We start from the raw sequence: 57,671 nt of genomic DNA on the forward strand, positions 1-57,671 counted from the left end.
TTTGAAATTACCGCCGCTCTGTTGACCGCCTTTGCGGCCTGCTTCTGATGCCTTTTCACGATTCTCGGCGAAATTACCTGAGCCACCACGATGTTCAGCCATAATATTTCTCCTGTTTCGTTGTTTCAGTTTAACGACACTTTATTTTTCAGCAGTGTCGCCGGCGTTCGTCATTAAATTTAGACCCGCTTGTGGAATAGTCAAACGGCAGGGGGAGGAGGCTAAAAAGGAAAAATAGAATATTTGCAAAGAGGATATATTTTAATTAGACCAAACGGTCATCTGAAAGGCATCTTTAAAATAAACGACTTAGCGCTAAATAAAAGACAAAACCAATAATAACCTACGAAACTATCGGCGTTGATTGTCACAAAACATTCTTGCGCTGCGCTTTTTTTGACAAAAATTTACGTTCGAAAGGGGGTGATATATCACTTTTGCTTATGGTTTTGAGAGAAATCTTAGGCTTACGAATAAATATATCGTGGCCGTTTGGCTCAGCGGGGCGGCAGGGTCTACGTTTAAACCTTAATAACCGATACGCCACCCGAACAGGGGCGACGATGCGCGCTGAAAAGCGCGACCGATTGCACCGGGAGTGGACGTACAGCCCTTTATTGGTGAGGAAGTAACATGAGCCTGCAAAAATGTACCGTCATTTATGATGGTAAGCCCCTTATTGGCCCGGCGGACATGCCGCTGATCCCCTTCCTTGAACACTGTAATGTGAAACTGCCCCACGTCTGTTACCACCCGGCGCTCGATCCGCTGCAAACCTGCGATGTCTGCTGGGTGGAATCGGAAGGAGAGCTGGTACGCGGCTGTACCTTGCGTAGCCGCGAAGGGATGGTGATCACCTCGGCAAACGAACCTGCCCGCGCGGCGCGCGAAGAGGGGATGGATCGGCTGCTGGCAAAACATGAACTCTACTGCACCGTCTGCGAACACAACACCGGCGACTGCACGCTGCATAACACCGTGGTGGATATGCATATCCCGATCCAGCGCTATGCGTTTGAGCGCAAACCCTATGTCAAAGATCACTCCAACCCCTTTTACACCTACGATCCCGATCAGTGCATTCTCTGCGGCCGCTGTGTGGATGCCTGTCAGAATGTTGAAGTGAACGAAACCCTGAGCATCGATTACACCATGGAGCACCCGCGCGTGTTATGGGACGGCGGTACACAGATTGCCGGATCCAGCTGTGTAAGCTGCGGGCACTGCGTGACGGTCTGCCCCTGTAATGCGCTGATGGAGAAGAGCATGCAGCCCGACGCCGGGCCGTTCACCTCAATGCGCCAGTCGCTGAAGCGCCCCCTGATCGACATCATTAAAACCCTGGAAAACTCCACCGGGGCGGAGATTATCTCCGGCGTCTCGGTGATCGATACCCATCTGCGTCAGCAGGAGATTAAACGCACCAAAACCGTCTGCACTTACTGCGGCGTCGGCTGCTCCTTTGAGATGTGGACCCGCGATCGCCACCTGTTAAAGGTGCAGCCGAGCGTTGAAGCGCCGGTCAACAGCATCTCCACCTGCGTAAAAGGCAAATTCGCGTGGGACTTTATCAACAGCCCGGAGCGCATCACCACGCCGCTAATTCGCGAAAACGGGCGGTTCCGCCCGGCAAGCTGGGATGAGGCGCTCGATCTGGTGGCGAAACGCCTGCTCTCCATCCGCGATAACGTTGGCGCAGAGAGCATCGGTTTTATCGGCTCCAGCAAAGGCAGCAATGAAGAGGCCTATCTGACGCAGAAAATTGCCCGCGCGATTATTGGCACCAACAGCGTTGATAACTCCTCTCGCTACTGCCAGAACCCGGCGACCGAAGGGCTGTTTCGTACCGTTGGTTACGGCGGCGATGCCGGTACCATTGAGGATCTCATTAAGGCCGATCTGGTGATCATTGTTGGCAGCAACACCGCCGAAAACCACCCGGTGATCGCCTCGCGTCTGAAAGCGGCGAAAAAGCACCATGGCCAGCAGTGGCTGGTGGTCGATCCGCGTCGCCACGAAATGGCTGAGCGCGCCGATCTGCACCTGCGCATTCAGCCCGGAAGCGATCTCGCCTGGGCCAGCGCCATGTCGCGCTACATGTTTGATAACGGCTATGCCGATGAGGCGTTTCTCGCCAGTAGGGTCAACAAGGTGGAGGAGTATCGCCAGTCGCTGGCCCCCTTTACACTCGATTTTGCCGCCGAACAGACCGGTATTCCCCTCGAACAGCTCACCCGCGCCGCCGAAATGATCGGCAAGGCCGGGAGCGTCTGCATTATGTGGGCGATGGGCATCACGCAGCACAGCCACGGTGCGGATGCCAGCACCGCGCTCTCCAATCTGTTACTGGTGACCGGTAATTACGGGCGGCCTGGCACTGGCGGCTATCCGATGCGCGGACATAATAATGTGCAGGGGGCGAGCGATTTTGGCTGCCTGAAAAACTTCTACCCCGGGTATGAGTCCGTCAGCGATCCCGCCGTGCGCGCGAAATGGGCCAACGCCTGGGGCGTGCCAGCGGAACGGCTCTCGCTGGAGGTGGGGGAGGACAACTTTATGATGGTGAAGATGGCGCGCGAAAAGCAGATCCGCGCCATGTATGTGATCGGTGAAGATACCGCCTTTGCGGATGCCGATGCCCACAATGTGCATGAAGGCTTCACTGACCTCGACTTCCTGGTGGTGCAGGATCTCTTTCTCAGCCGCACCGCGCAGTTTGCCGATGTGGTGCTGCCCGGCTGCCCGAGCGTGGAAAAAGAGGGCAGTTTTGTGAACACCGAGCGGCGCATCCAGCGCTTCTACCCGGTAATGCCACCGCTTGGCGACAGCCGCCCGGACTGGCAGATCCTCACCCAGCTGGCCGCGCGGATGGGCTATGACTGGGGGTATCAACACCCGCAGGAGATTATGCATGAGGCGGCGAGTATTGCGGAGAGCTTCGCCGGTGTCAGCTATCAGCGCCTTGAAGGGTGGAAATCGCAGATCTGGCCGGTGAAGGCGGATGGTAGCAGCACGCCGCTGCTCTATACCGAGCGCTTTAACACGCCGGATGGCCGCGCCAACCTCTACCCGCTGAGCTGGAGTGTGCCGGAAGAGAGTGCCGATGAGGAATACGATCTGCATCTTAACAATGGCCGCATGCTGGAGCATTTCCAGTCCACTAATCAGAGCGGGCAGGGCGGACGCACTACCAGCCTGTCGCCAAACTGGTTTGTTGAGGTCAGCCCGACGCTTGCCGCCGCGCGCGGTTTGCAGGAGGGAAGCTGGGTGACACTCACCTCCCGTCGCGGCGAAATCGACGTGCCGGTGGTGATCACCGATCGCGTGGCGGGCAACGAACTCTTTATCCCTATTCATCACGGCAAGGATGGCGTCAACGTCCTTACCGGCGAGCACCACGATCCGCAGGTCAACACCCCGGCCTATAAGGAGCTGGCGGTGCGCATGACGCTTCTCGAACACCCGCCGCTGCCCGACCCACTACCGAAACACAATTTCCGCCACGGCAGCCGCACGCCGATTGATAAGGTGCCTGTCGAAGAGAAGTGGCAGCGCGACGACTACCGCCAGCCCCCCGCAAGCGAACCTCACCCGGAGAAATTTTAATGGCTAAAGCAATTGATTATCAGCCGGAGCCGGCCAAAATCGGCCCCGACGCCCATGAAGAGCTGGAGCGTCTACTCCAGACATTGCACAAACACGGCGTGCTGCGCCTCGCCAACGATGTGGTTGGCGCCAATAACGAAATCGCCGAGGTGTTAGTGAAGGGCTTGCAGCGCGAAGGCACGCTCAACGCCCTGCAAAATATCTCGGTGCTGCTGATGGCGCTCTCCAGCGTCTCGCCGGACAAGATGTACAAGCTGGCCTTTGGCCTGCGCGATATGGCTGAAGCCTTCAGCCAGCCGCCGTCGCAGGAGCAGCATAAAGCGCCCGGCGTGCACGGTGTGTGGAAGATGTTGCAGGACGACGAGTTGTGGGGTGCCGTGCAGCCGCTGTTACAGGGGCTGAAAGCCTTTTCGCGGCGCATGGAGGAGCCGGTGGATAAACCGATCTCCGCTTTCACCGGCAAACCCAGCGACGCCTGATGAGCCAGGAGTTGACCCTGCTGCTGGCGCGCAGCCAGTTTGCCTTCACCATCGGCTTTCATATTGTGCTGGCGGCTTTCACCCTCGGCCTCGCGCTGTTTCTGCTTTTTCTGGAAGGAATGTGGCTGTGGCGCAGGCAGCGAGTGTGGCTCTCGCTCTGGCGCTACTGGAGCAAGATCTTCGCCCTCAACGTGGCGGTCGGTGTGGTCAGCGGCGTGGTGATGGAGTTTGTTTTCGGCACCAACTGGAGTGCACTCTCCAGCCGCGCCGGGGCGATACTCGGGCCGATGATGTATATGGAGATCCTCGTCGCCTTCTTCCTCGAAGCGGGATTTATGGGGGTGATGCTCTTCGGCATGGGCAGGGTGCGCCCGTGGGTGCACTTTATGGCTACCGTCATTGTCGCTATCGGTACGCTTCTGAGCGCCTTCTGGATCCTCGCGGCCAACTCATGGATGCAGACGCCGGACGGCTATACGCTGGCAGCCGACGGTCGTTTTCTGCCCGTCGACTGGTGGGCGGCTATTTTCAACCCCTCCTTCCCGTGGCGGCTGGCGCATATGACGGTGGCGGCGCTGCTCGGCACCGCCTGCCTGGTGGCAGCCTGCGGTGCATGGCATCTGCTGCGCGACGCACGCGCTCTGCCTGCCCGCAAAATGTTCTCGCTGGCGATGTGGATGCTGGTGCTGCTGGCACCTTTGCAGGTGGTGCTGGGCGATCTGCACGGCGAGAACACCCGCGATCATCAACCGATCAAACTGGCGGCAATGGAGGGTGCCTGGGATCCGCCGCCAGCAGGAGAGGGCGAGCCGCTGCGCCTCTTTGCGCTGCCGGATATGCAGGCGCGGCGTAACCACTATGAAGTCGCCATTCCCAATATTGGCTCGCTCTATCTGCGACACAATTTGCAGGGGCGTATCCATACGCTGAACCAGTATCCGGCGGCGGATCTGCCGTGGGTGCCGGGCGTATTCTGGGCCTTTCGCCTGATGGTTGGCCTCGGTCTGCTGATGCTGGCAACCGGCATTGCGGGGCTGGTGGTGCGCCTGCGCGGCAGGTTGTGGCAGGCGCGCTGGTTACAGCGCGTGATGGTGCTGATGGCTCCCGCTGGCTTTGTGGCGATGCTCGCTGGCTGGTGGGTAACAGAAACCGGACGCCAGCCGTGGAGCGTGTATGGCGTGCTGCGCACCGCAGAGAGCGTCTCGCCGGTTAGCGGGCATCTGGTGCTCGGGTCGCTTATCGCCACCGTGCTGGTCTATTTACTGGTCTTCGCCCTCGGCCTGTGGTTTTTACTGAAACTGATGTCGCACTTGCCCACTGAGGATGAGCCGGGCGCGGCACCGGAAGTGGCGCAGCGTAGCGGCAAGGGGGAGCAGTAGTATGTTAACGATCCTCGGTTTTCCCTGGCTTGAAACGCTTTCCGCTGTCGCGCTGGCGGGCAGTCTGCTGATCTACGTGCTACTTGATGGCACCGATCTCGGTGCCGGGATCCTTACCGCTTTTCAGCGAAATGCGCAGGCGCGGCAGGATATCAACCTTTCGCTGCTGCCGGTGTGGGACGGGAATGAAACCTGGCTGGTGCTGGCGGCGGGTGGCCTGCTCGGCCTCTTTCCGCTGGCGTATGGCATTGTGCTGAGCGCGCTCTATATTCCGCTGTTTGTGATGATGCTGGCGCTGGTGGTGCGCGGCATGGCGATTGAGTTTCGCCCCCACGCGCCGCGGCTTTTTGACGCGATGCTCTTTAGCGGCTCACTTCTTTCCGCGCTGGCGCAGGGTGTGGTAGTAGGCGCGCTGATGCAGGGTATCACTACCGACGGGCAGCAGTTTACCGGGACCGGGTTTGAGTGGCTGCGGCCTTTCCCCCTTTACTGCGGCGTGGCGCTGGCGCTGGGCTATGCGTGGCTCGGTGCGGGCTGGCTGGTGTGGCGCATGACGGGCGGGCTGCGCGCCTGGGCGCGGCGGCTTTTGCCATGGCTGGCGCTGGCCAGCCTGTTAATGGTGGCGGGGCTGCTGGTGTGGTGCGCGCAGTTGCAGGAGAGCTGGCGGCAGCATCTGCTCAACCCGTTCTTATGGGGGCCCTCTCTTGCCGTGGCGCTTGCAGGTATGGCGCTGTTTGTTGTTGGCCTGCGCAAAGGGCGCGATTTTTTGCCGCTGCTCGGCGTGCTGGTGATGGTCAGCGTGGCGTTTTGCCTGCTGGCCTTCACGCTCTTTCCGTGGATCGTGCCGCCGCATCTTACTCTCAGTCAGGCGGCGGCACCGCCTGCCACGCAAACATTCCTGCTGATCGGTTATGGCGTGCTGGTGCCGGTGACGCTGCTCTACAACACCTGGGGATTTCGGCTATTTAGTGGAAAAATTGGCGGCTAGTTTGGCAAAAGCAGTCTATAAGAATAGGGGCGATGGTTTCTACAACGGCACTACGCGGAGAGGGCTTTATGTCCAGAGCAAAAGCGTACAACCTGAAACAGGCGTATCAGATGGCGACATCGGGCAAATATCAGCAGGTCGAGCTGGCGTTTGATGTCGATGCCGATACCTTTTTTATGTTAACCACCAACTATGGCTTGAGCGGGGCGAAAATCGAACGCCACGATCGCCATTTTGTGCTGACGCTGGAGCAGGAGACTTCCCACACCTCGGGCTAAAATGCCACGCAACTGTCACACCGGCGTGACAATCATCCCTTTTAATGACCGCAAGCCTGCCGGAAAGCCTGCGGCTTGATCTGTTGTTACCCGAATTTTTGGCGGCCCCTTTGCCGCCGCACTTAACTCGTTATCACACACTTTTCCCGGCAACCCGCCGGGATTTTTTTGCCAAAAAAAAGCCTGCGTCCCTTTTCAGGCGGCGCAGGCGTGTACGGTGAGGCAAGCTTACAGCAGGTCGAAGCGATCCAGATTCATCACTTTCGTCCAGGCAGCGACGAAGTCAGTGACAAACTTCTCTTTACCGTCGGCGCTGGCATAGACTTCCGCCAGGGCGCGCAGCACCGAGTTGGAGCCAAACACCAGGTCGGCGCGGGTGGCGGTAAACTTCACCTCACCGCTGCGACGATCGCGGCCGTCGAACAGTTCGCCTTTCTCGTCGCTCGCCTGCCAGACGGTGCGCATATCGAGCAGATTGACAAAGAAGTCGGTGTTCAGCACGCCCACGTTGTCGGTAAAGACGCCGTGCTTGCTGCCATCATAGTTAGCACCCAGCGCACGCAGGCCGCCAACCAGCGCGGTCATCTCTGGCGCGGTCAAGGTCAGCTGCTGGGCTTTATCGACCAGCAGCGTTTCGGTGCTGACACCATCCCAGACGCGGCGATAGTTACGGAAACCATCGGCCAGCGGCTCCATTAAGGCAAAGGAGTCGACGTCGGTCTGATCCTGACGCGCATCCACGCGGCCTGGGGTAAAGGGAACGGTGACCTGCACCCCGGCTGCGGCTGCGGCTTTTTCCACCCCGACCACACCTGCCAGCACAATCACATCCGCCAGCGACGCTTTGCCGGAGGTTTGCTGAATGCTTTGCAGGGCAGGCAGCGCTTTTGCGGCAATGGCATTCACTTCCCAGCCGTTCTGCGGGGCCAGCGCCAGACGCGCGCCGTTAGCACCGCCGCGTTTGTCACCCCCACGGAAGGTGGAAGCCGACGCCCAGGCGACAGAGACCAGCTCGCTCACCGACAGGCCAGATTCGGCAATCGCTGCTTTCAGGCTGGCAATATCGGCCCCGTTTGGCTGATGCACTGCCGCTGGCAGCGGATCCTGCCAAATCAGATCTTCTTTCGGCACTTCCGGGCCAATGTAGCGTGATTTCGGCCCCATATCGCGGTGGGTCAGCTTGAACCACGCACGGGCAAACGCTTCGTTAAACGCCTGCGGATCGTTGAGGAAGCGGCGGGAAATTTTCTCGAACTCCGGGTCAAAACGCAGCGTCAGGTCAGTCACCAGCATCGTCGGTTTGCGTTTCTTCTCCGGGTCGAACGGATCCGGGATCACGGCATCGGCATCGGCCGCTTCAAACTGGATCGCGCCGCCCGGGCTGCGGGTCTGTACCCACTCATATTTGAACAGGTTCTCGAAGAAGTAGTGGCTCCACTGCGTCGGGGTTTGCGTCCAGGCCACTTCCAGCCCGGAGGTGATGGCATCTGCGCCAACGCCGCTGCCATAACTGCTGCTCCAGCCAAGCCCCTGCGCTTCCAGCGGCGCGGTTTCCGGGTCGGCACCGACATAATCCGGCGCATGGGCCGCACCGTGGGTTTTGCCCAGCGTATGACCCCCGGCGATCAGCGCCACGGTCTCTTCGTCATTCATGCCCATATTGCCAAAGGTCGCGCGAATCGCGGCGGCGGCGGAGATCGGTTCCCCGCTGGCGTTTGGCCCTTCCGGGTTAACGTAAATCAGGCCCATCTCGGTCGCACCAATGGCGGCCTGCGCCAGGCTTTCCGGGTGGCGGTGGGTCAGCCACTCTTTCTCGCTGCCCCAGTCCACGTCCATATCCGGTTCCCAGACATCTTCGCGGCCTGCGCCGAAACCAAAGGTACGGAAGCCGGAGTTCTCCAGCGCAACGTTACCGGCGAGGATCATCAGGTCGGCCCAGGAGATCTGCTGACCATACTTCTGTTTAACCGGCCACAGCAGGCGGCGGGCTTTATCGAGGCTAACGTTATCAGGCCAGGAGTTGAGCGGGGCGAAACGCTGCTGACCACGGCCAGAGCCGCCGCGTCCGTCAACGGTGCGGTAGGTGCCGGCGCTGTGCCAGGCCATACGAATAAAGAGACCAATGTAGCTGCCCCAGTCTGCGGGCCACCACTCCTGGGAGTCGGTGAGCACGCCGCGAATATCGGCTTTCAGGGCGCTGTAATCGAGTTGTTTGAAGGCTTCGCGGTAGTTGAACTGCTCGCCCAGCGGGTTCGAGCGGCTGGAGTGCTGATTTAACAGATCGACACGCAGCTGGTTCGGCCACCAGTCACGGTTGGTGGTAGGGCCGCTGCTTTTCGTTTCCGGCTTGCTGGCTTCATGATGAAACGGGCATTTGCCCATTCCGGCATCGCGGTTAGTCTCGTCTGACGTGCTCATAACTGGCTCCATTGGCTTACGTATGCCGCTACGATATCTCGCCGCCATATTTAAAGGTACTTGGATGAATCTACGGATTTGATAGTTAATACCTTTCTTAAAAAACAGACCGCTTTGCACCACATTCCCCGGTTATGGATGGGGATATATTGTGCAGCCCGCGCCACCGCTGCGTTTGTGCCGATCTGATTTGCCGTTTTCACTGGCTGAATAGCCGCAATGGGCTACCCTCATAACTCCAGATCATGATCAAAGGAGAGACAATGAAAAGGCTGGCCCTGTACCTCGTACTTCCCCTCGCTCTTGCCGGATGCAACGCCAATAACAGCCCGCCGCAGACGCCGATCCCCGGTGAAAAAACCTCGGGTAAATTACAGACGCTGGAGAGCGGCGCGGCGGTGATGCAGTCCCGACCGCCGATTGACGCCATCAGCACCTATCTCGACGGTTTCCACTTCTACAGCGGCAACCAGAAGGGGCAGATGGAGGCGCACCACTATGTCACGGTGTTAAATGAAGATGTGATGCAGGCGGTGATCTACGACGGCAATACCCGCGATGCGCGCCTGATGGGCGTCGAGTACATCATCAGCGAACGGCTGTTCAAAACCCTGCCTGCGGAAGAGAAGAAGCTCTGGCACAGCCATCGCTATGAGGTGAAATCCGGCAGCCTGGTCGCGCCGGGCCTGCCGGCGGTGGCGGATAAGGCGCTGATGAGCAAAATCGTCAACACCTACGGCAAAACCTTCCACACCTGGCACACGGATCGCGATAAAACCCTGCCGCTCGGCACCCCGGCGCTGATGATGGGCTTTACCGCTGACGGGCAGCTCAACCCGGCGCTGCTGGTCGACCGCGATCGCCGCTTCGATATCAACACCCAGGCGATCAAAGCCGAGCGCGCCGATCTTCCGGCTAATCCTGTCGCCAAAGGCGCTGATGCCTGGGAGCAGGGGAAGGCGGTACAGCTTCGCGTCGTCCCGGTCTCTGCAGGCGCAGCCCATTCTCACTGACTCCTCGGGAGGTCACGATGATCGTCCATCACCTTAACTGCGGGTGCATGTGCCCGCTTGGCGGCGCGCTGTATGACGGCTTCAGTAAAGGACTACACGCGCACCTGGTCTGCCACTGTCTGCTGATTGAGACTGACCGCGACGGGCTGGTGCTGGTCGATACCGGTTTTGGCCGCGAAGATATGCAAGCCCCACAGCGCCGTCTGTCGGGCTTCTTTCGCCTGATGAATAACATCCAGCGCCGCGAGGAGCTGACCGCGCTGTCGCGTATTCAGGCGCTCGGCTTTAAGGCGGAAGATGTTCGCCATATCGTGCTGACGCATCTCGACTTTGACCATGCCGGTGGCCTGACCGATTTCCCCCATGCGCAGGTACACCTGATGCAGCAGGAGATCGACACCGCCCAGCAGCGCCACAGCTGGCTTCAGCGCGAGCGTTACCGGCCAGGGCAATGGAGCGCGCGCTCCGGCTGGCACGGTTATGCGCCGCAGGGCGAAAGGTGGTTTGGTTTCGAGGCGGTAAATGCTCTGAACGGCCTGCCGCCGGAGATCCTGCTTATTCCCCTTGCCGGGCATACGCCGGGACATGCGGGCGTGGCGATCCAGCGTCCGGAAGGGTGGCTGCTGCACGGCGGGGATGCGTGGTTCTATCGCGAGGAGATGGGGCGTCCTGAACGCCACTGCACGCCGGGGCTGCGTTTTTATCAGTGGATGATGGGAATGGACAATCAGGCGCGCCGGGTTAACCAGCAGCGCTTACGGGAACTTTCCTGCGCCCATCAAGCGGATCTGACGCTCTTTTGCAGCCACGATGCGCTCGAGCTGCGTGCATTGCAGCAGGGCAGGGCATAAAAAAACACACCCCGCAGGGGGTGTGTTTGTTAACCGCAAGCTGAATTACTTTTTCGACTTCGGTTCGCCGGTTCCCAGTTCAAAACCGGTAATCGGTTCAACGGACGGGTCAGACATGGTGCGGTCGCTCATCGCTTTCACCATCGCCAGCTGTTCCGGCGTCAATTGCACCGTGATCAGACCATCACCGCCATCAACGGCCGGCTGCGGATTGGCAACATACTCAAAGTTCTCGTCGCTGTTCCAGCTGCCGCGCGGATCGTCACCTTCCGACATGTTGTAGTAGACGTTGCTGTACTGCTCAATCGGCGGCAATTTTCCTGGCGGGAAGTTGTTGCGAATTGAGTAGAGCGCTTTTTCAAAAGACATCATATGCGCCACTTCACGGGTCATCAGGAAGCCGAGCGCATCTTTCACACCAGGATCGTCGGTGAGGTTGATCAGGCGCTCGTAGATGATTTTTGCGCGCGCTTCGGCGGCAATGTTGGAGCGCAGATCGGCTGTCACTTCGCCGATGGTGTCGATATAGGACGCCGTCCACGGTTTACCCGCAGAGTTGGTCAGCGCCGGGCCACCGCCGTAAAGCAGGGAGGTGACATGGCTGTCGTTACCGCTCTGCGTCAGGGAGCGATAGAGTTCCGCTTCGCTCTCGGTGCCTTCCGCCAGTGCGCCTTTGGCACCTTTGTTCAGCATACCGACCAGTGAGCCGATAATTTCGAGGTGGCTGAGTTCTTCGGTCGCGATATCCATCAGCATCTCTTTACGCCCGGCGTCATCATCACCCAGACCCTGAGTGAAGTAGCGGCACGCCGCGGCCAGTTCGCCCTGCGGTCCGCCAAACTGCTCAAGCAGCAGATTGGCGAGACCCGGGTTTGGCTCGCTGACGCGAACCGTATATTGCAGTTGTTTTACGTGACGAAACATTGCTTGCCTCCTGAATTCTAATAATTATTTTTTCGCTTCTACGCCATCCGCATCGCTGCGAAGCAGGAATTGTGCGGTAACGTCCGGAATATGATTCAGCGCCCATTCCGCCATTGCGAATTCTTCGGCAAGGATGCGTTTGAAAATATCTACGCTGGCAACATCGCCGGCTTTTTCCGCTGCTGTGATAAGGGAGGTGTAACAGGCAATCTCAAATTGCTCGAAGACGTAGCTGCTGATTGAACCTTTAACAACTTCATCCGGTGCAAACATGCCGCCGAAAGCCTGGCCCATCGCGGCCATTTTGCTGGTGGCATCTTTCATTACCGAACGATTAATATTATTGCGATCCATAACTTCTTCAAGTAATTGGATCTGACCCTGCGTTTCGGTTAAATGCTGGGCAATACGGGAACGCAGATCCGGGTAGTTATCGATACGCTCGCTCATGGACTTCAGCATCGACTCAGCCTGTTTTTCCATCGCATGGGCATCACGTAACCAGTCATGATAGTTTTCTTGAGGTGTCATAATGTAATCCTTCTCTTCGTCGTTTTCGCGTAAGGGGAATTGTGTGCCAGCGTTTCGCTGTAGCACAGAAATATATTTTTGCGGTGATGATTTTTCGAATAACGAACCGGGAATGATTCGCCTTAGTCGTTAATTGAAATATGTGCAAGTCATCAGCTAATAATAATTTCCCTATGATCTAAAAACTCATCTCATTATTAAGCGAAGTTTTTTCGCACCCACAAATAAAACTAGCTGGAACTGCTCTTTAGTCAAATTACGCAGCGAAAAAACCCTTATTTCGCCGAGTTTGAGAACAATCTCAAAGCGGGTTATGCTTGAGCAGCGCAAATAAGCGAAGCGGCAGAGAATAGATGAATGACGAAATTGAACAGTACGGTATTTGACGCGTTTTGCTGTCTGAATTTACTGGCGACCGGCAACCGCGCCTTTGGCATTCGTGAGATTGGCCGCGAGCTGGCGCTGGACTCGGCGAAAGTGACGCGCCTGATGCACACCTTGCTGGCATTAGAGATGGTGCAGCAGGATGCGAAGCGCAAATATCGCCTCGGCATGGGTATTCACCGCCTGTCCGCCAGCGCCATCCATCACTCCGCTTTTTATACCGCCGCGCTGGAGATGCTGGAGGAGACGGGCAGCCATAACGTCTCGATTGTGATTGGCGTGCTCAGCGGGAACCAGGTGGTCTATCTGCTGCATACGCGCGGCGGCAAAAGCATCGCCCGCGCGATTGGCAATTATGAGTCCTGGCCGGTGCGCGATTCGGTGATTGGCATCAAGCTGCTCGCGACCCTCAGCGATGAGGAGATCATCAATCGTATCGGCATCCACGATTACCATCTTCTGCAAACGGACATTGAGCAGGCGCGCCAGCACCAGGTGTTTGGCAAGGCGTGGGCACCAGGGGATTACCGGCTGGCCTGCATCATACCGGGCATGCAGGCGGCGATTGCGCTCTCCAACATCGGGGGCGACAAGGTCAATATCGACACCCTGCGCCAGTTTCTCATCTCCGCCGCGCGCAAGATCAGCGGCGAATCACTCCCCCCGGTGTAATAACTGCTGGCAGCGCTGCGCAGTCACCGCCGCCGTCTGCCCCGGTTTATAGAGCGATGAGCCAATTCCAACGCTGTCGTAGTGGGCGAGATAAGCCGCCGCATTACTGACATCGACGCCACCGACGGCAGAGAAGGGCACAGCCTTCGAGAGCGGGCCTTTGATCAGCTGTGGAAAGTTGAGTGGCAGCGCCGAAGCAGGGAAGATCTTCAACACATCCACCCCCAGTTCGCAGGCGCGAAAAATTTCACTGCTGCTGAACACCCCGGCGCAGACGCGCAGCCCCTGCTGCTGTGCGGCCTCAACCACGCGCGCGTCAAGGTTTGGCGTCAGGATAAACTGCGCTCCCGCCGCGCGGCACGCCGCCACCTGCTGCGCGGTCAACACGGTGCCAGCCCCGAGCGTGATGGCGTCGCCAAACACCGAGGCCACGCGCGCAAGGCTGCTCTCCCACTGCGGCGAGTTGGTGGTGATCTCAATGGTGGTGATGCCGTGATCGCGCAGGCAGGCCACCTGTTCGATGCACTCGGCGGGCGCGATCCCGCGCAGGATGGCGACAATCTGCTCAGGCTTCATCACGGAATACCTCATTCAGCCCGGCGATCAGCGCCTGCTCCGCGTCAAGGGTGGTGAAGGGGAGATCGAGCGCCTCGCAGGCAAAGGCATAGCGCGGCAGCAGCGCCTGGCTGCCAATAAAGCAGACCGCCTCGTCGCGCGGGTGGCCTTGCAGGATCTCATGGGCGATGAGCAAACCCGACAGCCACGCGCCCGCCCAGGCCGGGTCGAGATCGCCGAGAATATAGTGTCCGCGGCAGCGAAACAGCTCGCTCACCAGCGTCGTTTTGCCGGACTCAACGTGTTGGGCAGTGCTCACGCCGCGCAGAAACGCCTCGTCTGATGCCGACTGCTCTGGCAGCCCTTTGCCGACAATCGAGTGGTTGAGCACCATATTCCACAGCTCGCCGGTCATCAGGGTGCGCAGGCTCTCCACCTGCTGTTGCGCGCGGTTGACCGTCAGCCATTTGCTGTGGGTGCCGACGGCGGCGAAGGTCTGGCTGGTGGTCAGGGTCAGCGCACCGGCAAGCTGCATCTCCTCCCCGCGGCAGATCTCCATCACCCGCCGGTCGCAAATACCGGGACGCAGGGTAACGGGGTTGGGCAGAATGCCCGGCAGTGCGCGCCCCTTTGCCGTCAGCTGGGCAAAACTGAGCGGCAGCGCCAGATAGCCCGCGTCTGCGAGGCCAATATTGCTGCCAACCATGCCGCATAACAGCACCGGCAGCGTCTCATCCCACCCCTCTTCGAGGCGCAGCAGCTGTTCGCGCAGAATATCCGGCAGCGCCTCGCGCGCGCATTTGCCCACGCCGCATTCGGCCTCAACGCTGCGAAACACCTCGCCGTTACGCACGCTGAGAGCGCGGAAATTGCTGCTGCCCCAGTCCACCGCGATATAGTTCATCGGCTCGCCTCCAGCACTGCCAGCGGCAGGGCACGGGTCAGATCGCGCAGTTCGTCGCGTGTTTCCTCATCAAGCCCTTTTGCCGGTTCACGCACCACATCAGTGGCGAAAATGCCCGCCTGGTGCAGCACGGTTTTGTGGATGGCGACACCCAGCCCCGGCTGTACGCCGTAGCGCAGGAAGGGGAGATAGCGGTAGAAAATCGCCTGCGCTTCCTGCTTGTCATGCTGCCAGGCGTGGAGAATAGCGTTAATCACTTCCGGAAATTCGCAGGCGGGCATGGTACCGATAATGCCCCGGCGCAGCTCCTCATAGAGAAAACCGCCATTCAGGCCACCAAACAGCCCGACGCGATCGCCGAGTGCCTGCTTCAGGGCGCTGATCTTCAGCGTGGTCGGCGGTTGCTCGACCTTGATGTATTTGATGGAGGGGAAATCCTCGCACAGCTTCACCAGCGTCGGCACAGGGATGTTCACGCCGGTCATCAGCGGCGCATCCTGCACCATGATATCGATATCGCAGGCGGAACAGATATCGCGCCAGAAGTTATAGATCTCCTGCGGGCCGGGTTTCACCACTGACGGCGGGTTGACCATCGCCACTTGCGCCCCCCAGCGCTGCACGCGCTGAATATCTTCAATCGCCACCACCGCAGAAGCGCCACCCGCGGCAGCAATAAGGGGCAACGCGCCGGTCAGACGTTTCACACAGGCAAACAGCGCCTCTTTTTCCCCGGTCGTTAGCGCATAACCTTCCGACGCATTGCCAAACAGCGCCAGCCCGTCGATTCCCTGGGCCAGCAAAAATTTCACTAATTTCTCGATGGAGCCAAAGTCCACCGCACCATGCTCATCAAACGCCGTCGCCAGAATTGGCACATTACCCTTTAACATGTGACCCCCATTACCGATTCGCGCACCCGCGCTTCATTGATTGCAATTCCCAGACCTGCCCCCTGCGGCAGCGTGTAGTGACCCGCTTCGCACACCAGCGGCGTAACGAGCAACTGGTTGGCAAGCTCAAACACCGGCGGCTGATACTCAAGCATAAAGAGATTCGGCAGCGCGGCGGCGACGTGGATCGACGCGGCAATGCAGGGCCCGAGGCCGACGCTCAGGTGCGGCGCGACCTGCAAATTCCAGGTCTGCGCAAGGGAGGCGATATGCATCAGCTCGGTAATGCCGGTGCGCCCGACGTCCGGCTGCACAATGTCCATCGCCCGCTGTTCAATAAAGGGCCTGAACTGGTAACGGGTACGCTCGGTTTCGCCCAGCGCAATCGGCAGCGGGCTTTTTGCCCGCAATTCGCGATGCCCGGCGATATCCTCCGGCAGCAGCGGCGCTTCAAGAAAACCGACGCCGAGAGGATGCAGCGCGTTGGCCAGCTCTGCCGCCTGCGCCACGCTGTAGTTCCAGTGAGCATCGAGGAAGAGGCTGGCTTGTGGGCCGAGTGCGTCACGAATGGCGCGCACATTCTCAATGTCCTGCTGCACGCCGTAGCCAAGCGCCAGTTTGATGGCGTTGAAGCCTTTCTGCTGCCAGCGCAACGCCAGCGCGCAGCGCGCCGGGAGATCCGGCTCCGGCAGGCCAGAGACATAGCAGGGGATCTGCTCACGAAACGCACCGCCAAGCAGCTGGTAAACCGGCTGGTTGAGGATCTGGCCTTTCAGATCCCACAGCGCGATATCCACCGCCGCCAGCGCGTCAATGTGATATCCGGTGATATGGCCGCGATCGCGCATTGCGTCATACATCCGCGCATTGAGCACCTGGCTGGCAAAGGGCGACTGGCCGGTTAACAGCGGCGCAAAGAGTTGCGTAATTAGCTCGGCAATCACCTGCGGCACGACGGGCGCGAGGGCTTCGCCCCAGCCGACGTGACCGCTGTCGGTGGTGATTTTGACAAGGCAGGTCTCCATCTTGCGCGAATAGACGCAGCGGTACTCCGGGCGGTAGTAATAATCGCTGTCGCTCGCCTTGACCTCGCCGCCGAGATAGGCCTGCGGCGTGGTGATTTTGAGCGGAAAACAGTCGATACGGCTGATCTTCATGACAACTCCAGGTCAGGTTAATCGAGAACTTTGCCGGCGGTCTCTTTGGCGATCCACACGACAATAAAGGAGATAAGCGCAGTGCCCATCACGTACCACGCCGGGGAGAGCGGGTCGCCGGTCAGGGTGATAAGCCCCGCCGAGGCGAATGGCGTCACGCCGCCAAACACCGCAACGGTAAGGTTGTAAGCAATGGCGATGCTGCCGTAGCGGATGGCGGTCGGGAACAGCTCGACCATCGCCGCGCCGCAGCCGCCATTAAACATGGCGACAAACACGCCGAGCAGGCTCATGGCGGCAATCGAGGCGCCCACCGATCCCTGGCTCATCAGCAGCATCGCAGGCCAGGTGAAAAGAATGAAACCGCCGCAGCCCATTAACATCAGCGGGCGGCGGCCCCAGCGATCCGAGAGATAGCCGGTGAGCGGCATACAGACCGCCACACTCAGCAGCCCGAGGGTGGTGATGAGGTAGGAGTCGGTGCGGCTGTAGTGGAGGTGGGTGGAGAGATAACCCGGCATAAAGGATTGCAGCACCCAGCTGCTTACCGCTTTCACCACCACAAAGCCGGTACAAAACAGCAGGGCGGTCATTGAGGTGGAGAGGGTTTTACGCAGCGGTGAGGCTTCGATTTTGCCGCTGGCTTTTAGCTTATGGAACTCGGCGGAGTCTTCCATATTGCGGCGCATATAGAGCCCACCGAGGCCAAGCGGGGCGGCAAGCAGGAAGGGAATTCGCCAGCCCCAGTCATTCATCGTTGCTTCGCCCAACGTATGGGTGAGCAGCAACACCAGCCCGGAGCCGCAGACAAAGGCCATAAAACTGAAGTTTTCGCTCCAGCAGGTGAGCGTCGCGCGGCGGTGCGGCGGCGCGCTTTCCGCGAGATAGGTAATCACCCCGGAACTTTCGCCCCCGGCGGCGAAGCCCTGCACCAGGCGGGTGAGCACCAGCAGTATCGGCGCGATGATCCCGGCCTGTTGAAAGGTGGGCAAGATGCCCATTACAAAGGTGGAGATGGAGGTGATAACGATCACCGTCACCAGCACTTTGCGCCGCCCCTGGCGGTCGCCCATTGAACCGAAGAAGAGGCCGCCGAGCGGGCGCATTAAGAAGCCGGAGCCGAAGACGGCGAAGGATTTCAGCAGACCAATCGCCGGATCATCGCTGACAAAGAAGTTGCTGGCGATGATCGCTGCCAGCGTGCCGTACAGGCCAAAGTCAAACCATTCGATAAAGTGCCCGACGCCCGCCGAGAGCATAATTTTGGCGGTGCGACGGGCCGGCACTTTCTGCTCCGTGCCGTCGTAGGGCTGTGAGGTGGTGTGCTCCATTGAGCCTCCCGTAGTGAGTAGGGTATCTGCATTGTTGTTATCGTGCAGGCAGTGTTGGGGATCGCAGCCGGGCAGGCGAGCGCCGTGTTGCGTTGCGTGAGGCTTATCAAAAATTGCGCCGGAAAAGTGCTTCATATAGTGAAGCACCGGGGTTTGATAGCATTAGCCGATGCGATTCGCTTTTGTAGGCCGGATAAGGCGCAAGCCGCCATCCGGCAATGGGTCTGGTATGTGGCATTGGTGGAAGGGTTCCGTTCACCACGGGGACGGGTTCTTCATAAATCATCTGTGCGGTGAACGGGACAAAGGGAGCGGCCGCGCTCCCCTTGTCAATCCCCGCGGCCCCGCGAGGAAATCGGTGCTGCGCACTGCGCTCACCTCCCGCGTGCCTGACTGCGGCCGGCTCGACTCGACTTACTCGTTCCATTCTGGAACTCGGTTTACTCGTCCCATCCATGGGACTCGCCCCTTCGGGGCCAGCGCCAGCGCTGTTCAAAATTGCTCCCGGCAATTTTGTCCTGTCTCGGTTCGCCTCTGTCCGCCATCCATGGCGTCCAGACCTTGTCATTCACGCTTCGGTTCGCCGATTTCAGCGGGGACACAACCCCTCGCTATCATATCGTAGATAAAAGTAAAGCCGGTATCGCTGAAACATTGCCGGATGGCGCGTACCGCTTATCCGGCCTACGTGTCGCCCATGTATATGCTTTTGTAGGCCGGATAAGGCGTAAGCCGCCATCCGGCAATGCGGGGTTGCCCGATGGCACTGCGCTTATCGGGCCTACGGGGATGTGGTGGTCGAAAACTGACAAAATGTGCGCTTATCTTGACAATCCATTGACAGTTATCTGCCTGGTCAGTAATTTCATTTGTAATTATTGACCAGGCAAATAACATGACGAACTCTGCGGATAACCCGAACCCGAAGCTGCACCTCGGCCTGCTGATCCATCTGGCAAACCAGTTTAAAGACCAGCTTCTCAGCCACTACTTTTCCCCGGCGGATATCACCGCCGCGCAGTTCAAAGTGCTGATCAGCATCTATAAAGGCTTCACCAGCCCGGTCGAAGTGAGCAAAAACCTGCTGATGGACGCCGGTGCCATGAGCCGCATGCTTGAGCGCATGGTCAAGCGCGACCTGGTGGTGCGCTCCACCAACCCCGACGATAAACGCCAGGTGATCCTCGGCCTGACGGAGAAGGGGCGGGGGATTTGCGATCGCTTCCAGAATGAGGCGCTGGCGTCGATCCTCACCTCACTCACCGAGCGTCTCACCGATGATGAAGCGCAACAGCTGGTGACGCTGCTGATCAAAATGCTGCCTGACGGCGCAACTCAATCCTATCGCTAAGTTTTCCTGAAAGGTGATCAAGATGACCGATTCAGCAGCTCAACCTGCACGCGCGCCGAGTAAACGTAAGCGCAACTTCGCCATTCTGTTTGTGCTGCTGGTGATTATCGCCGCCGGCTGCCTGGCCTGGTATCTGCTCTATGCCCGCTATTACGAAACCACCGACGACGCCTATGTCAGCGCCAACCAGGTGACGCTGACGCCGCAGATTGGCGGTACTGTCACCCAGGTTGCTGTCGATGAGGGCGACTTTGTGCAAAAAGGGCAGCCGCTGGTGCTGCTAGACCCGGCCGATACGGAAATTGCGCTCCAACAGGCGCAGGCCAACCTCGCCAGCACCGTGCGCCAGGTACGCGGGCTTTACAGCACGGCGGATAACTACCGTGCGCAGGTGGCGGCGAAAAAAGTGGCGCTGCAAACGGCGCAGAGTGACTACGCGCGTCGGCAGAAGATTTTCGCCACCGGCGCGGTCACCGCAGAGGATCTCTCCCATTATCGTGACAACGTCACCAGCGCGAAAAGTGACCTGATTGCCGCCCAGCAGGCGCTTAATACCAATCTGGCGATGGTCGACGACACCGTTATCGACAGCCACCCGGAGATCAAAAGCGCCATCGCCACCCTGCGTCAGCGCTTTCTCGATAACGCCCGCAGCACCATTGTTGCGCCGGTCAGCGGCTATGTGGCAAAGCGCGCGGTGCAGCTTGGTATGCGCGTCGATTCCGGCACCACGCTGCTGTCGATTGTGCCGCTCGATCAGGTGTGGGTAGATGCCAACTTCAAAGAGAGCCAGATGAGCACCATGCGCCTCGGGCAGAAAGTGACGCTGACCGCCGATCTCTATGGTGATGACGTGGAGTATCACGGCACGATTGAGAGCCTCGGCATTGGTACCGGCAGCGCTTTCTCCCTGCTGCCCGCGCAGAACGCCAGCGGCAACTGGATCAAGATTGTCCAGCGTCTGCCGGTGCGTATTACCCTCGATCCTCATGATATGCAGAAGCATCCGCTGCGCGTCGGCTTGTCGATGGCCGCCCGCGTCGATATTCGCGATACCGAAGGGCACCTGCTGCCGCAGCAGAGCGTCGCGCAGCCGCGTTTCGCAACAGATGTCTACCAGAACGCGCTGGATAAGGCCGACGCGCTGGTGGCGAAGATCCTTCATGATAATAGCCAGCCGGTAGCCGCCCGCTAAGAGAGACGCGATGCAAGATAAATCGGCATTTACGCCGCCCAGCCTGGTGCTGGCGACGATTGCGCTGTCGCTGGCGACCTTTATGCAGGTGCTGGACACCACCATCGCCAACGTGGCGCTGCCGACCATTGCCGGTAATCTCGGCGTCAGCGCCGATCAGGGCACCTGGGTCATCACCTCGTTTGCGGTGTGTAACGCCATTGCGCTGCCGCTTACCGGCTGGTTTACCCGCCGCTTTGGTCAGTTGCGGCTGTTTGTCGGCTCGGTGGCGCTCTTTACCCTGGCGTCATTTCTCTGCGGCTTTGCCCACAGCATGACGGAGCTGATTGTCTTTCGCGCGCTCCAGGGCTTTTTCGCCGGCCCGATGTTTCCGATGTGCCAGACGCTGCTGCTTGTCATTTTCCCCACCAGTAAACGCAGCATGGCGCTGGCGCTGCTCTCAATGGTGACGGTAGTCGCGCCGATTGTCGGGCCGATCACCGGTGGCTGGATCACCGATAACTACGCCTGGCCGTGGATCTTTTACATCAACGTACCGATTGGTATCTTCGCGGCGATTGTCGTCTGGATGCAGCTGCGCGAGCGGGAAGAGACCACCACCACCTCGCCGATTGATTACATCGGTATTGCGCTGCTGGTGCTTGGCGTTGGCTTACTGCAAGTGGTGCTGGATAAGGGCAACGATCTCGACTGGTTCGCCTCGAACGAGATCATCGTCATGTCGGTGCTCTCAGCGATTGCGCTGGTGTCGTTTGTGATCTGGGAGCTTGGCGAGCAGCACCCGATTGTTAACCTGCGGCTGTTCAAAGATCGCAACTTCGCCATCGGCACCGCGACGCTGACCCTTGGCTACGCGGCCTTTTTCGCCATCAACATTATTTTGCCGCAGTGGCTGCAAACCCAGATGGGCTACACCGCCATCTGGGCCGGACTGGCGGCGGCACCGATGGGCTTTCTGCCGCTGCTGCTGACGCCGTTTATTGGGCGCTACGCCCATAAAGTTGACCTGCGCATCCTGGCAACATTGTCGTTTCTGACCATGGGCGCCTCCTGCCTGCTGCGTGCGCAGTTCAATACCGAGGTCGATTTCCGCACCATTGCCGAAGTGCAGATGTTTATGGGCATTGGCGTGGCATTCTTCTTTATGCCCATCACCACCATTGTGCTCTCCAACCTGCACGGCCAGGCGGTGGCGGAAGGCTCCGGTCTGGCAACCTTTTTCCGCGTGCTGGGCGGCTCGTTTGCCTCGTCGCTTACTACCTGGATCTGGTCACGGCGGGAGATTTACCACCATGCCACCCTCAGCGAAAGTGTCTCGCAGTGGAACCCGGCGGCGACAGACTATCTGCATAAGATGGGGGGCGCGACGCAGCAGCACCTGGCGGCGGTGGATAAAACTCTTGAGCAGCAGGCCTATATGCTCTCGACCATCGACTACTTCTGGCTGCTGGGCTGGCTCTTTTTAGCATTGATGATCGTTATCTGGTTTGCCCGCCCGCCGTTTGTGCGCAGCGGTGCGCCCGGCGCGCCGTCGGCCGGACATTAATTACCACCCACAGAGAGACGTTATGGCACCCCTGTTATCCGCCAGCGATGGCCGTTTATTGCAGCACCGATCTTTTGTCGCCTTCTGGCTGGCGCGCACCAGCTCCAGCTTTGGCTTTCAGATGTTGTCGATTATTGTCGGCTGGCAGATCTACTCCCAGACGCAGAGCGCCTTCTGGCTGGGGATGATTGGCCTGGTGCAGTTTATTCCCTCGCTGACGCTGGCGCTGCCCGCCGGGCATATCGCCGACCAGTTTGACCGCCGCCGCGTGGTGCTGCTGTCGCAGGTGTGCGAGTGGGTGGCGATTGTGGCGCTCGCCTGGCTCACCTGGCAGGGGGACGCCAGCGTTGGCGTTATCCTGGCGCTGATTTTTGTTATCTCCTGCGCCAAAACCGTCGAATCGCCGTCGATGATCTCAATGCTACCGGCGTTGGTTCCGGCCTCGATTCTGCCACGCGCCACGGCGGCGAATGCAGTCTCCGGCCAGGCGGCGCAGATTGTTGGCCCGGCGCTGGGCGGTTTTCTCTACGCCGCAGGCGCGGATGTGGTCTACAGTGTCACGGCGGCGCTCTATCTGCTCTCGCTGCTGCTGGTGATCACCCTGAGCTATGAGCAGGCGCAGCCAAAACGCACGCCCGCCACGCTCTCTTCCCTCTTTGCCGGGGTGCGCTTTATCCGTAACCGGCCGGATGTGCTGGGGGTGATCTCACTCGATCTTTTCGCCGTGCTGCTCGGGGGTGCGACGGCGCTGCTGCCGATTTTCGCCCACGATGTGCTGCATACCGGCCCGCTCGGGCTGGGGCTGCTGCGCAGTGCTCCGGCAGTGGGCGCGCTGCTGGTCGGCTTCTGGCTGAGCCATCGTGCGCTGACGCGCCGTGTCGGCATCATTATGTTTATGTCGGTCGCGGGTTTTGGCGTGGCGACGCTGGTCTTCGCCTTCTCAAGCTGGATGTGGCTCTCGCTGCTGGCGCTGTTTGCGCTCGGTGGGTTTGACATGATCAGCATGGTGATCCGCGGCTCGCTGGTGCAGCTCGATACGCCGGATGAGATGCGTGGGCGGGTGAATGCGGTGAACTCGATATTTATCAATACCTCTAATCAGCTTGGGGAGTTTGAGTCCGGGATGCTTGCCGCATGGCTGGGGGCGGTGCCCGCTGCGGCGATTGGCGGGGTGGGGACCCTGATTGTGGTGGCGCTGTGGATGAGGTGGTTTCCGGGGCTGCGGCATCGGCAGAGGCTGGAGAGTGATGTTGGGTAGATTGGTATCCAGTGGCGTAGGCCGGATAAGCGGTACGCGCCATCCGGCGATGGGGTTGGCACTCATGCCTGATGGGTGGAAGGGTTCCGTTCACCAGGCGTGCGGCGGGATATTTTTATCACCGGTGCGGTGAACGGGATAAGGGAAGCGGCCGCGCTCCCCTTATCAATCCCCGCGGCCCCGCGAGGAAATCGGTGCTGCGCACTGCGCTCACCTCCCGCGTGCCTGACTGCGGCCGGCTCGACTCGGCTTGCTCGCCCCTACCGGACTCGCTCCCTGCCTCGGTTCGCCTCTGTCCGCCATCCATGGCGTCCAGACCTTGTCATTCCCGCTCCGGTTCGCCGATTTCAGCGGGGGTCAACACCGTCGCTGTGAGATGGACGTCCAATGAAAAACTGTCGCTGCTGGAACCGCGTAGGCCGGATAAGCGTTCACGCGCCATCCGGCATTATCCCTGCGTCATCGATTGCCGGATGGCGGCTACGCCTTATCCGGCCTACCAAACCGGAGCCCGCTGAAACGGCGTAGGCCGGATAAGCGTTCACGCGCCATCCGGCATTATCACCGCCACGCCATTGCCGGATGGCGGCTACGCCTTATCCGGCCTACCAAACCGTAGCCCGCTGAAACGGCGTGGGCCGGATAAGCGTTCACGCGCCATCCGGCATTATCACCGCCATACCCATTGCCGGATGGCGGCTTCGCCTTATCCGGCCTACCAAACCGGAGCCCGCTGAAACGGCGTAGGCCGGATAAGCGTTTACGCGCCATCCGGCATTATCACCGCCACGCCATTGCCGGATGGCGGCTTCGCCTTATCCGGCATAGGCGGTTGCAGAGGTTACTCGGGTGCGCCGCCGTCGCCCTGGGCGGAGGGCCATTTCCAGCCGCGGACTTCGGGGAGATCTTCGCCGTGCTCGCGCACGTAACGGTGATGCTCGGCGATCTTCTCGGCCAGCTCATCCAGCACCGCATCCGCTTTACCTTGCAGGGAGGGGGTGCGCACAATTGCCTCCTGCGCCAGGTGGAAGCGGTCCAGCTCATTCATCACCGTCATATCAAACGGCGTGGTGGTGGTGCCTTCCTCCATAAACCCGCGCACGTGGAAGTTGCGGTGATTATTACGCGGATAGGTGAGGCGATGGATCAGGCTCGGGTAGCCGTGGAAAGCAAAAATCACTGGTTTATCCGCCGTGAAGATGGCGTCAAACGCCTCGTCGCTCAGGCCGTGCGGATGCTGCTCTTCCGTTTGCAGCGCCATTAAATCGACAACGTTCACCACCTGAATGCGCAGATCCGGGAAGTAGTCGCGCAGCAGATCGACCGCCGCCAGCGTCTCCATCGTTGGCACATCGCCGGCGCAGGCCATCACCACATCCGGTTCTTCGCCTTCGGCGACGGTGCCCGCCCAGTGCCAGATCCCCATGCCCGCCGCGCAGTGTTTCTGCGCCGCTTCAAGATTCAGCCACTGCGGCGCAGGCTGCTTACCAGCGACAATCACGTTAATGCGATCCCAGGTCTTCAGGCAGTGATCCGCCACGCAGAGCAGGGTGTTGGCATCCGGCGGCAGATAGACGCGCACGATATCGGCTTTCTTATTCACCACGTGGTCAATAAAACCGGGATCCTGATGGCTGTAACCATTGTGATCCTGCCGCCAGACGTGAGACGAGAGCAGGTAGTTAAGGGATGAGATCGGTTCACGCCACGGCAATTTGCGCGTCACCTTCAGCCACTTGGCATGCTGGTTAAACATCGAATCGACAATGTGGATAAAGGCTTCATAGCAGTTAAACAGGCCGTGACGCCCGGTGAGCAGATAGCCCTCAAGCCAGCCCTGACACTGATGTTCGCTAAGGATCTCCATCACCCGACCATCGGCGGCAAGCTGCTCATCGTAGGGTTTCACCGGCTCCTGCCAGGTGCGGCTGGTGACATCAAACACTTTGCTTAAGCGGTTCGAGGCGGTTTCGTCCGGGCCAAACAGGCGGAAGTTATCGCGGTTGCGCTGGAATATTCCCGCCAGATAAGCTCCGAGCGCGGCGGTGGATTCCGCCTGCGTCTCGCCGGGCGAGGTGACATCAACGGCGTAATCGGCAATCGAAGGCGTATTAAGCTCGCGGCGCAGACGACCGCCGTTGGCCCACGGGGTTGCGCCCATGCGTTTATCGCCCTCGGGCGCCAGCGCAGCCAGCTCCGGACGCAGCCGCCCCTGCTCGTCAAACAGATCGTCAGGCTGATAGCTGCGCATCCACTCCTCGAGGATCTGCCGGTGGCCGTCATCTTCCCGGCAGGAGGAGACCGGCACCTGGTGCGCGCGCCAGAAGTCCTCCACTTTTTTACCATCCACCGTTTGCGGCCCCGTCCACCCTTTCGGACTGCGCATAATAATCATCGGCCAGCGCGGTAACTCTTCAGCGGCTTCACCGCTGCGCGCCTGCTGCTGGTAGTGGCGAATACGCTCCAGCGCCTGCTCCAGAGTCTGCGCCATCTGGCGGTGCATCTTCTCCGGCTCATGACCGCTGACAATCAGCGGCTCGTAGCCGTAGCCGCGAAACAGATGCAGCAAATCCTCATCGCTGCTACGCCCGAGAATGGTCGGGTTAGCAATTTTATAACCGTTGAGATGGAGGATCGGCAGCACCGCGCCATCGCGCGCGGCGTTGAGGAATTTAATACCGAACCAGCTTGACGCCAGCGGCCCGGTCTCCGCTTCGCCGTCGCCAATCACGCAGGCGGCAATCAGCGACGGGTTATCAAACACTGCGCCAAAGGCGTGGGAGAGGGAGTAACCCAGCTCGCCGCCTTCGTTGATCGATCCCGGCGTTTCCGGTGCGGCGTGGCTTGGAATGCCGCCCGGAAAGGAGAACTGGCGAAAGAGGGTTTTCATCCCCTGCGCGTCCTGGCTCACCTGCGGGTAGATCTCGCTGTAGCTCCCCTCAAGCCAGGTGTTCGCCACCATGCCCGGCCCGCCGTGTCCGGGGCCGCAGATGTAGATCATGTCGAGATCGTGCTGGCGAATGGCGCGGTTGAGATGGGCATAGATAAAGTTCAGCCCCGGCGTGGTGCCCCAGTGGCCGAGCAGGCGCGGTTTGATATGTTCAGGCTTGAGCGGCTCGCGCAGCAGCGGGTTATCCATCAGGTAGATCTGCCCGACAGAGAGGTAGTTGGCCGCGCGCCAGTAGCGGTCGATCAGTTGCAGTTGATCATCGGGAAGTGAGGCGTATTGCGTCATGCGTTTCTCCGCGTCAGTGAAATGAGTTCCTGTTAAGCCTGGCACAGATGCGGGAACCCTTTGTGTCACCTACGCTTAAAGCGTAACCGCACGCATAAGGATCCGAATGAAAACCGACACTCAGACCACCGCCGTGATTGATAAGCACGGCATTATCGGCAACCTGCGGACCTGCGTGCTGGTGACCGTTGAAGGGGCGATTGATTTTCTCTGCTGGCCCAATCTCGACAGCCCTTCCGTTTTTAGCTCGCTGCTTGATGCTAAACACGGCGGCTACTTCTCCGTTGCGCCGTTGGGCGAGGGCTGGCGCGCCATTCAGCACTATTTGCCGGATACTAACGTGCTGCAAACCCGCTGGCTCTCGAATGAGACGATGGTAGAGCTGACGGACTTTATCGCCATCAATGAGGATGACGAAGCCAACCCGCTGATCGTGCGGCAAATCACCCTTATCTATGGCGAGGCGACAATTAAGCTTCACTGCTCGCCGCGCTTCAATTACGCCAGCGACGTGCCGGAGGTAAAGGAAGATAAGCGGGTTTATCACTTCAAAGGCAAGAAGGGGGCGGCGCTGACGCTGGCCTCATCCGAAACCTTGCAGGTGAAAAAAGGGCTGGTCGAAGGGGAGTTCAGCCTGAAAACGGGCGAAACGGCGACCTTTGTGCTCGGCGACAGCAAAGTGAAACATGCGGCGCTAAAACAGGTGGCGGCGATGCGCCAGCGCACGCTCGCCTACTGGCAAAGCTGGGTGGCGCAGAGCAAATACAGCGGCCGCTGGCGCGAAGCGGTAACGCGCTCTTCGCTGGTGCTGAAGCTGCTCACCTCTCAGCGCTACGGCTCGATTGCCGCGGCGGCGACCTTTGGCCTGCCGGAGTTGCCCGGCGGCGAGCGTAACTGGGATTACCGCGCCACCTGGCTGCGCGACGCCTCTTTCAGCTGCTATGCGTTAATCCGCCTGGGCTACGTCGAAGAAGCAAAAGCCTTCGGCGCGTGGATTGGCAGCTGTATGGAGAACAGTAAGTTCGACCCGAAAAAGTTGCAGGTGATGTATCGCCTCGACAGCGGAACCGATCTCACCGAAGAGGAGTTACCGCACCTCGCCGGCTACCTCAACTCCAGGCCGGTGCGCAAAGGCAACGAAGCCTATAAACAGCTGCAACTCGATATCTATGGCGAATTGATGGATGCCGTCTATCTGACGACCAAATATGGCGACAACATCTCCCATCGCGCGTGGGGACATGTGATGCGGCTGGTGGATTATGTCTGCGAAATCTGGGACTCGCCCGATGCCGGGATCTGGGAGATGCGCGGCGAGCCGGAGAACTTTCTCTACTCGCGCCTGATGTGCTGGGTGGCGCTCGACCGCGCGCTGCGCCTGGGTGCCAAGCGATCGCTTTCAATGCCGTTTGCCCGCTGGGAGGCGACGCGGCAGAAGATCCGCGACGATATCTGGCATAACTTCTGGAATGAGAAGCTGGGTCACTTCACCTCAACGCGCAACGGCAGCGATGTCGATGGCTCGATGCTGCTGATGCCGCTGTTTCGCTTTATCGGTGCCAAAGATCCGGACTGGCTGGCAACGCTTGATGCCATTCGCACAAAGTTAATGCGCGATGGCATGGTGCGGCGTTATTTGCAGGAGGAGACCCCGGCGGATTCGCTCCAGGGGGAGGAGGGCTATTTTGCACCGTGCTCGTTCTGGTATGTCGAATGCCTGGCGCGGGCGGATTTTGTCGATGAAGCGCGCATTGAGTTTGAGAAACTGCTGCACTACGCCAACCACCTTGGGTTGTACGCCGAGGAGTTTGATGAGCGCGGCTTCCCGCTTGGTAACTTCCCGCAGGCGCTGACCCATCTGGCGCTGATCAGCGCCGCATTTTACTTAGATAAAAAGATGTCCGGGAATCAGCAAACCTGGCAGCCGTAAGGCTGCGGGTTACTGTGGACCGTGAAAGGTGAGGGCGAAGCCCTGCTCTTGCCAGTGGGTAAACTGCTGCGACTGGCGCTGGGTCAGCGCTTTGCCGGTCCAGACCACCAGCTGCTTTCCCGGGAAAAACTCCGGATGCGGTGAGTCGAGCGGATCGGCGAGCACATCCAGCGACCAGCCCTGCTGCGACAGCCGCCAGGCTTCGAGCCACAGGCGGGTACGATCGTCATTGTTCCACGCGATAAACAGCGCCTCTTTGCTTCCCTGCTGACGGCTAAGCGCCAGGCGGGTAACCGCAAAGTCGATCAGTACGCCGTCAAGCAGGCTTAAGATCACCCGCGCGGTGTTCTGATCCCGCGCCAGCAACAGGCGCACCGGCATAATCACTTCATCGATAAGCTGATCGACGCTGTATTTACGCCCCATATCCAGCACCATGGCGCGCAGCCGCGCCGGGTTGACCTGGCGCAGGGTTGCCAGCAGATCTTCCTGCACTTTTGCCCAGCCTTGCTCGGCGGCGGCGGGCGACTCATCCAGCAACGCTTTTACTTTACTGACCGAGACGCCGCTTTCGATAAAGCGCTTGATCGCCTCAATGCGCAGAATATCCGCTTCGTCAAACTGACGATGGCCGCCCTCGCTGCGCTGGGGCTTTAGCAAACCGTAACGACGTTGCCATGCGCGAAGCGTGACGGGGTTGATTCCGCACCGTTCTGCCACTTCGCCAATACTGTAAAACGCCATGACTTCCTCGTAACGCCGATATACACCCGCAAAGACTAGTTAACCCTTGCAGGCTGTACAAGCATTTTGTACAGCTTTACTTAAGGAGCGATTAAGCATCGTCCTGTTTTTCTGGCCAGCAGACCGCCGGGATACCGTTGATGTCCGGGCGCGCAAAGAGGTAGCCCTGGAACTGGGAGATACCGGCGGACTCCAGCCACATCCACTCTTCTGCTTTCTCGACACCGACGGCGGAGATCTGAATTTCAAGAGATGTACAACATTTGATGATCGCCTGCACAATCGCCTGGCGTGAGCCGCTCTTGTGCACATCCTGGATCAGATCGCGGTTGATTTTGATGCGGTCTGGCTGGAACTGCGCCAGCAGCAGCAGGCCCGCAAAGCCGGCACCAAAGTGGTCAATCGCCACGCGAATACCGGCACCTTTCAGTAATTTCACCGCTTCGGTGAACTCTTCGAGGCGTGAAATGATTTCGCTCTCGGTGAATTCAACAATGATCTGCTCCGGCACCAGGCCGTTAGCCTCAATTTCGCGCAGGATAAATTCGACCGCGCCGGGCACTTCAACCAGCGTCATCGGCAGCAAGTTAACCGAAAGAGTCTGTGCGCCAATATCGAGTGCGGTGGCCATTGCGAACGCCACTTTCTTACTCTCAAGATCGGCTTTATAGAGGTCATCGCCCGTCAGTCCGTCAAAGTAGGCCTGCGGTGCATCGCCCGAAGGGGTACGCAGCAAGGCTTCAATCGCCACCACTTTACGGGCAAAGGGGTCGATCAGCGGCTGGAAGGCAAAGCGGCAGTCGGCGCTGGTGGCGGCAACGGACGCGGGCAGGGTGACGGCGCTGCCATCGGGAACGAACTCCCACTCGTCGTCGACCGGGATCTCAAAGTAGTTCTCTTTCTGCCCCTCTTCGACAAAGGTCTGGAAGAACTGCAGCGCGCGGTCGTCATAAATAAGCTGGTATTTCGAGGTGCCTTTATCCAGCACCGTTTGCAGCACCTCTTCCCGGTCATAGGCGCGCAGATCAAACAGCTCCATCCCGGCTTTACCAAAGCGTCGTGACGGCGCGTAGTCGCGCAGCAGCTCCACAACGTTAAAGTGGCGCTCATCATTGCAGATGGCCTCGTAAATCGGATCCAGCGTCTCTTCCGGCCCTTCAAGCAACTGGAAGAAGTGGGTGCCATTAAACAGCAGAATGCCGGTGACGTTGGCCTGGCTGTTTTTTTGATTGGCCGCTTCCACCATCCCTTCAAGCATCGAAAACGATACGTTGTCGCGAAAATGGCTGCGGTAAATAAGGGTGGTGAGCATAAGCGTTCCGAAACGGGTGAATGAGCGCTCACACTACCAGATGAAAAGTACCTCGTCTCCCTTGATTTAGCAGAGAATTATGCTGTTTGTGCCGCTTGTACACGCGGCTTTTCAGCTTGTACAACCTTGCTCAACCGCGTAAAAATTTTCCTGATTATAATCACCTGATAAATATAAAGATTGTGAAATATTCATTAGATGGCTAACAAACTTGTACAATTACTATGTACAAACCGGCGTTTTTTGTATAACTTTAACGTTACTTTAACAAGTTAATGGACTATTTGAGGAGTGACATATGCAGCAGAACGGTTATTTTCCGAATACAGCTAATGCCATTACCCGCTATTTCAACAAGGCATCACTCCCGACTCAGCAGCAGACGCTGGGACAGATCGCCGTTGAGATCCTGAGCGAAGGACGCAACCTGAACCGCAAGGCAATTTGTACTAAATTGCTGAGCCGTCTGGAGCAGGCTTCTGGTCCGGAAGAGGAGAGCCACTATCACACGCTTATTGGCCTGCTTTTCGATCGCTAACAGAGTTTGACCAACGGCAATACTTTTGGCTTTTGAGTCAATTCTCGCGGGGTGATGAAGCGCTTCATGCGCGTGCAGAAAAGTTAATCGTCCCCAAGGGAGAATTGGCTTCATGCCGCAATTGCAGTTCGGCAAGTAGCGGCAACCCGAGATGCAGTTATGAATAGTAGTGAAATAGAGCAACTGACAGATGAACTTATCGGAGTGGCAGTATTGTCACTTCTGAAAGATAACTCACCCATTAGCACACGTGCGCTGATTAACAGGCTGCGGTCAATGGAGGCCAGCGAGCAGGACAATCAGCGGCGGCAGATGCTGGGGCGGATTATTGCTGAAATCAGCAACAATAATTTTGCCTCGTTAAGGCGCGATAAGGGAAGCGAGCGCGATGAGTGGGATGAGCAGAGCAGGGATAACGTTTTCCAGCTGTTTGGCGACAACAGCGCCAGCAGTTCGAAAAAACATTAACAGACACGGTTATTATCACTAAAAAACGGGGTAAACGATGAGCCAGGTTTTGCTGGATTCACACGAATATGAAAATTTGCCTGATCTCTCGCTTGCTGAGTATTTTCGCAGCGGTGGCGAGACGCTCGCAGAGGAGTCTGTGGTACTGGGCGCGGCGATTCGTGGTGTTATGGCAGCCGGTGAACGTATTACCCATAAAGCCTTGATCCTGGAATTGATCAAGATGATCGAGACCACAGAGGATGTGGTGAAAAGCGATATTGTACGCCACACCCTGGAAATCGTTGTACACCATACAACGGACGATATTTAACCGTACTGGCATCACCTGCTCTGACAGCAAATCCACGCTCCGGCGTGGATTTTTTTTTGCTATTACGCGAGCGATGAAATAGTGTCAACAGGCTTATTCACATGCCATCACGGAGGATAGTATGGCCAGTAAAGTAGTGCAGATTCACTTCGATTTTAACGGCCCATTTGGCGATGAGATGTCGCGGCAGCTGGTGGAGCTGGCCGAATCAATCAACCGGGAGCCGGGCTTTCTGTGGAAAGTGTGGACCGAGAATGCGCTCGCTCAGGAAGCGGGAGGGATCTATCTCTTCGACAGCGAAGCGAACGCGCAGCGCTATATGGATAAACATATGGCGCGGTTAAAACAGTTTGGTGTCACCAACATCACCGTCAAACTGTTTGACGTCAATGAGCCTCTGACAAGGCTAAATCACGGCCAGCTGGGGTAAATTTTGTTATGCGGTAGCGAGCCTTCATCGCGCTTGTTACCGCAATCTCCTTAAAGAGCATAAAGTTTTCAATGCTCGTGCCGATGCTAATAGATAACCGCACCGCTGGTTTTAATCTATTTCTACAAGGAGTTGTAGCATGGCTGTTATCAATACCAATACGCTGTCACTCATCAACCAAAATAACCTTAATAAATCCCAGGCGGCGCAAAGCTCTGCAATTCAGCGTTTATCCTCAGGCCTGCGTATTAACAGCGCGAAAGATGACGCTGCGGGCCAGGCGATTGCCAACCGTTTCTCCTCCAGCATTAACGGCATGGGCGTGGCCGCAAGAAATGCCAACGATGCTATTTCGCTGGCACAAACGGCTGAAGGCGCATTAAGCGAAATAAATAACAACTTGCAGCGTATCCGCGATCTGGCCGTGCAGGCGCAAAATAGCACTAACTCTGCCTCCGACGTCGACTCTATTCAGTCGGAAGTGAATGAACGTATGGCCGAGATTAACCGCGTGACCCGCCAGACAGACTTTAACGGCATCAAAATTCTCGATAGCGGCTCTGGTTCGTTTGGTTACGGCTTCCAGGTGGGTGCTGATGATGGCGAAGAGATTGTTCTCACGATAGGTGGCAGCGATGACTATAACCTGGGGGCAAATTCCGGTTCGATTGGCGAAGTCTCTGGCGAATTTATCCACGGTAACGCGCGTAGCGTAAAAGCAATGGGCTTTGATGTGCTCCATGGCACCGTCACCCCCTACAGCGGTGCGATACTCAATAATCCGCTTGCCGCCATTGACGATGCGATAAAAGCCGTCGATACCCAACGCAGTTCGCTCGGGGCATTTCAGAACCGCTTTGAATCGACGATAAACAACCTCAATCAGGCGGCGACCAGTCTCTCCGCTGCGCGCAGCCGAATAAATGACGCCGACTATGGTACGGAGGTCTCAAATATGAGCAGGGCGCAAATATTACAACAGGCCGGCTCGTCCGTGCTGGCGCAGGCCAACCAGGTGCCACAGACCATGCTGTCGCTGCTGCGTTAATGACACAGGGTCCATTAGTTGAATGATAAAAAATCCACGCTTATGCGTGGATTTTTGGTTTGTGGCTAACGAGGCGTAAAGCTTGGGCAAAGCAGTAAACTAATCAGCCGCCAGCACCGAATCACGCAGCAGAAACGGGCTGGCAACCCGCGTGGTCTTTTTGTGTTCAGTGCCGTTGATAATATGCAGGGCGCTCAGACGCCCGATTTCATAATGCGGGAGCTGCACCGTTGCAAGGGAGGGGAGGAACAGCTCGCCGATGCCCACCATATTGTCGTAGCCGACGACCGCCACATCCTGCGGAATGCGCAGCCCCTGCGCGAGTAACGTTTGATACACCATAAACGCAATGCGATCGTTACCGCAGATCACCGAATCGAACTGCGGCTTTTGCGCACGGATATGCGCCAGCACCTGCGCCGGAATATCACGGTAATGCTCGTCACCCAGCGCCATATAGCGGTGAGTGAGAGTATCCGGGTTAACCCCGGCTTCGCGGCAGGCACGCTCCAGCCCTTTACGCCGACGCGCGGTGGCAAGCAGCGGTTCGGGCAGATGCAGACAAAGGGGCTGGCGATAACCCGCCTCCAGCAGCGCTTTTACCGCGCTGTACTGGCCCTGTTCATCGTCGGGAATATAGCTGGCGACCTGATCGTGCAGGCTTTCGCAGTTGGCGAGCACGCAGGGAAGGGTGAGCAGCTTGGCGGGCAGCGGCACCTGGCGTAGCCCCATAGTGGTGTAGATAATGCCGTCGGGCCGGTGGGAGAGCAGCAGATCAACAATCGTATCCGGGTTGTCATCGGTGAACATATTCATCACGAAGCTGTTCCAGCCGTGTGCGCGTGCGGTCTCTTCAATCGATAAGGTAATTTCTACCGAGAAGGGCGTGGTGACGGTATCCAGTGCCAGCACGCCGATGGTTTTCGGCGAGGCGTGCGCGCCGCGGATCTTTTTCGCCGAGAGATCCGGGACATAATTGGTCTGCTCAATCGCCGCCTGCACCCGCGCCAGCGTCTCCGGCTTGAGGCGTTGCGGGCTGTTGAGCGCGCGCGAGACCGTCATCAGCGAGACATTCGCCAGTTTTGCTACATCCTTCAGAGACGCCATATCTGTTACTCCATGCGGGCTTACTCGCGCAATCACTGCGGCCAGAGAGGGCGCTATCGTAACGTATTTGCGCTTTCGTCACAGGCGCGGAGTTTGATCTCCCTCTCACTCCTGTTATGTTAACGTTAACTCTTGTGATTAACATCATGAATCTCGGCAGAACACCATGAGTGACGTACAATGTTAACGTTATCATCGCTGCACAACTCCAATATGAGACTGTCATGATGAAAGCCCATCACGCTCACAGCTACCCACTGCTCAGTGCCTTACTCTTCTTTTTTTTCGTCACCTGGTCCGCTTCCGGCTCGCTGCTCTCCATCTGGCTTCATCAGGAGGTGGGGCTGAAAGCGGGGGATACCGGGATCATTTACGCCGTGCTCTCCGTCTCCGCGCTGTTTGCGCAGATCTGTTATGGCTTTATTCAGGACAAGCTCGGCCTGCGCAAAAACCTGCTCTGGTATCTGACCGCCATGCTGGCGCTCTCCGGCCCTGCCTTTTTGCTGTTTGGCTATCTGCTACAGATCAACATCCTGCTCGGTAGCGTGTTTGGCGGCATCTATATCGGCTTAACCTTTAATGGCGGCATCGGAGTGCTGGAGTCCTACACCGAGCGCGTTGCGCGCCAGAGCCAGTTTGAGTTTGGTAAAGCGCGGATGTGGGGGTCCCTTGGCTGGGCGGTGGCGACCTTTTTTGCCGGTCTGCTGTTTAACATCAACCCGAAACTCAACTTCGCGGTGGCAAGCGCCTCCGGGTTGATCTTCTTTGTGCTGCTGGCGCGCTTAAAAGTCTCCTCTGCGCCGCACGCGATGCAGGAGGCGGTGAGCGGCGGGAAAGTAACCCTTGCCGATGCGCTGGGTTTACTGACGCTGCCGCGTTTCTGGGCGCTGGTGCTGTTTGTGATTGGCACCTGTATTTACGGCGTCTACGACCAGCAGTTCCCGGTCTATTTCTCGTCGCAGTTCCCGACCTTGCAGGAGGGCAACGCCATGTATGGCTACCTCAATTCGTTCCAGGTGTTTCTTGAAGCGGCGGGCATGTTCTGCGCGCCGTGGCTGGTAAACAGGATTGGCGCGAAAAACGGCCTGATTTTCGCGGGCATGGTGATGGCAATGCGCATGATCGCCTCCGGGCTGGTGGAGGGGCCGCTGCTTATCTCCATCACCAAACTGCTGCACGCCGTCGAGTTGCCGATCCTGCTGGTGGCGATCTTTAAGTACAACAGCCTGCACTTCGATAAACGCCTCTCCTCAACCCTCTACCTGGTGGGCTTCGCCTGTACCAGCTCGGTGATCGCCTCGGTGCTGTCGCCGCTGGCGGGGTACAGCTATGAGAAGTATGGCTTTGCACAATCCTATTTGATCATGGGGCTGCTGGTCTTCGCCACCACCTTTATCTCCATCTTCCTGTTGCGTTCCGGTAAGTCATCTGCTGACCCGCTGATGCCGCAACCCTCCACCATTTAACCGAAAAGAGTAGCGACTATGACATATTCACTTGCCGACGCTGAACAGGCGCTTGTGGCCAAACGAGACACGTTAAACCTGCGCTGGTATCCGCGCTACCACCTCGCGGCGCGCGCAGGCTGGATGAACGATCCGAACGGGCTGGTCTGGTTTGATGGCTGGTACCACGCCTTTTATCAGCATCACCCTTACTCTACGCAGTGGGGGCCGATGCACTGGGGGCATGCACGCAGTAAAGATCTGCTGCACTGGGAGCATCTGCCGGTGGCGCTGGCTCCTGAAGGCCCGGCTGATAAAGATGGCTGCTTTTCCGGCTCGGCGGTGGTCGATGGCGACACGCTGGCGCTGATCTACACCGGGCATAAATTTCACGGCGATGCCACGGATGAGGCCAATCTGTATCAGGTGCAGTGCCTGGCCACCAGCCGGGATGGCATCCATTTTGAACGTCATGGGATGGTGCTGGATACGCCGCCCGGCCTGCACCACTTTCGCGATCCAAAAGTGTGGCGGGAAGGGGATGCGTGGTACATGGTCGTCGGCGCACGCGACGGCGAAACGGGCCATGTTCGTCTTTACCGCTCCGACGATCTGCGCGAGTGGCAGGACGCCGGCGTGCTGGATGAGGCGGAAAAAGCGCTCGGCTTTATGTGGGAGTGCCCGGACTTTTTCACCCTCGGCGATAAACGGGTGCTGATGTTCTCGCCGCAAGGCATCGCGGCGCAGGGCTACAACAACCGTAATCTCTTCCAGAGCGGCTATATCCTCGGTCAGTGGCAGCCAGGGCAGCCTTTTGTACGCGAAAGCGAGTTTACCGAGCTGGATCACGGTCATGACTTTTATGCCCCGCAGAGCCTGCTGACCCCTGATGGGCGGCGGATTGTTATCGGCTGGCTGGATATGTGGGAATCGCCGTTGCCGGAGCAGCAGGATGGCTGGGCCGGGATGCTGTCGCTGCCGCGCGAAGTGAGCCTGAGCGCCGACAACCGCGTGCAGATGCGTCCGGCAAGAGAGGTGGAAACCCTGCGCGGCGCGTGGATGCCGTGGTCGGTTACGCGGCTTGAGAATCAGCAAATCACGCTGCCGGAGAGCGGCGAAGCGCTGGAAGTACTTTTACGCTGGGAGTGCGGCAACAGCAGTGCAGAGCAGTATGGCGTAAGTCTCGGCGAGGGGCTGCGCGTCTATGTTGATGTGCAGATGCAGCGCCTGGTGCTGGCGCGCCACTATCCGCAGTATGGGCTGTGCGGTATGCGCAGCGTGCCGGTTGATATCAACGCGTCGCTGGAACTGCGTCTCTTCTTCGACAGCTCGTCAGTTGAGGTGTTTGTCAACGACGGTGAGGCGTGCCTCAGCAGCCGCATCTATCCTGACGCTGACAAGCGCGCGCTCGCGCTGTTTGCGTGGAGCGGTTCGGCGTGCGTAATTGAAGCCGGGGCCTGGCCGCTGGCGTAAGAGAGCGAAAACTCCACGTCCGTGCGTGGAGTTTTTTAATGATGGGGATAAAGCGCTTCGCACAACGCCCTAACGCAAATTGTTTGACGTTAAGGTGAGAGTACTCAAGTGATTGATATATATCATTAGACGCCATACGAACAGCGGCGTAGAGTACCGACGGGATTATCTTGTTACAGCCCCCAAATCAGGGGGGTGTACGTATGAGCAAATTGTCGGGAAAGTATGCGCAGAGAATCATATTGATGCATGGCGCTGGGCACCTGCCGGAAACCATATTCTCCGCGAGAAATAACACGATCAGAAACCGCTGCTTCAATTAATCAGCGGCTTTTTTTGCAGAAATATTTCACTTATTAAGCGATTTCGAACACACAGCAAGGCGTGAGTAAACAACAGGTTAAAAAATAAAATGACAAATTATACGGATGTGGCGGTGAAAGAGCAGAATATGGGGCCCGGATTGTGCTTTTTACTGCTGTCAGTGGTTTGGGCAGGCGTATTTTTCCTGCCTGAAGCTATTATTTTTATTCTTCCCGGGATGATGGCATTTGCACTGCTGTTTTTTATTTATTACCTGGCATCGGAAGGGCATCTTGCCGGTATGCTGCGTGGCATGGTTATCAGCTTCATTTTGATGGTAATCGCCGCGGCCATTCCGATTATTGGTTGGATAGTTCTTATCTGCTGGATTTTGTACAACATCGGCAAAGCGTTTGAAGGTATTAAGAATTTGCTGCCGGATGCTCTGCTGAGCGTAGTGCTTTGTGCCAGCCTCTTAATTCCTGTTATTTATCACCTTAATAGCGACAGCAATGTGTGGCTGACGGCAGGATGCGGTGTGGTCTACTTTATCGCGGCGGTGGCCTCTGTCGGGCGTCTCAATGAACGTTCGGCTACGCCAAAACACACTTTTTTCCTCTTTTGTGTGATGTTGCTGTCTGTACCGATGATTATGCTGCTGATTGCCTCGATTTTCGCTTCGCTGCGCGCGGCTTTCAGGATGAGCCTGGTAAAAACCTCTGCAACCCTGCCGCAATCCGTTAGCGGATACACCACTGCACGAGGAACCGTCGTTGCAGACTATACGCGCAACGTTACCCAAACGGTGGTCACCTCGACGATCGTTCCTGGCGCCGGAGCCGTGGGCGCATCGCTAACCCGCTCGCTGGCTGAAGTGAGCACGCCTGCGGATGAACAGCCTGTCTACCTGTTGAGCCATGAAACAGAGCAGCGCTACGCGACGAACAAAGATCATCACTTCTATCGCTACGATCAACTGAATGATAAAAAAATCGCTCATTTTATTCAGGCCGTTGCCGCAGCGGGGACATTACCGCCGCTTAAGAAAGACGATCTTCTTTTTTACTTTGATGAAACTCTGGCAGGAAAGGGCGATCGTGGCGTGGTGTTAACCGATGAGGCTATCTTCTGTTTACCTGGCATGTTTGAGGCTGAAGACAAATTCTTCACGCGGTTCAGTGATATTAAGAAGGTGACTTTTTCCGGTGCGTTGAATAAGCAGATTACGCTCTGGCTGAAAGAGGGAAAAAAACAAAAAATCACGCTGACGCAATCGAACGCCGGTGCGAAAAAACTCTTTGAAGTCATTGAACTGGCGATTGCCTGAGAGAAGATAAAAAAACTCCACGCAACTGCGTGGAGTTTGTGGTTTACCTGATGCTGCAATTAAGTAGCGTGGAAAAATCCCCTTTATAGATAAGTTATTAAACGAACAGTTATGAATAACTTTCCCGCGTGGCTCCGCATAGTCGTTTGATTTTAACCGGTCCATATCAACTGTTAAAAAACGCTTTTCCCCGCAGAATCGCAGCGCATCAGGCTGCTTTTTATTAACTGCATCACAAAACCTTAAAAAATCTCCGCAAAGTTGAAACCGGGCCCGCTCGCATCCCACTCAACGCTATCGTTGCGGGGTGAGCTACTCATTTCGCAAGTCATCAACTGACCGGTTGCTGATAACCGGCACAACCTGGCGGAGTGAGAATTATGGAAGGAATTAGACGCCCAACTTCCCCTGTACAGCACGATACGATTGAACTGGCCTCGCGCGGTGGGCCATCAACCAGCGCAGTCGCTACGACAACCCCTGCTGCGAGGGCGCGTTTAGCGGAGATTGGGCGTATTGCGAATACGCTGCATAACGCCTGTAGAGGCGGGGCGGATGTACATGAATACCTGGATGATATAGCTGTTGCCCTGCACGATGATTTGCACCAGACGGACGATCAGGTAAAAGATGTGCTCAAATTTGCTCGCAGCTGCGACACGATGATCATGGCTAAGGCAAAGGGGGCTATTGGCATGACCTATGCCCTTTCCGGTGTCCCCGGCGATCTGGTCGGTAAGGGGATAGCAAGCGCGATGAAGCTGGAGCCGGGCACTCCCATGCACAACTTTGTCGCTGGCGTGGCGGGGGGGATGACCGCCGTAGCGTTTAAAGCCGTGCTCACACGGGTTATCGGTAGCAGCATTCAGGATTCGAGATGGATGCAGGCGGATATGGATGCGCTGCACCCTCTTATGCAGGAAGAGGCAAAAAAACGCGATACCTTTCTGCATAAATTAAAAATGACGGCGCTGGGCGGGACGGGCTTTAACGTCCGCAACCCGATTACCGGTGGGATCTCCAGTGCAACTCAGCTATTACCTGAAAATAAGCCGCGGCCAGAGCCGATGGGGATTATACAAGGCGCGCTTAAGCCGGGTTATGCCATTAATCAGATTGCTGGTTTTGGCCTGACCTCGGGTGCAGGTTCATTGAGTGGTGTCGTTGAAAACTACTACGACAACCTGCACGGCGCGGAGTTTTTATTTGGCCGTAACGACTGGAAGGATCGTTATATGGCGCTGTCCAACGGCAAGAAGAATAGTGGCGAGGGTAGCCACTTCGATGCGGTGTGGGCGCACGCAAAATCGCCAAAACGTTGGGTTGAGGGCGTTACCACGCTGAGTGCATTAAGCGTGGTAGCCTCTGAGGCGATGGAAGCCCTCGGTTTAGGCACCGGCTCGGGCGCAGCGCGCGTGGCCAAAGGTGGCTTCGAGAAAATTTTCACCGACAGTAAGAAGGGGGCGGCTGAGATCGCTTTGGAGCTGGCGAAAAAAGGCAGCTTCCGCGCTTCCCGCGAAAGTGTGGGCAATGCGGCGGCCCTGATACCGAACGCCTATTCTTACTTCCAGCAGGGCTTGTTCGGTCTTCTGTATAAGGAAGCTGAGGGTGCAGTGGCAAACAAGCTGCGCCCGAAGGCCGCCGCCACTACCGGTGAGGGAGCGCCGGTAAGTTCCGGCGCAAGACCGCCCGCAGGCGAACCGCCGGTAGCGGGTCCGTCAACCGAACCGCAGGCGCCAGCCGAAGAGGCCCGCCGTGAATCGCCGGAAGCGCCAGTTGTTGAGGCTCGCCGTGAAAGTTCACCGGAAGCACCGGAGGTAGAGGCCCGCCGTGAATCGCCTGAAGCGCCGGAGGTAGAAGCCCGACGTGAAAGTTCGCCGCAAGCGCCTGCCGTTGAAGCCCGCAGGAGCGATTCACCGGCAGCGGGCGAATCGGACAGCGCCAGCGTCCATTCGCATACCTCCGGCCCGTTGCGTAACACTCCGCCCGGGCGTTCACCCGAGATGCGCCGGAGTGATACCTATGCATGGTGGCAAACTTTCCCGGGGCTGGCGAATATCAAAAGCCCACAGCCTGAGAATTTAACGCAGGCCGACTACGAAGCCATCATCGCCCTACTTGAAACTGAAGCAGAGAAGATGAGCGAGCGTATCGCCGAGATGATCCCGCTGCCGGACTCCTTACCGACATCATCAGCGTCATCAGCAGCGTCCGGGTCATCCGCCTCATCAGAAGCCGCAGGGCCAGCAGGATCGCCAGAGCCTGAAGAGCCGAAAAAGGCCTCCTGATCCCCCCCTCTTAAAAGCCGCAGCGATGCGGCTTTTTTTTCGCCTGAATTTTCGCTGTAGCACGCTCAGCCCGGAACCCACGCCTCGCGCTTTCCACTCAATCATACCCCGGTCATACCGGGAGGGATGCGTCAGCGTGACTGGCGCTAATGATGACCCTTTGTTGAGAGGACAGAAGGATGAATATCTCGTCAGGTCCGGTTTTCGGGCCGATACAGCCGCAAATGCCTGATTTTAGCGCGCTCAATGAAAAAAACGTTGCCTCGTTCAGCCCGACAGATTTTGCTGGCGGCAGCCAGGCGATTAACTTTGGCAATGATGCCATGAGCGGCACGGATTTCAGTAGCCTCACCGCCACGCCCGACAGTGAGAGCAATATGGATCCGATGCAGATGCAGGGCCTAATGCAGCAGCTGGGCCCGCAAATACAAGCATTACTGCAACTGTTGATGATGCTGCAGCAGCTCTTTTCCGGTCAGCAGCAAAATAACAGCGCAGGAGCAGGAGCAGGTAGCGGCGGCGGGGCCGGGATGCCGGGCGGCTCAGCAGAAGAGGGGGCTGCGCCCGCCGCACCGGTGAACGCCGCAGTGCAGCAGCCTGCCGGCGCCTCTGAGCAACCTGGCACTGCGGCACAACCGGGCTCTCCCTCCAGTGCTGCCCTGAACACACCTGCCCAGCAGACACCGACATCTGGCGGCGTTCCGCTGATAAAAGGCGAGTCGGGACTGCATTTACCTGCGCCGCTACTCGATCATGAGAAGGCGATAATGCATGCCGCCAGAGAGACCGACCAACCGCCTGAAGTGCTGGCGGGGCAAATCTGGCAGGAGTCACGCGGGAAAATCGATGCGACCACCGTTAACGGCGGCAATGGGCTTTCCGACAGCGGCCTGATGCAAGTCAATTCGAACACCTTCGCCGATCTGCAAAGCAGATACCCGCATCTGTTGGGAGCGGATGCCAGCCCCTCCAACCCTAAAGACAGCATTATGGCCGGTGCGCTCTATTTGAAAGAGCAGCGGCAGGCGTTTGGCGGCGATCTCGGTGCCGGGCTGCGGGCCTATAACTCAGGGCCGGGGAATGTGAATGTCAACGATCTGACAGATATCTCGAAAACCGGTACCGGCGATGCAACCTATGTCGGGAAAGTGCTCAATTTTGCCGACGTTATCTCCAGCGGCAAAGGTACGTTACCTGCATAGCAGGCAAAAAAAGTCCCTGTACCAGGTACAGGGACAAACATCAGCAAGGTAATAAATCAGGCAAACGGCGGCGGTTCGTTCTTCCCTTTCCCTCCGGCATTCTCCACCGCAATCTGCACGGTGTCGGTAGCGGCCGTAATGCCCCAGCCAATCGGCCCGCGCGCCACGCTCATACCACCCTCAGCCAGTCCTTTCAGACCACCGGTAAAGACTTCGCCCAGGTTACGGGCCTCGCCAATGTTGTTGAAGAAAGGCGCAGCAACAGATTTGAGAATCGGGATATTCGACAATATCTTGCCGAACTCGCCCATGCCCCACTGGAAGTTGTCCTTATTGGTACCATCCTTACGCACGTGCGTATCATTGGTTTGCGGCAGCTGTTTATTCTCCGGCAACATCTTCAGCCCCTGTTCGGCGATATCCTTCAGTACGCCCGCCTCGGTACCGTGACGCGCGTCGCCATCTTTCGTGATGCCCTCTATTTTATCGTTAGCAGAGATCTCCGTTCGCTCGCTGCCATCACGGGCATTAAGGCCTTTGATGCTGTTTAACACGCAGGCCATGTTGTACGCCGCATCAGCACGACTCTTCGGATCTTTATTGGCGTCCGTCCAGTCGCCGAAACGCTCTTTTAACTGCTCGCGCTTGATATCTTTCTGATTGCCGAGGTTTTTCAGCACCGGGTTTTCATCAATGATCTGCTCGGCGCTGCGGTTATCTCCCGGCGGACGGCCCTTCAGGTTCTCTTCCGTCGGCCTGACGCTGGTGTCCTTCTCGCTGGTCCGCACGCCATCGCCCGTTGCCTGCGGCGCTTCTTCACCTGCGGTTTCGCTGGTAAATAACGCTTCGGGCATCGTTTCCTCATTGGCTGCGGGATCAACAAGCGCACCCAGTCCAACCTGCTTTAACAGCTGATCGAACTGTTGGGTCGGATCGCCCAGGCCCGCCAGCGGCGTTCCGCTGGTTCCGGAGTAGCAGATCGGCAGATCGTTACCCAGACCCGGCAAGGAAGATCCGGGCAGGGGAGTGGTTAATGGCAGGTTACCCGGCAGTTGCCCGCCGGGTGAAAAAGCGGGGGTGATCCCCCCCGCGCCAGGTACTTGCATAACCATATAAGCCCCCCTGAATTAGAGCTGCGTATTCTTCTGGGAAGATTGCCCCTGACCGCCGCCCAACAGCCCCTGCAACAGTGACGTCAGCCCTAACAGCGACAGCAGGTTTTGCATCATTCCGCCCTGCTGACCACCACCGTCAGCCGCTCCCTGAGCAGGTGCCTGCGGTGCATTACCGCTCTGCTCTCCGCTCCCGGCCCCTTTGCCTTTATCAAGGCCCATCAGTTGCTGAAGCAGTTGCTGGAGCATCTGCATCAACTGCTCAAGCGGGTTACCACTCTTATTCGCGCCCTGGGAAGGCGCAGGGGTCGTCGGCTGTTCCGGCTGCTGCGCCTTATTACCGCCGCCCAACAGCTGTTGCAGGCCTAACAGCATCATAAGCTGCTGCATTAAGCCACCGCCCGGCAGGGAGTTGCTGCCGCTCGCAGGCGCATTTGCACCATTTGACTGGCCGTTACTTTGGCTTCCTCCGAGGCCGCCAAGACCGGTCAGCGACGCCAGCGTACTCAGGCCACCAAAGGCGTTACTGGCAAAAGAGAGCGGGCCCATTTTCGAATTATTGAGGAAAGATAAAGGCGAGGACTTGCCTGGCTGGTCGGGCAGGTCTGGTTTACCTGACGGCGTGCCCCCCGGTTTGCCTGGCATATTCGCCGGCGGGAAATCGGCTCTGTTTGCGTTTGTTGCTCCACCACCAAATCCTGGAATCTTCATAAATGTGTTCCTCAGAGTTAATAAGTCAGCGATTGGTTGGGCAGCAGCAGTAGCGGTAACATTTTGCAATCCTAATTCATGCTGATTGCACAATTTTACCTTTCGGGCTGATGCTACCTCGCACTGTGAGTGGTGATTGTTGCTGGGTAGTTCCGCCTGAAAATTTCCGTTTGTGACGCGGATTCCGAGTTTTGAAACTTATCGTCACCGCCGTGCATTCTTCAATGCTTTGTTTTTTTGACTCTTTTTTCAAATCCTGTAAGGAAATCCTTACCTGGTGAGCGGCTATCCCTACAAAATAATAATCCTGGACTGATAGCGGGGATTACGTGATTGAGTGAGAGTGAGGCCGCTGTAAATTTGTAATTCTTTACATCAGGCTCAACTTCCAAAAAATCCACAAGCGCTGAATTACCCGCGCGTCCCGTGCAAGGCGCGCTTACGTGAAGCTAATGGAGAATGTATGGTTCGTCTTACCAGGACAGAGTTAATCCAGGGGACTGCAGATGAGGGGAGTGCGGATAACGTTTTACGCCAGGTTGACTCCCGGCCACATGCGGCGGCGGGTTATCCGGAACCTGTGACCGATATCCATGCCCATCTGTATAAGATTTTAAATACGATTGCACCGTTAAAAATTGATGTCTTGATCGAGGGGGAGACGGGTACCGGGAAAGATGCACTGGCCCGGCGGTTGTATCAACTTTCCGGCTGTCGCGGCCCGATGGTGGCGGTTAACTGTGCGGCCATCCCGGAGACACTTGCCGAAAGTGAGCTATTCGGGGTGATGGCCGGGGCGTTTACCGGCGCGAGCACCTCCCGCGCAGGCTATATCGAGAGCGCCAATCACGGCATGCTGTTTCTGGATGAAATAGACAGTATGCCGCTCACGGTGCAGGCCAAGCTGCTGCGGGTACTGGAAAACCGGGCGGTGGAGCGACTCGGCAGCACCAAAAGTATTGAACTCGATCTGCGCGTGGTCGCCGCCTCGCAAATTCCGCTCTCGCAGCTGGTGGCGCAGGGGCGTTTTCGCCGCGATCTCTTCTTTCGCCTCGACACGATTAAACTTGCCACGCCAACCGTGCGGTCGCGGCCGGAGCTGATCCTGCCGATGTTTCGCCGCTTCACCCAGGAAGCGGCGATGCGCCTGAACCAGCCGCTGCCGCCGGGGTCGCCCGTGCTGGATGAAACCCTGCTGCTGCATAGCTGGCCGGGGAATATCCGCGAACTGAAAGCGGCGGCGGAACGCTTTGTGCTGGGCTTGCCACCGCTGTGCTGTGAGATAAAGCAGGAGGGGCGCGGGCTATTGAAAGAGCGACTGCGGCGCATTGAGCGCAGCCTGATCCACGACTGCCTGAAACGGCACGGTAATCGTATTGATGACGTTATTCTTGAGTTAGGGATCCCCAGGCGCACCCTCTACCACCGCCTGAAACTGTTAAAACTTACCGCCTGACATGTCGCCCGCCCCTCTCGCGGTGGGCCAGACGGCGTTTTCTGCATAAATTTTTTCTTTGCGATGGAACCAGGTGGCTTCGTTTATCACTTAATGAACGCAACACCCAAATACAACCCATCATTAACGCGAGGAATTACTATGTCAGGTGCTAGCTTACTTGCCAACGGGATCACCAACGCCGCCTCTGCTTACACTCAGGTTGCCGGTGCCTATAGTGGTGCGAAATATATGGTTCGATCGCAACAGGCGATGGACAGAATGCAGGAAAACCAGGCCGATAAAATGGATCGCGATGTAGAGTTCCAGCGCATTAACGGCATCGCCGAAAGTAATGCGCAGGCCGCGTCTGCCGCAGCCCAGGTCAAAATTCAGTACTAATCGACTCCGGCAGGGAGACGTTATTCACGACTCCCTGCTCACTCACCTACAGGAGTTTTGCTGATGAAAGTCTCTCAATCTCCCTCGCTTACTTCCGAACCGGTACCGTCAGTCGAAATCTACGATGAAGCCCCGTCGGCGGAAGATATTCAATGGTTTAATGCCCGGCTTAATGGCCCTGCGCCTGAGAGCAGCACGTCGGCTTCTTCAGAGCCGGGCGTGGTTGGCAATATTCTGCAATCCCTTAGCGGCAACCAGCGTGCGCAAAAAGATGCCTTTCACGATCTCAGGGTCGCGTCGCGATCCTCCAGTGCGGAGGATTTCTCCCGCGCCAATGCGCAGCTGTCCAATTACTACATTGAGAGTCTGATGAACGCCAAAGTGATCGCCAAAACCGTTCAGTCAGTCGACAAACTCAGCAACCTGCAGTGAATCCTATGAATGGCTCTGTCATTAAATGCCTCTGCGCCCTGTGGCTGGCGCTGCTGCTTACCGGCTGCGGTGACCAGACTCAGTTGCACAGTGGGCTTTCGGAAAACGATGCCAACGATGTGGTGGCAGAACTGAGCCGCTTTAAAATCGAGGCGGAAAAACAGGTCTCCAAAGAGGGCGTGAGCGTCAGCGTTGCGCGCGGTGATATCGAGCGGGCGGTGAATATCCTCAATGCCGCCGGGCTGCCGCATCAGGCGCGGACCAACCTCGGTGCGGTTTTTCAGAAAAGCGGCGTTATCTCCAGCCCGCTGGAGGAGCGCGCCCGCTATATCTATGCCCTGTCGCAGGAGGTAGAAGCGACACTGTCACAAATTGATGGCGTCGTGGTGGCGCGCGTGCATGTGGTACTGCCGGAGCGTATCGCTCCCGGCGAGCCGGTACAGCCCGCTTCCGCCTCGGTATTTATCAAGTATCACGAAAACCTCGATCCGGACAGTATCGAACCACGCATTCGCCGGCTGGTGGCCACCAGTATTCCGGGGCTGGGCGGACGCGATGACCGCGACCTGGCGATCGTCTTTGTCCCGGCGAAAGCCTGGCAAGATAAAGTTGAAATGGTGCAACTGGGGCCGTTTCAGCTGACTCCGGAGCGTTACGGCATGGTCAAAATAGTGACAACCTGCTTAGGGGTGCTGCTGCTGTTACTGGTGGCAAACGCATTTATTCGACAGGCACTCAATCGCAAGCGCCTGGCTGCACAGGCGAAGTGACGGATATGCTGAGCGCTGCGCCCGACGAGGAACTCGCCCTGCGCTGGCTACGCTGGTGGCACGCTGACTTTTGGTTACAGGCCGATGAAAGCTGGCGCACCCAGCCGCTGGCCCGCTTATCAGCCCCTTTGCAAAAGCACTATCTACGCCAGCATGCCGCATGCTGGCACCGCACGCTGGGGGTAACGGGCGAGCTGGTAGCGCCGGAGCCGATGGTGCTGGCAATCAGCGACTTAAGCTTTGAACAGCGCGCGCAACTGTTGGTTCTGGTGGCGGAAATTTGCGCCGGAGCCATGCCGCTACCCGCTGAGTTAAAGATCTGGCTGCGGCGTGTGGCGAAAGGGATGCGCACGGAGTGCTGGCTGCCCGCCGGGCTCTTCACCGCAGGCGGCAGCGCCGACAGCCTCTGCCTGTTGCAAGCGTTATTCCCGGCCATCTGGCCACGCCTGCGGCTGCTCTTTCCTGCCAGCGACGCGCCGGTAAGCCCGGCGCTCTCACTGCCTGTCCATCGTCTGCGTCCTTTATGGGAAGTGGCGCTCTGGCAGGTGCAACAACATTCGGAAGAGACGCGCGATGTGGAAACTTAAACGCCTGCACCTGGCGGAAGGTAGCGCGCCAGGTGGTAATTTGTTACGCCGCGAGGAGATTGCGCTCGGGCTTGAAGCCGCCTCAATTATCGAGTTGGCCCACAAAGAGGCGCAGACGATCCGCGAGCAGGCACGCGCTGAGGCGCAAGCTGAAAGGGAGGCCTGCCAGCGTGAATGGGAAGCCGCGTTCTGGCAGCAGGCGCAGGCGCTGCTTGCTGGCTGGCAGCAGCAGCGCACCGCCGAAGAGGCGCAGCTGGTGGTGCTTGCCGGGAAGATTGTCAACGAGGCGCTGCAACACCTGCTTGATGAGGTGGACGATGAGCGCCGTTTTCACGCGTTGCTCAAACAGCTATTGCGTCACTATCCGCGCCAGCAGCAGGCGACGCTCTATTGCGCAAGCCAACAGGAGCAGGAGATTAACGGCTGGCTGGCCGCACAGCCGCAGCTTAGCTGGACGCTGTGCGCCGACCCGGCGCTTGAGTCAGACCATTTGCGGCTCATCACTGATGCGGGCGAACTGATGGTTGACTGGCAAACGCTGCGCCAGCAGCTCGCGCCCTCGCTTGCAGAAGAGGGGGCATAAAAAAAAGCAAACTGTGTGGAACTGCTTCGCTTGCCGCACCACTTAAGAGTGGTGCCTAACAAGAGGAGTGAACATCATGAGTTCAAACGATCTGTTTCAGCGTCAGTTATCTTCCAACTCCACCCGCAAACATCATGAAGCCTATCAGTTTGCCCGCGATATCTCGGGCGAATCCTTCAGCCTTGCGGATATGTATGCCTTCCAGAACCGGCTGCAGGATATGTCCAACGCCAGTTGGGCTAGCTCGCAATATACCCAGTTTAAGTTTGGTATCCGTAAAGCGATTATCGACGCTATTAACTAAGCCCCTGTCAGCAAGGAGTCAGGCGTGTTTACGTTTTCTTTTCCGGGCCGCCTGCTGGCGGCCATTACCCTGCTGATGCTGAGTATGGGCATGACTAACGCCCGTATGCCGGATGAGTGGAAAAACGGTGCGTATGCCTATTCGGCAGATAACACCCCGCTTAGCATTATTCTTGAAGATTTTGCCACCAGCTTTGGTGTCGAGATCAATCTTGGCACGCTGGGCGACAGCAATGTCACTGGTAAACTGCGCGCAGACAGCCCGGAAGCGTTTCTTAATCGCCTGGCGCTTGAGTATCGCTTTCAGTGGTTTGTCTACAACGACACGCTCTACGTCAGCCCGCAGGCCGCGCAAACTTCTCAGCGTATTGAGATTTCGCCGGAAGCCGCGCCGGATCTGAAAGAGGCGCTGCGCGGTGTCGGCCTGCTGGAGCCACGCTTCGGCTGGGGCGAACTGCCGGATGAGGGCGTGGTGCTGGTGACCGGCCCGCCGGAGTATGTGCGCCAGATAACTGAATTTGCCCGGAAATCGGAGAGCAAACCGGAAGCCGAGGAGAGTAAAGATATGATGGCATTCCCGCTGCGCTATGCGGCAGTGGCGGATCGCACCATTCGCTATCGCGATCAGGAGCTGCTGGTGCCGGGGGTAGCCACCATTCTCAATGAACTGCTGGGCCAGGCCAGTAACGCCTCTGCCGGTGGCAGCTCATCAGGTCAGGGGGATGATGAGCAGGTATCACGTGAACAGTCGCAAACGATTTTGAATGAGCTGATTAATCGCAACATGCCGGTCTCCGGGCGTAAAAAAACGCCGGTCAGCAAGCTGGCGGGGAAAGTGTCGGCGGATGTGCGTAACAACCTGCTGCTGGTGCGGGACGATCCGAAAACCCGCGGCTCTTATCAGGCGTTAATCAACTCCATTGATGTTCCGCAAAAGCTGATTGAGATCGATGCGGTGATTGTCGATATCGACCGCAGCGCGCTGAAGCGCTTCTCCAGCAGCCTGGGCGGTCAGTTCGGCAGTGTCGCCAGCGGCGCTAATATGCTCTCCGGTGCCAGCACGCTGTTTGTCACTGATTTCCAGCGCTTCTTTGCCAGTATCGAAGCGATGGAGGGGGAAGGGACGGCAACCATTATCGCCAACCCGACCATCCTGACGCTGGAGAATCAGCCTGCGGTGATTGATTTCAGCGATACCGCCTTTATTCGCGCCATTGGCGAGCGGGTGGCGGATATTCAGTCTGTCACCGCCGGGACCAGCCTGCGGGTGACGCCACGCGCCATCAGCACCTCACAAAAATCGGCTATCCAGCTCATTGTTGATGTGGAAGATGGCAAGCTCAATAAAGATGACGAGGGCGATGCGCAAGGCACTCATAACGCCGCGGTCAGCACCCAGGCGCTGGTGGAAGCGCGCCGCTCATTAGTATTGGGCGGATTCCACTCCAAAGAGACGGGCGATCGCGAGCGACGCATCCCGATCCTCGGCAGCATTCCGCTGATTGGCAAGCTCTTTACCTCCACGCGCTACGAAACCTCCCAGCGTGAGCGGCTGTTTATTATTACGCCGCATTTGATTGGCGACCAGGTCGATCCCTCGCGCTATATCGCTGCCGAGTCGCGCGAGCAGCTTAATAACGCGATGGATGAAGTGAGCAACCGGCATAAATACACCGACATTCGCGGAATGGTGGAGGGCGCGATGCGCGACCTGGCCCTGAACCGGGTGCCGACGGGGATGACCAGCGGCGGCACCGGCCAGACTCTCTCCGCGTTATGCCGTATTCCGGGCGCGTTCCAGAGCGATTTCCGCCGCCATCAGTGGTACGGCAACAGCAGCGTACAGATAACCGTTGGGGTGATCACCAATAACACCCGTCAGACGCAGCGGTTTGATGAGAGCGTCTGTCGCAGCGATCGCACGCTGGCGGTGGCAGTCTGGCCGCGCGCTGAACTGCCGCCGGGAGGATCGGCGGAGGTGTTTGTCGCCTTCGACAGCAATGCCCCGGCACGTCCGTCGCGCGCTTCGCTGCTCTCGGCATCAGGCGGCGCACCGGCACAAAACTTCAACTGAGCTGATAAGGAAAAAGCATGTTACTGCGAATGATGTTGCTTGCCGCCGCCGCGCTAATGCTGAGCGCCTGCGCGCGGCCGCAGGCCGGGTGTAATGACGTAAGCTGCCGCCCGTCGTCCGATCTGCATAAGCTGACCATCTGGTGGCAACCGCAACTGCGTAATGGCCCGAACGACTACACGCAGATAGCGGTCGATAACTAACCGCGTTTCGGCAGTCTCAGACCCCGGGCGATCGCCGGGGCCGTATTTGAGCGAGGATCATCATGGCTATTCACCTCCCTTTTCTGGGAAGCCTGCGTGCGGCGCAATCTGTGTCGCACGCCAGCACTGGTAACGCGATTCCGTTACGTCAGTTTTCCCGCCGCCCGCAGCAGACCGCAGGCGGCTCGCTGCACCAGGAGGTGGCCAGCCAGGCCGCGCCGACCCTGCGCCAGCAGGCAGCCGAAGCCCGCCAGCGTATGGGAAACCTGCGCCAGAGCCTCAGCCGCCTGCGGGAAAGGCGCCACCCTCAATCCACACCCGCTGCATCGAGCTGCCCCCGCCCGTCGGATGAGATCAATAGCGCTCCGCAGGCGGCGAGCAGGCGCCACAGTGAAGCCGCTGCCGACGAACCGCCGTTGCGCCCGATGCGCGAGCCGGAACCGCGGCCATCGCGCCGCCGCCATCTGCTTTCCCCCATTGAAGAGGAGCGCTACGCCGCGCTGCAAGAGAGCCAGCGCAATACTCAGCAACAGCGGGCATACCGCGCGGGAGAAGAGAGTGCAGCCACACGGCGAGGTGGACTGCAACCGCAGTTTGCCCGGCTTGCGCTTACGGATAACGGCAGCTTAAGCGTCCTCGACAGCGCATCGGAGCCTCTTACCGCGCTGCTCAACGAAACCCTCGCCCGACCACAGCATCGCTGGCTGGCGCACCAGGCCAGCGATGATAATTGCCAGCATCTCCTGCTGGATCCCGGCGGCAGGCTCTTTACGCTGCAAGGATCGCCGCTGGCGTTTGTCGGCCTGACCAGCAGCCGTCCGCTGCCCGGCTGGCAGCATCAAACCCCACAGCAGCGGCTTGCAGCATTACCGGATGAGGCGACCCAGGCGCTGATGACCGGCATCTTTCGCCACCAGCGCAAACTCAGCAGCGGTGATGAAGCAGGCAGCCCGGCTGGGGAGCCTGTTTCGGAGCAGTTGCGCGAGCATAACGGGCGGCTTTACCGGCTTAACGAAGCCGCCATGCGCTGGGAGCAGGTCGATAAAGATGAAGAGAAAAGCTATAGCAAGTTAAGCAAGCAGCCCGACGGCATGCTGTATGCCATTTACGATAAGAAGACCCTGCATAACCTCTCCAGCGGCGAGAAGTCGGCAAAAACTGGCAAAATCACCGCCTATTGTGTCAGCGCGCAGGGTTCTGCACTGCTGCTGCTTAGCGATGAGAAAACCGCTGAACAGTCGGTAATGTTGCTCAACACCCTCACTGCTAAAAAGGAGCAGCAGCAGAAAATCACCCTTCAAACCGGGAGCGCGGAAGGCGACAAGCAGGCTTTTCACGCCACCGGCGTCGCGCTGCATAACCAGCGTCTCTATGCGCTGGACAGCGAAGGGGTGCTCTGGCGCGCGGCATTACCGCAAGGGCAGGAGCACAGCGAGATTGTTATGCAGCCTGATATGAAGCAGGCGGCGCTGCCGGAGCAACTGGGCGCAGGGGTGATGCTAAGCAGCCTGGTCTCCCATCAGGATGGACACCTGATGGCGGTGGTAAAAAGCGGTGCTGACCAGAAACACCTCTGTACGCTCAATGCGCAAGGGCAATTTGCGGCGCGCTGGAATCTTAGCGAGAGCCTGGTGCTGGATCATCACGAAGGTCTGTTTCAGCCGCGCCCCTTAGCCCATGAGCGTGTCGATCTTGGCCGCGCCGGGCAACTGCTGGTGCATGAAGGCAAACTCTATGCCTGGGATAAAAACGCCGGGCGCTGGGAGGCGAGCCAGGAGAAGGCGGATAGCATCAAGCGGGCGCAGGATGGCAGCGGCTGGGTGATCCGTGACGGGCTGCCTGCGCGCGTTAAGATAAGCCAGAAGAGCGACAAAATTGACGGTGCGCACCACCGTTTCGCCCTGCGGCAGTTAAAAGCCAGCCTGAGCGTCGAGCTGCCACTGCCGGGGTTTGATGAGAGTAATAAAGCGCGCGCCATTGCGCCGCTGGATGGCGAGCACTGTGCGGTTATCAGCGAAACCAACACCCTGCAATATCACCGCACCCAGGCCGGAACCCGTCAGGCGCATAAGATGATGCAAACCCTGACGAAAGCGGGGATCGCCAACTGGCTGCCGCACACCCGCGCCACGCTGCCTGCGAACGGCGAGGGCAACACCCTTACCGATATCACCACCGATCAGAAGCGTAACCTCTATGTTCTCGACTCACAGGGCAGGCTATGGACGATGCCGGAAGCGGAGTGGCGCGCATCCCCCGGCAGCCGCCCGGATGCTCGCTGGCAAGCGGTGACGCTGCCCCCCGATCTCGGGCCAGTAGAGCGATTGCATAACAGTTCCAGCGGCGCGCTGATGGTGGCGGATAAAGGCGGCCGTAACGCGATTTTGCAACTGGCTGGTTTACCGCTGGAGGGGGCGGACGCGCAGCAAGAGGGCGTAAGCCCGCCGCCAATCGCTCTGGAGGCGAGCTGGCTGATAGCGGGGGAGTTTGACCCGACAGCGCTGCCCGTCAGCACCCCTCGCCCTGAGCCGCTAAAAGCGATGGAGCGGCTGGATGAAGCCTCGAAAAGTGTCAACCTTCGCGGCATGACACTGAAGTATGAGACCAGTATCGCCGGAATGACCGGGCGAGACGGTAACCATGTCAACAGCCGCCTGCGCGACCGGCTTGGCGCGCACTTAATTAATACCCGGCTAACCACGCCAAGACCCCTGAAAACCGCCTGGTACGCCACGCGCCATAACTGGCAGGGGCGTGACGGGCTGCGTCCGCTCTATGCGCAGCAGGCGCAGCTCTATCAGCGGCTTAAAACCTTACAGGCAGCGCCTGGCGCGACACCGCAGGAGAGTTTAGCGGCTCGGCTCGCCGCGCTCGATACCCGCCACTTTGACCGGCAGTTTATCGCCCATCTGCAAAACCTTATCGACACGGTTGCCGACAGCGCGCAGCACCACGGCATGCTGCTCGGACAGCATATGGGCGCGCTGCGCGGGGACGGGCGTGAAAAAGAGGACTTTAGCCCTTCGCGGATCAAGGCGGCTACGCAGGCGCTCAACCCCTACAGTGATGATGAGAACCTGCTGAAACGGCTGGATGAGGTTTACCGGCGCTATCCGCTGCGCGAGGGCAGCAGCACACCGGTAAGCGACTTGCAGGCGCACGGCGTGGTGGCCCGGCACCAGAAAGCGCAGCCGCCGCTGGCGCGCAGGCGCGATCCCCATGATGAGATGGGGCTGGTGAAATCCCGCCTGATCCTTGATGGATTAATGATGTCTGCCCTGCACGAGGTGGTGGACCAGATGGCTGCCTGTCATGCTAACCCGCAGGCCAGCCCGGCGCAGATCGCGGCGATTAAAGAACGGGTGCGTTTTTTGCGTGACGAGGAGTATGGCGAAAACCTGGTGCAAAAAGCCACCAGTCAGGGTTTTTTAAATAACAGCCAGCTGGAGGCCTGCTATGACGCCATCAAATCCTTTATTAATGCGCTGAGTAAGCCGCACCACGGCCTGAATATGACCACCCGCACGGTGCTGAAAACCCCCGACCAGCAGCAGATGGCGGCGCAACTCCTTAAAACGCTCAAAGCGCTGGAGCCGGGGGAAAACTTCGCCTTTGGCCGTAACTATGGCGGCATGGTGACCCTGTCGGTGATCCCCGGCGGTGAGGTTATCGGCATTCCGGGCGTGCGCGGCAACCTCGATCGCGCTTACAGCGCCAGCTTCTCCCGCGGCGATGGGGGGATTAATGTCACCTTTAGCCGTAACGGCGGCGGCACCGGTACGGTGTTTGGTGCCGTAGGCTGGAACCCGTTGAGTCAGCTTGCCGACAGCAGCAAAAAGGAGCCTGGCGGCAACCGCAGCATCGCCCCCTCTGTGCGGCTCGGTGGTCTGGTGGCCATCGCCATGCAGCGCCAGTTGCAAAACAGCGTCAGCTTTACGCTGAGCGAAGCGGAGCTTCAACCCTTTATCGCGCAGCTTACCGGTGGGGAACTCAACCCCGGCGAGCTGCTGGAGAAGGGCGTCAGCCATAAAGTGAAGCAGGGCACCACGCTTAATTTTAATGTTGATGCCACGGCAATGGCGATGGCTGGCGGCGCTCTGCGTTTTCCCGCCGGTGGCGGTGATGGCAAGAAAAACAGCGCCACGGTGCGCGCAGGCGGCATGGCGCAGATCGGGGCGAATATCCTCAATGCGCAACGTGAGCGCTCCACCACTCACAGCGCGACGGGCAGCACGCTCGGCCGCAGCGATAACCGCCTGCGGATGTTTAACACTGCCAGCGCCGGGATCGGCCTTAACGGCGGCGTGGGCATCACCGCCAGGCCTGCGTCGAACCTGCGCATCCCGCTATTTGGCGTCAACAGCACCACCATTCAGGCCAGCATTGATAACCGCACCAAACACAGCATGAGCATCGATATTGCCCGGGCTGAGCCGGTTCACCCGCGCCAGCTGGAGAAGCTGATAGAGCAGGCAGGCAGCAACTTTGACGATCCGCAAACCAATAAGCTGTTGCAGGAGATAAAGGATGCCGACAAACCGCCGGAGAAAGCGAAAAGCGAGCTTTCGGCCGGGCTAAACGCGCTGCAAAAAGCGAGCCTGAGCGCGCGCAAGGCGCACCCTGGCACCTTACGTCCACTTTCTAAAACCGAACGCAACACGCTTGAGACGTTGAACAAAGAGGACGGTACGGCAAAGACAAAAGAGAAGCGCGACACGTTCAGCACCTTTTTGCAGGATGAACCGCAGGCAACGGCCAATAAGCTCGATAAACTGCTGACCCATCTGCTGGCGCTAACGCCTGCCAACAATGGGCAGTACGGCGTGATTAACAGCGCCCGGGCGCTGGATCTACAACGCCAGGCGCATGGGCTGCACTGCCATCAGCTCAACAGTGCCGAGTATCAGAGCACTTATAACAATCTGCGCAAAGTCGACAGCAATAACCTGATGCATGTGGTGCATAGCCTGTTTGCCAGCGAACTGCCGGAGAGCGCCGCCGAGGCGATTAGCCGTTTTATGGAGGAGAAACCGCTGCTTAAAGAGGCGATCCGCGAGCTGCAAAAAAACCGCAACACCCAGGCGGTAGTGACCCTTGAGCTACACGATGAGCGGCGCTATGCGCTTCAGCAAATGTGGCTGCGTCATGAAACCCAGCCGGAGGAGATCGCAGCGCTGCTGCGCGATCGGCACTGCCTGCGGGTCAAATCGATTGCTTTTAGCGAAACCGACAGCAAACAAGAGGGCATCTCCATCCCGCTGTTTGTCGCCGGAAGCAGTAGCGCCGCCAGCGTCAGCGTCACTCGTAACCTCGGAAAAATTAACTTTAACTATGGTGCAAACCAACTGTCACCTCTCGCCTTTACCCTTGAGGGCGAAATCGCCCACGCCAGCCAGGCGCTGGTGGATGCGCTGACGAATGCCGAAATTCAGGAGAAGCGCGGGCGGCTGTAACCCGCGTTAAATCTTACTTTTACAGGAGGTTATGATGACGCAGCAACGACAGCTACAAGGGCTGCTGGATGATTTTGGCCGCCGCCAGGGCATCTCTCTGACGCTGGTCAATGGCGTTTGCGCATTGCAGGATGAGCAGGGCCAGGAGGCGGTAGTGCTGGAGCTGCCGCCGGGAAGCGATACGCTACTGCTCCATTGCCAGCTCTTTGCCGCCACCCAGCTTGCAGAGCAACTCACCACCTGGCGGCTGTTAATGAAGCTCAACTTCGAGATGCATGCGATGCGCGGCTGCTGGCTGGCGCTGGATGAAGAGGAGCAGGTGCGGCTCTGCTACCAACAACCGCTGGCCGCTTTAACCCCGGCTACCTTTAGCGCGTTAATGCTCGCCTTTATGCAACAAGCCCGGGAAGCGCGGGCGTTACTGCCGGAGATTGTGGCTGCCTGATAAGCGCAGATCCGCGCACTACTCTTCGCGGATCTCAATGACCTCATCCAGGTAGTGATCTTCCAGCTCCCGTAACAGGCGATAGACGTGGGCCACGGCATTTAACGTTTCGCGCGGGATATAGGCACCTTCGCGGGTGGTGCGCCACAGCGTGCGGGTCAGCCAGATAAAGCGGATCACCGGTCTCTTTTTACGCTGCGCCTCTTCAATCAATGCCCGCGCCTCTTCATCACACGCCTTAAACAGCAGACGCGGCAGCGGCGTTTCATCCGGGCGGTAGTAGAG

Annotated in this window: 50 protein-coding genes (2 of these 50 running past the window's edge); 34 read left to right on the forward strand and 16 right to left on the reverse strand. The window is 58.2% G+C overall.

Annotated features, from left to right (window positions below):
* Window positions 1-102: the 5' portion of a general stress protein gene (locus tag N7V53_RS10520; RefSeq protein WP_034812569.1), read on the reverse strand. 84 nt of this gene lie to the left of the window's left edge; the window shows 102 of its 186 coding nt (coding positions 1-102); the start codon lies at window positions 100-102; its stop codon lies off the left edge, out of view.
* A 531-nt stretch (window positions 103-633) separates the two neighbouring features.
* Between N7V53_RS10520 and fdhF the strand changes: the two genes are divergently transcribed.
* From fdhF to N7V53_RS10545, 5 genes are all read left to right on the forward strand, one after another.
* Window positions 634-3,606, forward strand: coding sequence for a formate dehydrogenase subunit alpha (gene fdhF / locus N7V53_RS10525; RefSeq protein WP_279793348.1), 2,973 nt, complete (start codon window positions 634-636; stop codon window positions 3,604-3,606).
* The gene (locus tag N7V53_RS10530) at window positions 3,606-4,085 is read left to right on the forward strand and encodes a DUF1641 domain-containing protein (RefSeq protein ID WP_042713783.1); all 480 of its coding nucleotides are present in this window, start codon (window positions 3,606-3,608) and stop codon (window positions 4,083-4,085) included. The genes fdhF and N7V53_RS10530 overlap by 1 nt, the downstream gene beginning before the upstream one ends.
* Entirely contained in the window at window positions 4,082-5,464 is a 1,383-nt protein-coding gene (locus tag N7V53_RS10535) for a cytochrome ubiquinol oxidase subunit I (RefSeq protein WP_279793565.1), read from the forward strand. Before N7V53_RS10530 ends, N7V53_RS10535 begins: the two co-directional genes overlap by 4 nt.
* 1 nt (window position 5,465) lies before the next feature.
* On the forward strand, window positions 5,466-6,452 hold the full coding sequence (locus N7V53_RS10540) for a cytochrome d ubiquinol oxidase subunit II (RefSeq protein WP_279793349.1): 987 nt from the start codon (window positions 5,466-5,468) through the stop codon (window positions 6,450-6,452).
* Window positions 6,453-6,520: 68 nt separating this feature from the next.
* Complete coding sequence (locus N7V53_RS10545) at window positions 6,521-6,730, forward strand: hypothetical protein (RefSeq protein WP_034812560.1); 210 nt, start codon at window positions 6,521-6,523, stop codon at window positions 6,728-6,730.
* Between the two features lie 228 nt (window positions 6,731-6,958).
* Here the strand turns inward: N7V53_RS10545 and katG are convergent, their stop codons facing one another.
* Window positions 6,959-9,148: a catalase/peroxidase HPI gene (gene katG, locus N7V53_RS10550; RefSeq protein WP_279793350.1), complete on the reverse strand. Its 2,190-nt coding sequence runs from the start codon at window positions 9,146-9,148 to the stop codon at window positions 6,959-6,961.
* A 263-nt stretch (window positions 9,149-9,411) separates the two neighbouring features.
* Here katG and N7V53_RS10555 point away from each other — a divergent pair, with 263 nt between their 5' ends.
* On the forward strand, window positions 9,412-10,161 hold the full coding sequence (locus tag N7V53_RS10555; protein ID WP_279793351.1) for an OBAP family protein: 750 nt from the start codon (window positions 9,412-9,414) through the stop codon (window positions 10,159-10,161).
* A 17-nt stretch (window positions 10,162-10,178) separates the two neighbouring features.
* A complete protein-coding gene (locus N7V53_RS10560) occupies window positions 10,179-11,012 on the forward strand; it encodes an MBL fold metallo-hydrolase (RefSeq protein WP_279793352.1) in 834 nt (277 codons plus the stop codon).
* A gap of 45 nt (window positions 11,013-11,057) precedes the next feature.
* On the opposite strand, the gene N7V53_RS10565 is transcribed toward N7V53_RS10560, so the two are convergent.
* Together N7V53_RS10565 and N7V53_RS10570 are read right to left on the reverse strand one after the other, a co-directional pair.
* Complete coding sequence (locus N7V53_RS10565; protein WP_023479276.1) at window positions 11,058-11,936, reverse strand: manganese catalase family protein; 879 nt, start codon at window positions 11,934-11,936, stop codon at window positions 11,058-11,060.
* A 24-nt stretch (window positions 11,937-11,960) separates the two neighbouring features.
* The gene (locus N7V53_RS10570) at window positions 11,961-12,467 is read right to left on the reverse strand and encodes a DUF892 family protein (RefSeq protein ID WP_279793353.1); all 507 of its coding nucleotides are present in this window, start codon (window positions 12,465-12,467) and stop codon (window positions 11,961-11,963) included.
* A gap of 357 nt (window positions 12,468-12,824) precedes the next feature.
* Here N7V53_RS10570 and N7V53_RS10575 point away from each other — a divergent pair, with 357 nt between their 5' ends.
* Window positions 12,825-13,523: a helix-turn-helix domain-containing protein gene (locus N7V53_RS10575; RefSeq protein WP_279793354.1), complete on the forward strand. Its 699-nt coding sequence runs from the start codon at window positions 12,825-12,827 to the stop codon at window positions 13,521-13,523.
* On the opposite strand, the gene N7V53_RS10580 is transcribed toward N7V53_RS10575, so the two are convergent.
* The 5 genes from N7V53_RS10580 to N7V53_RS10600 are packed head-to-tail and all read right to left on the reverse strand — an operon-like array spanning window position 13,506 to window position 18,363.
* A complete protein-coding gene (locus N7V53_RS10580) occupies window positions 13,506-14,099 on the reverse strand; it encodes a 2-dehydro-3-deoxyphosphogluconate aldolase (protein ID WP_279793566.1) in 594 nt (197 codons plus the stop codon). The genes N7V53_RS10575 and N7V53_RS10580 overlap by 18 nt on opposite strands.
* Window positions 14,089-14,982, reverse strand: a complete 894-nt coding sequence (locus N7V53_RS10585; RefSeq protein WP_279793355.1) for a 2-dehydro-3-deoxygalactonokinase — start codon at window positions 14,980-14,982, stop codon at window positions 14,089-14,091. The genes N7V53_RS10580 and N7V53_RS10585 overlap by 11 nt, the downstream gene beginning before the upstream one ends.
* Window positions 14,979-15,875, reverse strand: a complete 897-nt coding sequence (locus tag N7V53_RS10590; RefSeq protein WP_279793356.1) for a dihydrodipicolinate synthase family protein — start codon at window positions 15,873-15,875, stop codon at window positions 14,979-14,981. Before N7V53_RS10590 ends, N7V53_RS10585 begins: the two co-directional genes overlap by 4 nt.
* A complete protein-coding gene (locus N7V53_RS10595; protein ID WP_279793357.1) occupies window positions 15,869-17,032 on the reverse strand; it encodes a mandelate racemase/muconate lactonizing enzyme family protein in 1,164 nt (387 codons plus the stop codon). Before N7V53_RS10595 ends, N7V53_RS10590 begins: the two co-directional genes overlap by 7 nt.
* Window positions 17,033-17,049: 17 nt before the next feature.
* Window positions 17,050-18,363 (reverse strand): MFS transporter, encoded by a 1,314-nt coding sequence (locus tag N7V53_RS10600; protein WP_023479274.1) that lies wholly within the window; start codon window positions 18,361-18,363, stop codon window positions 17,050-17,052.
* An 895-nt stretch (window positions 18,364-19,258) separates the two neighbouring features.
* On the opposite strand from N7V53_RS10600, the gene N7V53_RS10605 reads away from it, so the two are divergent.
* The 4 genes from N7V53_RS10605 to N7V53_RS10620 are packed head-to-tail and all read left to right on the forward strand — an operon-like array spanning window position 19,259 to window position 23,713.
* Window positions 19,259-19,714 carry a MarR family transcriptional regulator gene (locus N7V53_RS10605; protein ID WP_279793358.1) on the forward strand — a complete coding sequence of 152 codons (456 nt, stop codon included), beginning with the start codon at window positions 19,259-19,261 and terminating at the stop codon, window positions 19,712-19,714.
* 22 nt (window positions 19,715-19,736) lie between these two features.
* On the forward strand, window positions 19,737-20,909 hold the full coding sequence (locus N7V53_RS10610) for an efflux RND transporter periplasmic adaptor subunit (protein ID WP_279793359.1): 1,173 nt from the start codon (window positions 19,737-19,739) through the stop codon (window positions 20,907-20,909).
* Window positions 20,910-20,919: 10 nt separating this feature from the next.
* The gene (locus N7V53_RS10615) at window positions 20,920-22,455 is read left to right on the forward strand and encodes a DHA2 family efflux MFS transporter permease subunit (RefSeq protein WP_279793360.1); all 1,536 of its coding nucleotides are present in this window, start codon (window positions 20,920-20,922) and stop codon (window positions 22,453-22,455) included.
* Between the two features lie 22 nt (window positions 22,456-22,477).
* Entirely contained in the window at window positions 22,478-23,713 is a 1,236-nt protein-coding gene (locus tag N7V53_RS10620) for an MFS transporter (RefSeq protein WP_023479268.1), read from the forward strand.
* 841 nt (window positions 23,714-24,554) lie between these two features.
* Here the strand turns inward: N7V53_RS10620 and N7V53_RS10625 are convergent.
* A complete protein-coding gene (locus N7V53_RS10625) occupies window positions 24,555-26,948 on the reverse strand; it encodes a phosphoketolase family protein (RefSeq protein ID WP_279793361.1) in 2,394 nt (797 codons plus the stop codon).
* A gap of 106 nt (window positions 26,949-27,054) precedes the next feature.
* Between N7V53_RS10625 and N7V53_RS10630 the strand changes: the two genes are divergently transcribed.
* A complete protein-coding gene (locus N7V53_RS10630) occupies window positions 27,055-28,878 on the forward strand; it encodes a glycoside hydrolase family 15 protein (protein WP_279793362.1) in 1,824 nt (607 codons plus the stop codon).
* 9 nt (window positions 28,879-28,887) lie between these two features.
* Here N7V53_RS10630 and N7V53_RS10635 read toward each other — a convergent pair whose 3' ends face one another.
* Together N7V53_RS10635 and N7V53_RS10640 are read right to left on the reverse strand one after the other, a co-directional pair.
* A complete protein-coding gene (locus tag N7V53_RS10635; RefSeq protein ID WP_279793363.1) occupies window positions 28,888-29,622 on the reverse strand; it encodes a MerR family transcriptional regulator in 735 nt (244 codons plus the stop codon).
* A gap of 91 nt (window positions 29,623-29,713) precedes the next feature.
* Complete coding sequence (locus N7V53_RS10640) at window positions 29,714-30,934, reverse strand: diguanylate phosphodiesterase (protein ID WP_279793364.1); 1,221 nt, start codon at window positions 30,932-30,934, stop codon at window positions 29,714-29,716.
* A gap of 298 nt (window positions 30,935-31,232) precedes the next feature.
* Here N7V53_RS10640 and ycgZ point away from each other — a divergent pair, with 298 nt between their 5' ends.
* From ycgZ to N7V53_RS10665, 5 genes are all read left to right on the forward strand, one after another.
* Window positions 31,233-31,472 carry a regulatory protein YcgZ gene (ycgZ, locus tag N7V53_RS10645; protein WP_023478790.1) on the forward strand — a complete coding sequence of 80 codons (240 nt, stop codon included), beginning with the start codon at window positions 31,233-31,235 and terminating at the stop codon, window positions 31,470-31,472.
* Between the two features lie 276 nt (window positions 31,473-31,748).
* The gene (locus N7V53_RS10650) at window positions 31,749-31,940 is read left to right on the forward strand and encodes a hypothetical protein (protein ID WP_051372085.1); all 192 of its coding nucleotides are present in this window, start codon (window positions 31,749-31,751) and stop codon (window positions 31,938-31,940) included.
* A gap of 37 nt (window positions 31,941-31,977) precedes the next feature.
* Window positions 31,978-32,253: a biofilm development regulator YmgB/AriR family protein gene (locus N7V53_RS10655; protein ID WP_023478767.1), complete on the forward strand. Its 276-nt coding sequence runs from the start codon at window positions 31,978-31,980 to the stop codon at window positions 32,251-32,253.
* Between the two features lie 121 nt (window positions 32,254-32,374).
* On the forward strand, window positions 32,375-32,683 hold the full coding sequence (locus N7V53_RS10660) for a monooxygenase (RefSeq protein ID WP_279793365.1): 309 nt from the start codon (window positions 32,375-32,377) through the stop codon (window positions 32,681-32,683).
* A 139-nt stretch (window positions 32,684-32,822) separates the two neighbouring features.
* Window positions 32,823-33,731: a flagellin gene (locus N7V53_RS10665; protein WP_023478597.1), complete on the forward strand. Its 909-nt coding sequence runs from the start codon at window positions 32,823-32,825 to the stop codon at window positions 33,729-33,731.
* 99 nt (window positions 33,732-33,830) lie between these two features.
* Here N7V53_RS10665 and N7V53_RS10670 read toward each other — a convergent pair whose 3' ends face one another.
* A complete protein-coding gene (locus tag N7V53_RS10670; RefSeq protein WP_279793366.1) occupies window positions 33,831-34,838 on the reverse strand; it encodes a LacI family DNA-binding transcriptional regulator in 1,008 nt (335 codons plus the stop codon).
* Between the two features lie 224 nt (window positions 34,839-35,062).
* Here N7V53_RS10670 and N7V53_RS10675 point away from each other — a divergent pair, with 224 nt between their 5' ends.
* From N7V53_RS10675 to N7V53_RS10695, 5 genes are all read left to right on the forward strand, one after another.
* Complete coding sequence (locus N7V53_RS10675; protein ID WP_279793367.1) at window positions 35,063-36,304, forward strand: MFS transporter; 1,242 nt, start codon at window positions 35,063-35,065, stop codon at window positions 36,302-36,304.
* Window positions 36,305-36,322: 18 nt separating this feature from the next.
* Entirely contained in the window at window positions 36,323-37,756 is a 1,434-nt protein-coding gene (locus N7V53_RS10680; RefSeq protein WP_279793368.1) for a glycoside hydrolase family 32 protein, read from the forward strand.
* Window positions 37,757-38,192: 436 nt separating this feature from the next.
* Window positions 38,193-39,386 (forward strand): hypothetical protein, encoded by a 1,194-nt coding sequence (locus tag N7V53_RS10685; RefSeq protein WP_279793369.1) that lies wholly within the window; start codon window positions 38,193-38,195, stop codon window positions 39,384-39,386.
* A gap of 380 nt (window positions 39,387-39,766) precedes the next feature.
* Window positions 39,767-41,674, forward strand: a complete 1,908-nt coding sequence (locus N7V53_RS10690) for a hypothetical protein (RefSeq protein ID WP_279793370.1) — start codon at window positions 39,767-39,769, stop codon at window positions 41,672-41,674.
* Between the two features lie 179 nt (window positions 41,675-41,853).
* On the forward strand, window positions 41,854-42,876 hold the full coding sequence (locus N7V53_RS10695; RefSeq protein ID WP_279793371.1) for a lytic transglycosylase domain-containing protein: 1,023 nt from the start codon (window positions 41,854-41,856) through the stop codon (window positions 42,874-42,876).
* Window positions 42,877-42,932: 56 nt separating this feature from the next.
* Here the strand turns inward: N7V53_RS10695 and N7V53_RS10700 are convergent, their stop codons facing one another.
* Both N7V53_RS10700 and N7V53_RS10705 read right to left on the reverse strand, forming a co-directional pair.
* A complete protein-coding gene (locus tag N7V53_RS10700) occupies window positions 42,933-43,988 on the reverse strand; it encodes a hypothetical protein (RefSeq protein ID WP_279793372.1) in 1,056 nt (351 codons plus the stop codon).
* A 15-nt stretch (window positions 43,989-44,003) separates the two neighbouring features.
* Complete coding sequence (locus tag N7V53_RS10705) at window positions 44,004-44,699, reverse strand: hypothetical protein (protein ID WP_124968157.1); 696 nt, start codon at window positions 44,697-44,699, stop codon at window positions 44,004-44,006.
* Window positions 44,700-45,162: 463 nt separating this feature from the next.
* Here N7V53_RS10705 and N7V53_RS10710 point away from each other — a divergent pair, with 463 nt between their 5' ends.
* From N7V53_RS10710 to N7V53_RS10760, 11 genes are all read left to right on the forward strand, one after another.
* Window positions 45,163-46,155 carry a sigma 54-interacting transcriptional regulator gene (locus N7V53_RS10710; RefSeq protein ID WP_279793373.1) on the forward strand — a complete coding sequence of 331 codons (993 nt, stop codon included), beginning with the start codon at window positions 45,163-45,165 and terminating at the stop codon, window positions 46,153-46,155.
* A 141-nt stretch (window positions 46,156-46,296) separates the two neighbouring features.
* Entirely contained in the window at window positions 46,297-46,536 is a 240-nt protein-coding gene (locus N7V53_RS10715; RefSeq protein ID WP_023478588.1) for a hypothetical protein, read from the forward strand.
* A gap of 63 nt (window positions 46,537-46,599) precedes the next feature.
* Complete coding sequence (locus tag N7V53_RS10720) at window positions 46,600-46,968, forward strand: EscI/YscI/HrpB family type III secretion system inner rod protein (RefSeq protein WP_279793374.1); 369 nt, start codon at window positions 46,600-46,602, stop codon at window positions 46,966-46,968.
* Window positions 46,969-46,973: 5 nt separating this feature from the next.
* A complete protein-coding gene (gene sctJ / locus N7V53_RS10725) occupies window positions 46,974-47,738 on the forward strand; it encodes a type III secretion inner membrane ring lipoprotein SctJ (RefSeq protein WP_023478682.1) in 765 nt (254 codons plus the stop codon).
* A 5-nt stretch (window positions 47,739-47,743) separates the two neighbouring features.
* Window positions 47,744-48,325 carry a serine kinase gene (locus N7V53_RS10730; RefSeq protein WP_279793375.1) on the forward strand — a complete coding sequence of 194 codons (582 nt, stop codon included), beginning with the start codon at window positions 47,744-47,746 and terminating at the stop codon, window positions 48,323-48,325.
* Window positions 48,312-48,908, forward strand: coding sequence for a type III secretion system stator protein SctL (gene sctL, locus N7V53_RS10735; protein ID WP_279793376.1), 597 nt, complete (start codon window positions 48,312-48,314; stop codon window positions 48,906-48,908). The genes N7V53_RS10730 and sctL overlap by 14 nt, the downstream gene beginning before the upstream one ends.
* A gap of 76 nt (window positions 48,909-48,984) precedes the next feature.
* On the forward strand, window positions 48,985-49,212 hold the full coding sequence (locus N7V53_RS10740) for an HrpF protein (RefSeq protein ID WP_124968163.1): 228 nt from the start codon (window positions 48,985-48,987) through the stop codon (window positions 49,210-49,212).
* Window positions 49,213-49,236: 24 nt separating this feature from the next.
* On the forward strand, window positions 49,237-51,285 hold the full coding sequence (gene sctC / locus N7V53_RS10745) for a type III secretion system outer membrane ring subunit SctC (protein WP_279793377.1): 2,049 nt from the start codon (window positions 49,237-49,239) through the stop codon (window positions 51,283-51,285).
* Window positions 51,286-51,302: 17 nt separating this feature from the next.
* Window positions 51,303-51,488, forward strand: coding sequence for an HrpT family type III secretion system protein (gene hrpT / locus N7V53_RS10750; RefSeq protein ID WP_094419739.1), 186 nt, complete (start codon window positions 51,303-51,305; stop codon window positions 51,486-51,488).
* 62 nt (window positions 51,489-51,550) lie between these two features.
* Entirely contained in the window at window positions 51,551-56,941 is a 5,391-nt protein-coding gene (locus tag N7V53_RS10755) for an AvrE-family type 3 secretion system effector (protein WP_279793378.1), read from the forward strand.
* A 31-nt stretch (window positions 56,942-56,972) separates the two neighbouring features.
* On the forward strand, window positions 56,973-57,386 hold the full coding sequence (locus N7V53_RS10760) for a type III secretion system chaperone (protein WP_164896939.1): 414 nt from the start codon (window positions 56,973-56,975) through the stop codon (window positions 57,384-57,386).
* A gap of 18 nt (window positions 57,387-57,404) precedes the next feature.
* Here N7V53_RS10760 and sctU read toward each other — a convergent pair whose 3' ends face one another.
* Window positions 57,405-57,671 carry the 3' end of a type III secretion system export apparatus subunit SctU gene (gene sctU, locus N7V53_RS10765; RefSeq protein ID WP_124968167.1) on the reverse strand. The gene runs 819 nt beyond the window's last position, so the window shows 267 of its 1,086 coding nt (coding positions 820-1,086); the start codon falls outside the window, past its right edge; it ends in the stop codon at window positions 57,405-57,407.

The sequence above is a fragment of the Kosakonia sp. HypNH10 genome (genome assembly GCF_029850615.1).
Classification (GTDB): Bacteria; Pseudomonadota; Gammaproteobacteria; order Enterobacterales; family Enterobacteriaceae; genus Kosakonia; species Kosakonia cowanii.

Excerpts from the sequence above, each read along its gene's own strand:
- N7V53_RS10705 (WP_124968157.1), bottom strand. The coding sequence starts at position 44,699 with ATGAAGATTCCAGGATTTGGTGGTGGAGCAACAAACGCAAACAGAGCC.
- N7V53_RS10715 (WP_023478588.1), top strand. The coding sequence starts at position 46,297 with ATGTCAGGTGCTAGCTTACTTGCCAACGGGATCACCAACGCCGCCTCT.
- N7V53_RS10720 (WP_279793374.1), top strand. The coding sequence starts at position 46,600 with ATGAAAGTCTCTCAATCTCCCTCGCTTACTTCCGAACCGGTACCGTCA.
- N7V53_RS10650 (WP_051372085.1), top strand. The coding sequence starts at position 31,749 with ATGGAGGCCAGCGAGCAGGACAATCAGCGGCGGCAGATGCTGGGGCGG.
- N7V53_RS10610 (WP_279793359.1), top strand. The coding sequence starts at position 19,737 with ATGACCGATTCAGCAGCTCAACCTGCACGCGCGCCGAGTAAACGTAAG.
- N7V53_RS10740 (WP_124968163.1), top strand. The coding sequence starts at position 48,985 with ATGAGTTCAAACGATCTGTTTCAGCGTCAGTTATCTTCCAACTCCACC.
- N7V53_RS10555 (WP_279793351.1), top strand. The coding sequence starts at position 9,412 with ATGAAAAGGCTGGCCCTGTACCTCGTACTTCCCCTCGCTCTTGCCGGA.
- N7V53_RS10680 (WP_279793368.1), top strand. The coding sequence starts at position 36,323 with ATGACATATTCACTTGCCGACGCTGAACAGGCGCTTGTGGCCAAACGA.
- N7V53_RS10590 (WP_279793356.1), bottom strand. The coding sequence starts at position 15,875 with ATGTTAAAGGGTAATGTGCCAATTCTGGCGACGGCGTTTGATGAGCAT.
- N7V53_RS10730 (WP_279793375.1), top strand. The coding sequence starts at position 47,744 with ATGCTGAGCGCTGCGCCCGACGAGGAACTCGCCCTGCGCTGGCTACGC.
- N7V53_RS10560 (WP_279793352.1), top strand. The coding sequence starts at position 10,179 with ATGATCGTCCATCACCTTAACTGCGGGTGCATGTGCCCGCTTGGCGGC.
- N7V53_RS10710 (WP_279793373.1), top strand. The coding sequence starts at position 45,163 with ATGGTTCGTCTTACCAGGACAGAGTTAATCCAGGGGACTGCAGATGAG.
- N7V53_RS10575 (WP_279793354.1), top strand. The coding sequence starts at position 12,825 with ATGACGAAATTGAACAGTACGGTATTTGACGCGTTTTGCTGTCTGAAT.
- N7V53_RS10625 (WP_279793361.1), bottom strand. The coding sequence starts at position 26,948 with ATGACGCAATACGCCTCACTTCCCGATGATCAACTGCAACTGATCGAC.
- N7V53_RS10540 (WP_279793349.1), top strand. The coding sequence starts at position 5,466 with ATGTTAACGATCCTCGGTTTTCCCTGGCTTGAAACGCTTTCCGCTGTC.
- N7V53_RS10585 (WP_279793355.1), bottom strand. The coding sequence starts at position 14,982 with ATGAACTATATCGCGGTGGACTGGGGCAGCAGCAATTTCCGCGCTCTC.
- N7V53_RS10670 (WP_279793366.1), bottom strand. The coding sequence starts at position 34,838 with ATGGCGTCTCTGAAGGATGTAGCAAAACTGGCGAATGTCTCGCTGATG.
- N7V53_RS10665 (WP_023478597.1), top strand. The coding sequence starts at position 32,823 with ATGGCTGTTATCAATACCAATACGCTGTCACTCATCAACCAAAATAAC.
- N7V53_RS10760 (WP_164896939.1), top strand. The coding sequence starts at position 56,973 with ATGATGACGCAGCAACGACAGCTACAAGGGCTGCTGGATGATTTTGGC.
- katG (WP_279793350.1), bottom strand. The coding sequence starts at position 9,148 with ATGAGCACGTCAGACGAGACTAACCGCGATGCCGGAATGGGCAAATGC.
- N7V53_RS10595 (WP_279793357.1), bottom strand. The coding sequence starts at position 17,032 with ATGAAGATCAGCCGTATCGACTGTTTTCCGCTCAAAATCACCACGCCG.
- N7V53_RS10635 (WP_279793363.1), bottom strand. The coding sequence starts at position 29,622 with ATGGCGTTTTACAGTATTGGCGAAGTGGCAGAACGGTGCGGAATCAAC.
- N7V53_RS10675 (WP_279793367.1), top strand. The coding sequence starts at position 35,063 with ATGATGAAAGCCCATCACGCTCACAGCTACCCACTGCTCAGTGCCTTA.
- N7V53_RS10700 (WP_279793372.1), bottom strand. The coding sequence starts at position 43,988 with ATGGTTATGCAAGTACCTGGCGCGGGGGGGATCACCCCCGCTTTTTCA.
- ycgZ (WP_023478790.1), top strand. The coding sequence starts at position 31,233 with ATGCAGCAGAACGGTTATTTTCCGAATACAGCTAATGCCATTACCCGC.
- N7V53_RS10615 (WP_279793360.1), top strand. The coding sequence starts at position 20,920 with ATGCAAGATAAATCGGCATTTACGCCGCCCAGCCTGGTGCTGGCGACG.
- sctL (WP_279793376.1), top strand. The coding sequence starts at position 48,312 with ATGTGGAAACTTAAACGCCTGCACCTGGCGGAAGGTAGCGCGCCAGGT.
- N7V53_RS10570 (WP_279793353.1), bottom strand. The coding sequence starts at position 12,467 with ATGACACCTCAAGAAAACTATCATGACTGGTTACGTGATGCCCATGCG.
- N7V53_RS10690 (WP_279793370.1), top strand. The coding sequence starts at position 39,767 with ATGGAAGGAATTAGACGCCCAACTTCCCCTGTACAGCACGATACGATT.
- N7V53_RS10600 (WP_023479274.1), bottom strand. The coding sequence starts at position 18,363 with ATGGAGCACACCACCTCACAGCCCTACGACGGCACGGAGCAGAAAGTG.
- hrpT (WP_094419739.1), top strand. The coding sequence starts at position 51,303 with ATGTTACTGCGAATGATGTTGCTTGCCGCCGCCGCGCTAATGCTGAGC.
- N7V53_RS10620 (WP_023479268.1), top strand. The coding sequence starts at position 22,478 with ATGGCACCCCTGTTATCCGCCAGCGATGGCCGTTTATTGCAGCACCGA.
- N7V53_RS10655 (WP_023478767.1), top strand. The coding sequence starts at position 31,978 with ATGAGCCAGGTTTTGCTGGATTCACACGAATATGAAAATTTGCCTGAT.
- N7V53_RS10640 (WP_279793364.1), bottom strand. The coding sequence starts at position 30,934 with ATGCTCACCACCCTTATTTACCGCAGCCATTTTCGCGACAACGTATCG.
- fdhF (WP_279793348.1), top strand. The coding sequence starts at position 634 with ATGAGCCTGCAAAAATGTACCGTCATTTATGATGGTAAGCCCCTTATT.
- N7V53_RS10565 (WP_023479276.1), bottom strand. The coding sequence starts at position 11,936 with ATGTTTCGTCACGTAAAACAACTGCAATATACGGTTCGCGTCAGCGAG.
- N7V53_RS10695 (WP_279793371.1), top strand. The coding sequence starts at position 41,854 with ATGAATATCTCGTCAGGTCCGGTTTTCGGGCCGATACAGCCGCAAATG.
- N7V53_RS10605 (WP_279793358.1), top strand. The coding sequence starts at position 19,259 with ATGACGAACTCTGCGGATAACCCGAACCCGAAGCTGCACCTCGGCCTG.
- N7V53_RS10630 (WP_279793362.1), top strand. The coding sequence starts at position 27,055 with ATGAAAACCGACACTCAGACCACCGCCGTGATTGATAAGCACGGCATT.
- N7V53_RS10545 (WP_034812560.1), top strand. The coding sequence starts at position 6,521 with ATGTCCAGAGCAAAAGCGTACAACCTGAAACAGGCGTATCAGATGGCG.
- N7V53_RS10755 (WP_279793378.1), top strand. The coding sequence starts at position 51,551 with ATGGCTATTCACCTCCCTTTTCTGGGAAGCCTGCGTGCGGCGCAATCT.
- sctJ (WP_023478682.1), top strand. The coding sequence starts at position 46,974 with ATGAATGGCTCTGTCATTAAATGCCTCTGCGCCCTGTGGCTGGCGCTG.
- N7V53_RS10660 (WP_279793365.1), top strand. The coding sequence starts at position 32,375 with ATGGCCAGTAAAGTAGTGCAGATTCACTTCGATTTTAACGGCCCATTT.
- N7V53_RS10580 (WP_279793566.1), bottom strand. The coding sequence starts at position 14,099 with ATGAAGCCTGAGCAGATTGTCGCCATCCTGCGCGGGATCGCGCCCGCC.
- N7V53_RS10530 (WP_042713783.1), top strand. The coding sequence starts at position 3,606 with ATGGCTAAAGCAATTGATTATCAGCCGGAGCCGGCCAAAATCGGCCCC.